Raw genomic sequence first — 52,173 nt, 5'->3', positions numbered from 1 at the left:
GACCGCCTCGGCGGTGATCCGGTCGTGGGCCTTGCGGCTGGCCCAGCGCGCCCGGGGCCGGGAGACGATGGCCTGGGTCAGATGGGCCAGGAGGGTGCTGTAGCCGCCGATGTACCAGCGAGGCTCCAGGCCGATGCGCGCGTGCACCTGGCCGATGGCGCGGACCGAGCGCGCATAGTCGGCGTCCGCCCGTCCGTCGATCAGGGCGTCCCAGTGACGCTGCTGCGCCAGGCTGGCCGCGCCGATGTGGGCTTCGTCGCGGAAGAAGGCGCGGGTCTCCGGAAAGGCGCGGACGCGGTCGTAGAAGGCGCCCAGGGCCTGAGGAACCGCCTCGCGCAAGATCGGACCCATCGCCCGGTACCCCGGCGACGGCTCGCCCAGGTTCATGAAGGTCATGCGCCGCTGGATGTCCTCGTTCGCCATGACGGCGCCTCTCCTTCTCGCCTGTTGATGAGCGGGAAGTCCCTGTGCCTCGTGAGGGTATTAGGGTCTTAAGGCCAGGCTACGCAGTGTTCCCTAGCGGGGCCGTTCAGGCGGCCAGGATGCGCTGGCCCAGGTCCTGGTTGCGGTCGGCCAGGCCGGTCTCGAAGTCCATGAAGACATCGATCAGTTCGTCCACGCCGATGGGCGCGGCGCCGGGGCTGAAGCGGAAGCGCCAGAAGCTGACCACGTGCTGGATCGCGCCCAGCTGCTCGCCCAGCCGGGTGAACAGGCGCGGGGCCTGCAGCAAGAAGTCGCGGAAGGCGCCGGGACGCGAATCCTGCGTCAGGGCCGCATAGGCGTCGTCATAGATGCGCAGGGTCCGCGCGGCGTCGTCGCAGACCGCGACGATCCGGTCGCGCAGCACCTGACGGCCCCGGTCCAGATACTCGCGCGAACTGCGGTCGACCTTGCCGAGAGGCTTCACCGTCGCGACCGCCTCGGCCACATGGGTCACGTCCGCCATCAGGCTGGTCAGCACCCATTTGTAGTAGAGGAAGCCCTTCCAGCAGAAGATGCCCTCCTGATACTCCTCCGGCTTCAGGTGCAGGGTCTGACGCAAGGCCTCCATGCGGTCGCCGGGATCGTTGGACAGGATCTTGCCGGCCAGGCGGCGGGTCGATCCCACCGCCTCGACGTCCGCGCCGAAGCTCAGGGTCACAAGCGGCCGGATCTCAGCCTCGACGAACTGCGCCATCCGCGTCAGGTCGCCGTCGCTGATCGAGAAATAGCAGGGGGCCGGCTCGATCCCCTCGCGGCGCAGCTGTTCGCGCAGCAGGAAGGGGTCCAGCGAGGGCAGGGCGTCCATCAGGCGCAGCGTGCGCAGGTCGGCGTGTTCGGCCTCCAGGCCGAAGGCCTCCTGCATCATCCGTTCGAAACTGCGCTGGTCGACGAAGACGAAGCGGCCGCCCGTCTTCAGGTCATCGGCGTCGATCGGGATGACCACCTTGGTCGCCACCTGGCGGCGCAGGTGGAAGGCGTCCAGCTCGTCGCGGCGCAGGCGGTGCTTGATGATCAGGGCGCTGTTCAGCGCCGGGGTGCGGAAGATCGGCCGGGTCCGCCACTCCAGCTCGTGGCCGTGTTCATTGGCCACCTTCAGCAGGTTCAGCACGCGGGCCGTCGACGCGGAACGGCGCAGGTGGGCCAGATTTCGGATCGCGCGGTCAGTCATGGGCCCCCCAGGCAAGCGAACGTTGGAACACGAATAGATGACCAACGGCTTAGCCGAGGTGGTGCGACCGTGCGGTGCTGGCCTCGGCGAGGCGTCGGGCCTAGAAAGCGTCCATGACCGTCTTCGACATCCTCATTCTCACCGCCGTCGTCGCCGTGGCCGTGACGCTCGCCCTGGGCCTGCGCCAGCTCTACAAGGACGGCCCCGAGGCCCGCTCGCGCTCGAACAAGCTGATGCGGCTGCGCGTCCTGCTGCAGGCCGTGGCCGTGGTGCTGCTGGTCGCGGGCATGTGGTGGAAATCCACGCACGGGGCCTGACGCCCATGGTGGTCCTGAACAAGATCTACACAAAGACCGGCGACGGCGGGCAGACGCGGCTGGCGTCGGGCGCGACCGTGTCCAAGAGCGACCGCCGGGTCGAGGCCTATGGCGCGGTGGACGAGCTGAATTCCGTGATCGGCGTGGCCCGCCTCCACTCGGGCCAGAACGACCGCATCGACGCCATGCTGGGCCGCATCCAGAACGAGCTGTTCGACCTCGGCGCCGACCTGGCCACCCCGCTGGAGCCGCCGCCCAAGTGGGAGGCCCTGCGCATCCTCGACAGTCAGGTCGAGCGGCTGGAGCAGGAAATCGACTGGATGAACGAAAGCCTCAAGGCGCTGGACAGCTTCATCCTGCCCGGCGGCGCGCCCCTGTCGGCGCACCTGCACCTGGCCCGCACCGTGGCGCGCCGGGCCGAGCGCGAGGCCGTTCGTCTGGTCGAGAGCGGCGAGGCGGTGACGCCGGCGGCCGTGCGCTATCTGAACCGCCTGTCCGACCACCTGTTCGTCGCGGCCCGCCGGTCCAACGCCAACGGCGCGGGCGACATCAAGTGGAAGCCGGGCGCGACGCGCTGAGGCTAGTTGCCGCGCGCGGCGGCCAGGGCGACCCGTTGACGCTCGGCGTCGGCGTCGCGGGCGGCCTGCTGGGCGACCAGCTGGTCCTCGATGGCCACCAGTTCGCGGTTCTTGCGGTCCGAGGCCTGGGCCCGGGTCTCGCCGGGCAGGCGGCCGGTGATCCCTTCGATCTCCGCAATCGACATCGGGCGGGCGCAGACGCGCTGGTCGGGGTCCCACCATCCGCCGTCGGTCACGCAGCGCTCGCCCGGCGCCTTGACCAGCGCCTGCCAGGCGAAGGTCGCGCCCAGCAGCACGGCGAAGGTGCACAGAAACAGCACGCTGAGCCGCTTCATGGTCAGGAGACGGTGCATGTGAGGCGTTCCGTGATCTGGCGTGTTGACGCCGCGTTACGTTGACAGGTTGGGTCCGGCGTACCTATTGCCTGACCCAACATTCCGGCGACTTTGTGGATAGCGCAATGAAGGTTCTCGTCCCCGTCAAACGGGTGATCGACTCCAACGTCAAGGCCCGCGTCAAGGCGGACCAGACCGGCGTCGACCTCGCCAACGTCAAAATGAGCATGAATCCGTTCGACGAAATCGCCGTCGAAGAGGCCGTGCGCATGAAGGAAGGCAAGGAACACCACGCCGCCGGCACCGCCGACGAGATCGTGGTCGTCTCCATCGGCGTCACCCAGGCGCAGGAAACCATTCGCACCGCCCTGGCCATGGGCGCCGACCGGGGCCTGCTGATCCAGTCCGAAACGGACCTGGAGCCGCTGGCCGTCGCCAAGCTGCTCAAGGCGGTGGTCGACGAGGAGAAGCCGGACCTGGTCCTGCTGGGCAAGCAGTCGATCGACGGCGACAACAATGCGGTCGGCCAGATGCTGGCGGCCCTGCTCGATTGGCCCCAGGCCACCTTCGCCGGCAAGATCGTGATCGAGGGCGGCAAGGCCGTGGTGACCCGCGAAGTCGACGGCGGCCTGCAGACCGTGTCGGCGGCCCTGCCGGCGGTGGTCTCGGTTGACCTGCGCCTCAACACCCCGCGCTACGCCTCCCTGCCCAACATCATGAAGGCCAAGAAGAAGGAGATCGCGGTCAAGGCGGTCGCCGACTACGGCGTCGACACGGCGCCGCGCCTCAAGGTGCTCAAGGTCGCCGAGCCGCCCAAGCGCTCGGCCGGCGTGAAGGTGGCTGACGCCGCCGAACTGGTGTCCAAGCTCAAGTCCGCGGGGGTCCTGTAATGGCCGTTCTCGTCATCGCCGATCACGACGGCAACGCCGTTCGCGACACCACCCACAAGACCGTCACCGCCGCCCTGGCGATCTCGGGCGACGTGGACGTGCTGGTCCTGGGCCAGGGCGCCCAGGGCGTCGCCGACGCCGCCGCCAAGATCACGGGCGTCCGCAAGGTCCTGCTGGCCGAGAGCGCCGGCCTGGGCAAGATGCTGGCCGAAGCCGTCGAGGCCACCGTCCTGCCGCTGGCCGCCGGCTACGACGCCGTCCTGACCCCGGCCAACACCGACGGCAAGAATTTCGCCCCGCGCATCGCCGCCAAGCTCGACACCGCGCCGATCTCGGACATCGTCGAGGTCGTCTCGGCCGATACCTTCGTGCGCCCGATCTACGCCGGCAACGCACTGGAGACCGTCCAGTCGTCGGACGCCAAGAAGGTCATCACCGTGCGCCCGACCGCCTTCGCCGCCGCCGCTGACGGCGGCTCGGCCAAGGTCGAGACCGTCACCGGCGCCGACGCCTCCAAGACGACCTTCGTCAGCGAGGAAATGGTCAAGTCGGACCGCCCGGAGCTGGGCGCCGCCAAGATCGTCGTCTCGGGCGGCCGCGCCCTCGGTTCGGCCGAGGAGTTCCACGCCGTCATGGATCCGCTGGCCGACAGGCTCGGCGCGGCGGTGGGCGCTTCCCGCGCCGCCGTGGACGCCGGCTACGCCCCGAACGACTACCAGGTCGGCCAGACCGGCAAGGTCGTCGCCCCGGCTCTCTACCTCGCCATCGGCATCTCGGGCGCCATCCAGCACCTGGCCGGCATGAAGGATTCCAAAGTGATCGCCGCGATCAACAAGGACCCTGACGCCCCGATCTTCCAGATCGCCGACTACGGCCTGGTGCAGGACTACAAGGTCGCCGTGCCGGAGCTGATGAAGGCTCTGGGCTGAAGCCAGTCACAGGCTGAATGAAGAGGGCGCGGCGCCGGATGGGGCCGCGCTCTTTTTGTTGGGCGGATAGGAAACGGAGGCTCGCGAAGGCCACGTGGCGTCTGAAAGGATTCAACAATGAACCGCCTGACCGCCCTGCTGGAAGCCCTGATACAGATTCAACCTCACGCGACCAGTTGGTGTGGCGCTGCGCCGACCGAAGCGGCCCACGAAGCGCTTTTCGAAAGGCTTCCGTACAAATCGGCGGCGGACGAAATCCACGAGCTCAACCGGGAGGACGCCACGGTCTGGCTGAGCCTGCTGGCCGCGCACTCTCTGATCCACGGCGGTGGGCGCGAAAACGTGGTCGCCTTGCTGAAAGATGTCGAGTTTGGCTTCGAAGACTTGGCGGAGGACGCCAGGTTCTTCTCGCTCGGGACGTGGCAAGTCTCCCGTCGGGGCCGGCATTGGGACCGACTTCGGGCCGGCGAACCGTGGATGGGCAGGAAGTACATGGTCCACTTCTCCGGGCCCCATGTGGATGGCGAAGGCGTCGGAGGCGCGATTGTCGGATATGATCGGAACTTAGCGTTCGTGTTCGGCGTCGTGGAAGACGACTAGGCCTAGACCGCCTTCATCCCCATGACCACCCTCGCCATCCGCCTCACCCCCGGCGCCTCCGCCGACCGCATCGACGGTTGGGCCATGGACGCCGACGGCCGCCCCATCTTAAAGGTTCGCGTCCGCGCCCGGCCCATCGAGGGCGAGGCCAATGCGGCCCTGCTCAAGCTCATGGCCAAGGCGCTCGGCGTGCCCAAATCCGCCGTGACGCTGGAGCGTGGCGGCCAGTCCCGGACCAAGATGATCGCCGTCGCCGGACTGTCCGAAGACGAAGCGAAAGCCCGCCTTACCGACTTGTAATGTTTAGGGCCTTGTCGCGGCGGCCCTCAGCCTCTTGTAATCCGCCCCGAGTTCGCGCCGCCGTTTTCGAGGTTGGGCGCACAGGGGAGCTTTTCATGAGACTTCGCCGCCTGGCAGGCCCCGGCATTGCCGCCCTCGCCGTGCTCGCCCTCGGGGCCTGCGCCACCACCAGCACCGGAAGCAGCCAGACGCCCGCGCCTGACGGATCGTCCGGCGCCAAAACCCGCCAGCCGCTGGCGGCCGGTCTGGACTCCGCGATCAACCCCGATCCCTATCCGTCGACCTACCGCGGCCTGCCGCGCGAGAATTTCGCCATCGTCGGCGGCACCGTCCTGGACGGCGCCGGACGCCGGATCGAGAACGGCGTGGTCGTGGTCACCGATGGCCGCGTGGCCGCCGTCGGCGACGCCTCCACGGCCATTCCGGCCGGCTACCGCACGGTGCAGGCCAACGGCCGCTTCGTGACCCCGGGCATCATCGACGTCCACTCCCACCTGGGCGTCTATCCCTCGCCGGGCGTCAGCGGCATGAGCGACGGCAATGAGGCCACCAGCCCCAACACCGCCCAGGTCTGGGCCGAGCACAGCCTGTGGCCGCAGGATCCCGGCTTCAACGCCGCCCGCGCCGGCGGCGTGACCACCCTCCAGATCCTTCCCGGCTCGGCCAACCTGTTCGGCGGCCGCGGCGTGACCGTGCGCAACATCCCGTCGGTGACCATGCAGGGGATGAAATTCCCCGGCGCCCCTTACGGCTTGAAGATGGCCTGCGGTGAGAACCCGTCGCGCGTCTACGGCGGCCGCAACCAGAGCCCGGCCACGGGCATGGGCAATATGGCCGGCTATCGCGCCGCCTTCATCGCCGCCCAGGACTACCGCGCCAAATGGGACAAGTGGCGTGCGGACGGCGAGGGCTCGCCCCCGACCCGCAACCTGCAGAACGAGACCATCGCCGGCGTGCTGGACGGTTCGATCCTGGTGCAGAACCACTGCTACCGGGCCGACGAGATGGCCATGATGATCGACCTGTCCAAGGAGTTCGGCTTCAAGATCACCGCCTTCCACCACGCCATCGAGGCCTACAAGGTCGCGCCGCTGCTGGCCCGCGAGGGCATCTGCGCCGACATGTGGACCGGCTGGTGGGGCTTCAAGATGGAAGCCCTGGACGCCGTGGAGGCCAACGCCGCCCTCGTCGACGCCCAGCCCGGTTCGTGCGCGGTCATCCACTCCGACGACGCCGAACTGACCCAGCGCCTGAACCAGGAAGCCGCCGCGGCCCTCGCCGCCGGCCGCCGCATCGGCATGAACATCTCCGAAGAGCGGGCGATCAGCTGGATCACCCTGAACCCGGCCCGGTCGCTCGGCATCGCCGACCAGACCGGTTCGCTGGAAGCCGGCAAACGCGCCGACGTGGTGATCTGGAGCGCCAATCCGTTCTCGGTCTACGCCCGCGCCGATCAGGTCTTCGTCGACGGCGGCCTGGCCTTCGACCGCAGCAACCCGGCCTTCCAGCCGGTTTCCGATTTCGAGCTCGGCCAGCCGGGCTTCGGCCTGTCGGCCGCCAACGTGCCGCAGGGAGCCCGCTGATGCGCCTCAAGAGCCTCATCCTCGGCGCGGTCTGCGCGGCCGCGCTGTCTTCGCCCGCCTTCGCCCAGCAACTGACCGCCATCACCGGCGGCCGGGTCCTGACCGGCTCGTCCGTCATCGAGAACGGGACGGTGGTGATCCAGAACGGCCGGGTCGTCTCGGTCGGGACCGGCGCGGCCCCCTCCGGCGCCCGCGTCATCGACGCGCGCGGCAAGGTGGTCGCCCCCGGCTTCGTCGCGGTCGATTCCGGCCTGGGCGGTTCGGAGATCTCCTCGGTCAACGGTTCGGACGACCTCAGCAACGGCGCCAACACCATCAGCGCCGCCTTCGACGTCTCCTATGGCCTCGACCCCTGGTCCTTCACCCTGCCGGTCGCCCGTCTGGGCGGCATCACCCGCGCCATCGTCGTGCCGAACCATCCGGGCGGCTCGGGCGGGCATGAGCATCAGGACGACAGCGACTTCGCCGGCGTCGGCGCGGGCGGCTTCCAGTCGCCCAGTCTGTTCGCCGGCCAGGCGGCCATCATCCACCTCGGGACCGGCAACGACATCCTGGTCAAGCCGCGCGTGGCCCAGGTCGCGCCCTTCGGCGAGGCCGGAGCCGGCGTCGCCGGCGGCGCGCGCGGCGCGGAGTTCACCCAGTTCCGCGAAACCCTGACCGAGGTCCGGCTCTACGCCCGCAACCGCGCCGCCTATGACCGGGGCGCCGTCCGCGACCTCAGCCTGTCGCGCGCCGATCTGGAGGCCCTGATCCCGGTCGCCAACGGCTCCATGCCCCTGATCGTCACCGTGCGCCGCGCGGCCGACATTCAGCAGGTCCTGCGTTTGGCCAAGGAAGAAGGGATCAAGATCATCCTCGACGGAGCCGAAGAGGGCTGGCTGGTCGCCGACCAGATCGCGGCGGCGGGCGTGCCCGTGCTGCTGAACCCGATCTCCAACCTGCCCGGCAATCTGGAGACGCGCGGCGCGCGGATGCAGAACGCCGCGGCCCTGGACGCCGCCGGGGTGGTCATCGCCATCAAGGGCAACGAGGGCTCGATCCACCGCGCCCGTGAGACCCGCTACAACGCGGGCAACGCCGTCTCGCACGGCCTGCCCTACGATGCCGCCATTGAAGCGATCACGGTCAATCCGGCCAAGATCTTCGGCATGGCCGGCCAGTTCGGGGAGCTGCGCGCCGGCGCCGCCGCCGACGTGGTCGTCTGGTCCGGCGACCCGCTGGAACCGCTCAGCATCGCCGAGACCATCTTCGTCAACGGCCAGGAACAGGCGCCCACCAGCCGCCAGTTCCTGCTGCGCGACCGCTACCGCGCCGGCGGCGAGGGGGCGATGCCGCCGGCTTACACGCGATAGGCGCAACGGTTCTCCCTCCCCTCATGGGGAGGGTGGCCGAGCGGAGCGAGGACGGGTGGGGAACGGCTGCACGAACGCGCGGCCGCACAGTTCCCCACCCTGTCGTCGCTGGCGCGCCGACATCCCTCCCCACAAGGGGGAGGGAGAGCTAATGTACGACCCATGACCGCGTCCACCCTTCCCCGCATCTTCATCGACGCCGACGCCTGCCCGGTGAAGGACGAGGTCTATCGCGTGGCCGAGCGCTACGGGCTGAAGGTGTTCGTGGTCTCGAACGGCTGGATCAACACCCGCCGCGATCCGTGGATCGAGCAGGTCGTGGTCGACGCCGGGCCCGATATCGCCGACGACTGGATCGCCGAACGGGCCACGAAGGGCGACATCGTCGTCACCCAGGACATCCCGCTGGCCGACCGCTGCCTCCAGGCCGGGGCACAGGCGATCAAGTCCAACGGCACGCCCTTCACCGCCGACTCCATCGGCTCGGCCCTGGCGGGGCGGATGGTGGGCGAGCATCTGCGTTCCATGGGCGTGGCCACCTCCGGTCCGCCGCCCTTCGGGCCCAAGGACCGCTCCGCCTTCCTGCAGGCGCTGGACCGGGCCGTGGTCGTCGCCAAACGGGCGCTGGCATGACCGTCATTCCCGAGGATGAGCTGGAGTTCCGCTTCTTCCGCTCCGGCGGTCCCGGCGGCCAGAACGTCAACAAGGTCTCGACCAGCGTCCAGCTGCGCTTCGACGCCCGCAACTCGCCCTCCCTGACCGATGCGGTGCGCGAGCGGCTGATCAAGCTGGCGGGCAGCCGCGCCACCCTGAACGGCGAGATCCTGATCACCGCCGTCCGCTTCCGCACCCAGGAACGCAACCGCGCCGACGCCCTGGAACGGCTGCAGGGACTGGTGGACGAGGCCTCGATCAAGCCGGTCTACCGCGTGCCGACGCGCCCCACCCGCGCCTCGAAGGAGCGGCGCCTGGACGGCAAGGCGAAGCGGTCCTCGATCAAGAGCGGCCGCGGCCGGCCCCGGTCGGACGACGGCTGACGGAACCGGAGGCGGGTTTTCCCCGTTATGGCGAAGCTTGGGTCGATCGACCGGCCTGCTGTCTCCTGTTCAAGAAGGGCGCCTCCGCATGAAATTCGCCTCCCTCCCCCTGATCGCCGCAACGGCCGCCGTGTTCGCTCTGGCGGCGTGTCAGAGTCCCGAAGAGAAGGCCGCGGCCGCCGCCGAACGCCCGGCGACGGACGGCACGAGCGCCGCGGAGATCGCGGCCCGGGCGACGACGCCCCAGGCGTCGATGACGCCCGACGAGCGCGCCGCGTTGCGCGCCGAGCAAATCTCACTGCTGGATCAGGTCGGCGCCGAGCGCGCCAAGGGCCACGTCCGCGTGCCGGGCGTCGAGGATCAGGTCGTCACCCTGCAGCCGCTCCAGTCCCACAACTTCACGGTTCCGATGACGCAGGGCGTGCCCTACCTGCTCTTCGCCTCCTGCGACGGCGACTGCACGGTCGTGGACCTGGCCCTGCTGGACGCCTCCGGCGCGGTGATCAAGACCGACACGGACAGCGGAGACTTCCCCGTCCTGGACTTCACGCCCACGACGACCGGGACCTATACGGCCAAGATCACCATGGCCGAATGCAAGCTGGCGCCCTGCTACGCCTCCGCGCGGGTCTACCAGAAGCCCTGAACCTGAGCGGCCGGGCGCCTTATCGGCGCTCGGCCTGCACCTGAAGGGGCGTGCGGGGCAGGGTGGCCAGGGTCAGCTTGCCGTCGCGGTCGGTATCCAGCGAATAGAACCAGCGCTGCGTCGCCGCCGCCCATTCCTCGCTCGTGACGCGCTGGTCGATGTTGACGTCGGCCGACTTCACCGGCTGCGGCAGGTTGAAGAAGCCCGCCTCGGCGATCACGCCGTAGCCTTGGGGGCGGCCGCGCGGCGCGGGCCGACGGGTGCCGCCGTTCTGGGGCGCGAGGCCCACTGTAGAGGTGTCCACGCCCGACAGGCCGGCCATCCCGCCGCTACGCGGTCCACGGGGGCCGCCGGGCCCGCCCGGGCGTCCGCCGCCCATGCTGAAGCCGCGCAGGCTCCGTTCGTAGGCCGCCAGCTCGTCCTGGTTCAGCCGGCCGTCCCCGTCGGTGTCCAGGGTGGCGAAGAACCGCCGGCCGTCCGCCTCGAACTCCTCGAAGGTCACCGCGCCGTCCAGGTTGTCGTCCGCCCCGGTGAACCAGTCAGACGACGGCCAGGGCTGGCCGGGCTCGCCCTGGAAGGCCTCGCCGAACGGGCTGATGAACAGCGGCGGGCGGGGCGGAGGCTGCGGGCCGAAGGGATTGGCCGCGCCCGGCGCGCCCAGTCCCCCCACGTCGCTGGCGCAGGCGCCCAGCAGGGCGGTGAGAGACAGGACGAGCGCGGTCGTCCCCACGTGGATCGCACGCATGGGCAGGTCTCCGAAGGGGCAGGGTCTACTGGGCGGGCCGGAACAGCAGGGCGGCGACCTTGCCGTCCTGGAAGCCGATCACCCACTGGGTCGCGGCGTTGGCGAAGGTGACCGCGAACAGGTCCGCGCCCTCCTGGCTGCCGACGAAGTCGACCGCCTGCACCGCGCCGAAGCCGCGGATGAGGGGCAGCACCTGCGCCTCCTGCTCGCGCACCTTGGAGGCCAGGTCGTCGGTCATCAGCGAATAGTCGATCGCGCCGCTCTGGGCGCCGGCGATGATGGCCCGCAGGGTTTCCTCGGCCTTGGGGTTCGCGGGCGCGGTGACCGGGGGGATGGGCGCCGGCGCGCGGGCGGGGGTCTGGGCGGACCCGTCGAAGGTGTTGGGCACGCTGCCCGCGGCCACCTGGGCCTGGGCGGCGACGGGAGAGAGACCGATCAGGGCGGCCAGAACCAGCAACTTCATAGGGTCGTCTCCAAAGATCAGCTCAGACGATGGCGGGCCAAAGCGACAGAACAAGGGCGGCGGCCGAAGCGCAGATTGCAACGGTGACACACACGATCATCCAGGCCGGCGTCCGGGTTTCCCGGATGACCACAGTCTGCGTCTGCGGCGGATTTTGCGCCAGTCTGGCCAGCGCCTTCAGGGTGGCGCGCAACTCCTCGACGGCGTCGCGGATCTGCGCCTGCGGACCCAGTTCGCGGCGGATCCAGCGCTCGACCACCGGCTGGGCGGCGGCCCACAGGTCGTGATCGGGGTTCAGCCGCCGGGCGACGCCCTCCACCGAGACCATGGTCTTCTGCAGCAGGATCAGTTCGGGCCGCAGGTGCATGTCGAACAGGTCGGTGATCTCGAACAGCTGGCCCAGCAGCCGGCCCATCGAGACCTGCGACGCCTGCTTGCCGATGACCGGCTCGCCGACGGCGCGCAGGGCCTGGGCGAAGGCCTCGACCGAATGTTCCTTGGGCACGTATCCGGCCTCGAAATGGACCCGGGCGATGCGGTCGTAGTCGCGGCTGATGAAGCCCCACAGGATCTCGGCCAGATAGCGCCGCTCGGCCGGCCCCAGCCGCCCGACGATGCCGAAGTCGATCGCCGTCAGCTCCGCCGGGGCGTGGCAGAACAGATTGCCTTCGTGCAGGTCGGCGTGGAACGCCCCGTGGTCCAGCGCCTGGCTCAGGAAGGAGCGCACCACATTGTCGGCCAGCGCATTGACGTCCAGTCCGGGCTGAAGGGCCGCCGCCGGGTCGGTCAGGGGCATGCCCGGGGCCCATTCCAGCGTCAGCACCCGCTTGCCGACCCCGTCCCAGATCACGCCCGGCGCCGACATGTGGCCGGTCAGGCCCAGCGGATCCGGCTTGGCCATGATCTCCTTCAGCTCCGAGGCCGCCGCCGCCTCCAGCCGCATGTCCAGTTCCAGCTGCAGGGCGCGGGCGATGGTCTCGACGAAGGCCGAGGGCTGCAGCCGGCGCGACAGGGGGACGAACCGCACCGACAGCTTCGCGGCCAGGCGCATGGAGTCCAGGCCGTGCGCCACGCGCCGCTCGATCCCGGGGCGCAGAATCTTGACCGCCACCTTGCGGCCGTCGGCCAGATAGGCCGGGTGCGCCTGCGCCAGGCTGGCGGCGGCGACGGCGGGGGCGAAATCGGTGAACAGGGCCTCGACCGGACGGCCCAGCGACCGCTCGACCTCGCGCCGCGCCTGATCCAGCGGGAAGGGCGGCAACGCATCCTTGAGACGGCCCAGGTCGCGGGCGAATTCGACGCCGAAGATGTCGGCGCGGGTGGCCAGCACCTGCCCCAGCTTGATCGCCACCGGCCCCAGATGTTCGAACGCCTTGCCCAGCCGCTGGCCGGGGCGGCCGTCACGGCTCTCGCGCCCGGCGAACAGGTGCAGCAGATGGGCGATCCAGCGCGCCCAGACCGGCAGCAGGGGCGTGATCTCGCGCGGCGCCAGGGCGTCGTGGCGGATCAGCACGCCCAGCCAGCCCAGCAACCTCAGGGACGCGCCCAGCGGATCGCGCACCGGCACGGTGGCCGGCGGCGGCGGAGGCGTGCCGGGGTCGATCTTCTGGCTCAGATCGCCCACCCGTGATGGATGGCCGCGACGCCGCCCGACAGATTGGCCACCGTCACGCGGCTGAAGCCCGCATCCTCGATCATGCGCTTGAAGGTCGGCTGGTCCGGGAAGCGGCGGATGCTCTCGACCAGGTACTGATAGCTGTCCCGGTCCTTGGCCACCCAGCCGCCGATGCGCGGAATGGCGTGGAAGGACCAGGCGTCATAGGCCTTGCGGATCGGCGCCGCGATCGGGCGAGAGAACTCCAGGCAGAGGAATCGCCCACCCGGCTTCAGCACCCGGCGCGCCTCGCGCAGGGCCTGGGACACGTCGGCCACGTTGCGGATGCCGAAGCTGATCGAATAGGCGTCCACCGAGGCGTCCGGAAGAGGCAGGGCCATGGCGTCGCCCACGCTCCAGCTCATCTCCGGCTCGCCGCCCTTGTGGACCCCGGCCATGATCATCTCGGCGTTGTAGTCCAGCACGATGACCGAGGCGTCCTCGCCCCCCATCCGCAGCTGGGCCGCCCGGGCCATCTTCGAATAGCGGCGCGACATGTCGCCGGTGCCGCCCGCGACGTCCAGGATGGTCTCGCCCGGCCGCGGGTTCAGCTTCGCCGCCGCCGCGTCCTTCCAGAGCCGGTGCACGCCCGCGCTCATCAGGTCGTTCATCAGATCGTAGTTCGACGCCACGGAGTCGAACACGCCGCGCACCATGCGGACCTTTTCCTTGGCGTCCACGTCGCGGAAGCCGAACGAGGAGGTCTTGCCAGTGCTTTGGCCGGACGGGGTTTCGGAGGCGTCGGTCATGCTTGCGGTCTAGCGCTTCGCCGGGGCCGCGTCATCCGTCTGTGTGGCCGCAGGATGCGGTCTTTAATGCGCGGCGTTCGGCCTCGGCACGCCCAGGTCCTTCATCACCCCGGAGATCAGGCCGTAGCAGCCGCAGGACGCCTTCTCGAGGCCCGGCCGGTCCAGCACCTCGACCCAGCCCCGACCGCGCCGGATCAGGCCCTTGTCCTCGATCTCGGACCCGACCTCCGACACCGTGGCGCGGCGCACGCCCAGCATCCCGGCGATGTCCATCTGGGTCAGGTGGATCCGGTCGCCGCCCGCCCGGTCGTGCAGGGTCAGCAGCCAGCGCGCCAGTCGCTCGTCCAGCCGGTGCTGGGCGTTGCAGGCGGCGGTCTGCTGCACCTGGGCGAACAGGCTTTCGGTGAAGCGCGACAGGGCCTCGCGCATGGCCTCGCTCTCGCCCAGCGCCTCGGAGAAGACGTCCGCCGGACAGCAGGCGGCCGAGCCCTCCAGCTGGGCGATGGCGCGGCTGGAGGCGCGGGCGTTCAGCGGCCCGCAGGTGACGCCGACCAGCCCCTCGCGGCCGATGGCGGCGGTCTCGACCATGTGGTTCTCGGCCAGCACGGTCATCAGGGACACCACGCCGGTCAGCGGGAACCACACCTCGTCCACCGCCTCGCCGGCGTCGTACAGCATCTGGCCCTGGGTGAACGGGCGTTCGGTCAGGTGCGGTTCAATGCGTTTTCGGTCCGCCGCGGGCAGGGCCGTGATCCAGAGATTGTCCATGATGTTGTCGGCCTCGGAATAGTGACGCTCGGTAACGCTCACGCTTACCCCCTCGTTCCTGCCTTCCGTCGCTTGTGGCGCGGCGCCGGGCGCGATACGCCGGATAAAACGGAGGGAACGATGCCGGAACAGATTGACGTGGCGGAAGCTCTGGGCGGCCTGCCGCTCTGGCGAAAGGCGCAGGACCCGCGCCCGGCCATCGCCCGCACCCTGGTCTTCGCGGACTTCAACGCCGCCTTCGGCTTCATGACCCGCGTCGCCCTGCTGGCGGACAAGGTCGACCACCATCCGGAATGGTCCAATGTCTACAATCGGGTGGAGGTCCTGCTGACCACCCATGACGCCGGCGGCGTGACCGAGCGCGATGTGAACATGGCCCGCTTCATCGACGAAGCCGCCGCTGCGATGGGAGCCCAATAATGGGGAAAGAAGCGATGGCCGGACGCGTCTCGGGCAAGAAGATCCTGATCACCGGCGCCGCGGGCGGGCTGGGAACGGCCATGGCCCACATGCTGGCGCGCGAGGGGGCGAAGGTCGCCATCACCGACGTCAACCTGGACGGCGCCCAGGCCCTGGCCGACGCCGTGAACGCCGAAACGCCCGGCAGCGCCTTCGCCTTCGCCCACGACGTGACCTCCGAGGATCAGTGGATCTCGGTCATCGCCGCCGCCGCCTCGGCCATGGGGGGGCTGTCCGTGCTGGTCAACAACGCCGGCATCGGCGGCCCGCTGGCCTTCGTCGAGCAGGACACCGTCGAGAACTGGCAGCGCCAGTACGAGATCAACCTGCGCTCCATCATGCTGGGGACCAAGCACGCCATGCCGCTGCTGCGCGAGAACGCGCCGGCCTCGATCATCAACATCTCGTCGGTGGCGGGCCTCGCCGCCGCGCCGGGCATGGGCGCCTACAACGCCACCAAGGCGGGCGTCTGGATGTATTCCAAGACCATCGCGCTGGAGGCGGCCAAGATGGAGTGGAACGTCCGTTCCAACTCGGTCCATCCGGTCTTCATCAAGACCCCGATCCTCGACCCCTTCGTGGCCATGGCCGGCGGCGACGAGGGCAAGGCGCACGAGCGTCTGGCCCGCGGCATCCCGCTCAAGCGCATCGGCGAGCCGGACGACGTGGCCTACTGCGTCGTCTACCTGGCCTCGGACGAGTCGAAGTTCATCACCGGGACCGAGTTCGTCATCGACGGCGGCATGCTGGCCCAATAGGGCCGCCGGGACGTCCCGTCCTCAGTCGACCGCGGTCACCTCGACCGACTGGCCGGCCACCACGGCCTCGTCGCCGACCCGCTTGCCGATCAGGGCGCGGGCCAGCGGCGAGACGTGGCTGACCGAGCCCGCCGCCGGGTCCGCCTCATCCTCGCCGGTGATCTTCCAGGTCTGGGTGCGGCCGTCCTCGCGCTCGATCGTCACCGATCCGCCGAAACGCACCCGCCCGTCGGCTTGGGTCTCGACCAGCTGGGCGGTGGCCCGCCGCGCCGACCAATAGCGCAGGTCCCGCGCCGCCCGCGCCATGGGCGTGCGGTCGGTCTCGATCGTGCCGCTGGCCTGCGCCGTCGCATAGGCCGCGCGCGCGTCCGCCAGGGCGGCCTCGATCCGCGCCAGCCCCTCCGTGGTGACGAGGTTGGGGTGGGTGGAGATCGGACGGTCGGGAAGGTCGGCGGCCGTGGCCTCCAGATCTTCCTCGCGGGTGAAGGCGACGCTCATGGGGCGTCAGCGTATGGCCGGTCCGCCCGTTCCGGTCCACCGGTCATGAAAAAGGCCGTGGTCTGACGACCACGGCCTTTTCGATGTTCGGCGGTCGAGACCGCTAGACGCGTCGTCCCCTGCCGGTGATGAAGTGCACGATCAGCAGGATGATGAAGATCACGAACAGCACATAGGCGATGTTCAGAGAAAGACCCGCCACACCACCGGCGCCCAGGGCGCCGGCGACAAGAGCGAGCACGAGAAAGATCAGGGCCCAACGCAGCATGAGCGTTCCTTCCAGAGCGGTTGTTCAAGGCGGAACGGCTCGTACGCCGCACCAGTCTGATCAACGTTCCGGAAGCCCGGCCGTTCCGCTCAGCGGCGGCGGCGGGTGTGCGATTTCTCGGTGAAAGCCGCCGCGACGATGCTGGCAAGCGCTGGATTTCGCAGGAAAATCCAGCCACCGGCCAGGGCCGCGACCGTGCCGAGGATCGGCCGTTCACGGAACAGCATGAAGGCGCGTTCGCCGATCCCGGAGGGCTCTTCCTCCTCCTCTTCGTCATCGCCTTCGCCGCGCAGGAACAGCACGGCGATCAGGGCGGCGATGAAGGCGAACAACAGGAAGGTGATGGCCGCCGCCGCCAGCGGCGGAACGATCAGGCACAGCGCGTAGAAGATCGCCACGCCCAGGAACAGCACGGCCACCAGCGCCGCGCCGGCTGCCGCGGCGGCCGCGACGGCCTTCTTAACCAGACCCCTGGCCAGCCCCCCGCCGAACATCAGCGGCGGCGACCGGCGAGCAGCAGGCCGAGCACGACGCCCACGCCCAGGGCGATGGCGGTCGACTGGATCGGACGCTCCTGAACCCGTTCGGTCAGATAGCGCTGGGCCTCGTCGAAACGCTCCGAGGCGTCGTCGTAATATTCGCGGCCCTTCACGCGGGCCTCGTCGTAATAGCCGCGGGCGCGTTCGCGCAACACGTCGGCCTGTTCGCGCAGGCGGGCCTCGGCCTCGGCGGCCTTGGCGCGGACGCGGGCGTCGGCGGCCGACGCCTTCTCGCGCAGGGCGGCCTTCTCTTCGGACCCGAGGATCTTCAGATCGTCCTTGAGCGTGTTCAGATCGTTCTTAACTGCGGCGCGGGCCGCCTTGGTCGTCGCCATGATGCGCGCTCCGTGTGGTCAAGCTTGACGGTTAAATAGAGAACCCTGAGCCGGAACGCCACTGTCCGGTGACGGTTCCCGCAATGCAGCATGGCGAAGGCGGTAGGGAATAGGCGGCAGGCAGTAGCGGAATGGCGCTCAGGCAGGCTGTCCGGGCCATTTCGGATGCGCTACCTCCCTACTGCCTACTGCCTACTGCCTCCTCCGGAGTCCCATGACCGACTGGCTCTTCCCCCCCGCCCCTACCCCCTCCCTCCCGATCCAGGACCGCGCCGAGCGCTTCCCGGTCCGCCGCATCCTCTGCGTCGGCCAGAACTACGCCGCCCACGCCCGCGAGATGGGCCATGAGCGGGCTGAGCCCTTCTTCTTCTCCAAGCCGGCCGACGCCGTGGTCGCGGACGGCGCCGACCCGGTCTTCCCGTCGGCGACGTCCAACCTGCACCACGAGGTCGAACTGGTCTGCGCGATCGGTCCGGACGGGATCGTCGGCTGGGCGGTCGGCTGCGACCTGACCCGCCGCGACCTCCAGGCCGCGGCCAAGGAAAAGGGCCGCCCCTGGGACGCCGCCAAGGGCTTCGACCAGTCCGCCCCTATCGCCCCCCTCGTCCTCGGCGCCCTGCCGGATCCCGCCGCCGCCATCGAACTCCGCGTCAACGGCGAGACGCGCCAGTCGGGCCGGCTGGACGACATGGTCTGGAACCCGGACGAAATCTTCGCCAAGGCGCGCACCCTCTGGGACGTCCGCGCCGGCGACCTCATCTTCACCGGCACGCCCGAGGGCGTCGGTCCGCTCCAGCCCGGCGACCGGGTCGAGGCGACCATCGGCGGCCTGCCTTCGCTCACCTTCACCATGGCGGCACGATGATCCTGCATGGCTACTGGCGCTCGGGCGCCGCCTACCGCACCCGCATCGCCCTGGCGCTCAAGGGGCTGGCCTACGAACAGGCGGGCCATGACCTGCGCACGGGGGCCCAGAAGGACCCGGCCTATGTCGCGCTGAACCCGCAAGGCATGGTCCCCGCTCTTGAAATCGACGGCGCCGTCCTGACCCAGAGCCCCGCCATCCTCGAATGGCTGGAGGAGACGCATCCGGCGCCGCCCCTGCTGCCGTCCGACCCCGTCGGCCGCGCCCATGTCCGGGCCATGGCCGCGCTGATCGGCTGCGACATCCATCCGCTGAACAATCTTCGCGTCGGCAAGGCTTTGCGCGAAAGCTTCGGCGCCGATCAGGCCGCCGTCGACGCCTGGGCCGCCCGCTGGATCGTACCCGGCTTCGAGGCGCTGGACGCCCTCGTCGCCCGTGACGGCGCCGGCTGGTGCTACGGCGACGCCCCGACCCTGGCCGACTGCTACCTGATCCCGCAGATCTATTCGGCGGCCCGCTTCAACGTCCCGCTGGACGCCTTCCCCCGCCTGCTGGCGATCGATGCAGCGGCCAAGGCGCATCCGGCCTTCGTGGCGGCCCATCCGGACAACCAGCCGGACGCGGACTGAGGCGAGAAGGCTGCCCGGAGCGAACTCTGCGAATGTCTGCGATGGGTGGAAAGCGGACGGCCTACGCGATCTCAGTCGTTTGCGCCGCCCTCTGATCTCTCTCGTTCTTGCCGCGCAACAAGCGCGTCGATGACGAAAGAGACGGCGATGATGACGAGAAAGCCGGCGACAACGACCTTTGCATCGACCTGGATCAGGTTGAAAAACCATAGGAGCGCGACGGCGGCGTAGACGAAGCAGACAATGCCGAAGACTCTTCGGAAACTTCCCATCTCTTCAATCCGATTCAGGCCCCGGGACGGCCGAAGCCTACGCCCTGGACTGAGCTTCCGCTATGGGTCGAAGCGGACGCCCCTCACCCCAAAAACCGATCCACCGCCGCCAGGAACCGCGTCGGCCGGTCGATCATCACCATGTGCTCGGCGCCCTCGATCCGTTCGAAGGTCGCCGGCGCGCGCAGGCGGGCGTAGGCGCCGCGGAACAGGCTGTCGGTGCGGCTGCGCGGTGAGTTCTGGTCCGCGCTCCAGCCATAGACCACGCTCACCGGCGCGGTGATCCGGGGCAGGCGGGGGCGCAGGTCGACGGTCATCACCTCATACAGGGACTGGGCCAGCACCTGCCGGTCGCCGCCCTGCCAGCCGATGGTCCCGAACAGGGCGTCCGTCGCCCCGCCCAGCTCCACCCCCATCTCACGGCCGCGCGTCCGCAGGGCTTCGTCGCCGAGGAACTGGATCGCCTGATAGGCCAGCTGGGCGATGGGCCGCACGTCGTCCACCTTCGCCTCGGGGCTGATCAGGGCGGCGAAGAAGGGCGAGGAGTCCACCGTCATCAGCCGACCGACCGCCCAGGGCCAGTCCGAGGCCAGCCTCAGTCCGATCTGGCCGCCCATGGAATGGCCGATCACCGCCGGCTGGTTCAACCGGCCTTCGGTGATGTAGCGCAGCACCTCGCCGGCCGCCGGACCGAGAATGGCGCCCTCGGCGTTGGCCTGGGGCGCCAGGTCGCCGAAGCCGCGCACCGAGACCAGATGCAGCCGGTACCGCCCCGCCAGTCGGTCGGCGGTCGAGCGCCAGACGGCGGCGGTCGAAGCCAGGCCGGGGATCAGGATCAGGTCCGGTCCGCTCCCGCGCGTCTCGACCGTGATCCGGCGCGAGGCGAAGGCCGTCTGCGCCCACGCGCCGGAGGCCGTCCCCGCCAGAGCCAGGGCGCCCGTCGCACCGATCAGGAATTCACGTCTGGCCTGCATGACCCCGTTCTTCCGGGCGATTGCGGCGCCATCATGAAAAAGGCCCGGATGCGCGAACATCCGGGCCTCGATCACGTCGGGATGGGCTGAAGGATCAGCCCCGGGCGGGGCGCAGGCCTCCGGCCATGGTCGGGGCGCCCGAGCGGCGCTCGCCGCCCGAGGCGATGATGCGGTCGATCCGGGCCTTCTCGGCGCGGAAGGCGGCCAGGTCGGCGCCCGCCAGGACGGTGCCTTCGGTGGTGCGCACGCCGGCCGGATTGATCCGCTGACCCCCGCGCCACAGTTCATAATGCAGGTGCGGACCGGTCGAGGCGCCGGTCGAGCCGACATAGGCGACGACCTGGCCCTGACGGACGCGCTGGCCGGCGCGGACGCCCGGGGCGTAGCGGGACAGGTGGCCGTAACCGCTGTCCAGGCCGTTGGCGTGACGGATGCGCAGCCAGTTGCCGTAGCCGCCCCAGCGGCGCGCCTCGACCACCACGCCGTCGGCCGGGGCCACGACCGGCGTGCCCATGCCCGCGGCGAAGTCGATGCCCTGGTGCATCTTGCGGTAGCCGGCGATCGGGTGGCGGCGGAAGCCGAACGAGGAGGAGACGCGGAAGCCCCGCTCCAGCGGCGTGCGCATGAAGGCCGAGCGCGTATTCTTGCCCGTGCCGTCGAAATACTGCGCCTCGCGGGCGCCGGCGGGCTGGAAACGATAGAAGGTCACGCCCTTCAGCGAGGCGTACATCAGCTCGCCGGAATCGATGGTGCGGCCGTTCTCGGTGACGGTGCGGTCGAAGACGTAGGTGAACTCGTCGTCCGACTTGACGTCCCGATCCATGTCGAACTTGTGCGAGAACAGGCGGCCGGCGACGCGGGCGATGGCGGCCGGGGCCCCCTCGCGGCGGGCGGTCCGCGACAGCGAGCCCTCGACCTTGCCGGTCAGGACCACCGTCTCGTGGGTCACCTTCTCTTCCAGCGCGCGCAGGCGCAGGGCGCCGTCGAAGCTGCGCGACACGGTCAGCTGGCTGGCCGGGCCGGTGCGCATGGTCAGGCCGATCAGGCGGGCGTCGCCGCGGCCGCCGCGCGGATGGGCGATGGCGGTCTCGAACTTCTGCCCGGCCCGCATCGAGCTGACGTCCATGGCGTTCGACAGGGTCGCGGCTACGGCCGAGGCCTCTTCCGGCGCGATGCCCGTGCGGGCCACGGCCTGCTCGAAGGTCTCGCCCTTGCGGATCTGCACCGGAATGGCTTCCGGCGCGGTCAGGCCCGCGGGCATGCCGCCGGCGGCGAACGCCTGGGCTTCCAGGGCGGCGATCTGAATTTGAGAGAGAGGCGGAGCCTCTTCCGCTTTCGCGGGTTGGTACACACGTCCGGCAAGCAGCGCCACCGAGATCGCCGCCACCGCCGTCAGGGCGTGAGGGGCGATGCGCATCGGCTGGCGACGTGGATCGAACTGAGCCATCGGTCCCCGACAAACGACGACGCCGGCCGGCGCCAAAGCCACTAAAAGCAAGGATCGCGCCGGGCCGCCCCCCAAGGAACCGCCAAACGCGAGACGCGCCGTATAGCCCGTCCGTCCCATGATGGGAAGGCAGATCGTTACAACCCGTTAACCGGAGCCGTAGTGGCGGGGTAAAGCCTGCGTGAACCCAGAGGTGATCAAAGGTCATCGCCCCAGTATTCGTACAGCATCTGACCGCTATTCACGCAGATGTGAGGGTGGTCTTCGCCGCCGACTCTCCCTGCATTCAAAGTGTCTCTCGCGCCACTATCCTGTGGCGGACGCGACACGCATTTATTGCTCAACGGACTCCTGAGTTTGCTCATCGCCCTTTCCGGCGCGCCGCCTGTGCCGCTAAAGGACGAGGGGCATGAGCGACACGGCCTCCCCCCCTTCCGGATCGCCCCCGCGTCCGGCCGCCCGCCGCGCCGGCGGGGTCCTTCGCCGCCTTCTGATGGTCGCGGGCGTGATCCTGTGCCTGCTGGCGATCCTCGTCGCCCTGGCCTGGCTGAACCGCCGCGCCGTCACCCGTCAGGTCCTGGTCGGCTGGCTGGAGCGCGAGGGCGTCCCGGCGGACGTGGACATCCAGCGGATCGAAATGGACGGCGTCGTCGCCCGCGTCCGCATCGGCGATCCCCGCAATCCGGACGTGACCATCGAGCGGGTCGAGGTCGACTACGCCATCGGCTCGCCCTGGTCGAAACAGGGTCTCGGCGTGACGCCGACCCGCATCCGCCTGGTCCGTCCCGTGGCCCGCGTCAGCCTGCGCGGGGGCAAGCTGTCCCTGGGCTCGCTCGATCCCCTGGTGAAGAAGTTCACCGGCCGTCCGCCCCAGCCCGACAGCCGCTCGCCCCTGGTGCTGGTCGAGCGCGCGCGCGTCCGGGTCGATACCGACTACGGCCCCGCCAACATCCTGGGCGACGCCCGGGTCGAGGACGGCAAGCTGATGCGGCTGGTCGCGCGCATGCCGGCCACGGCGCTGCGCAGCGGCGACCGGCTCGACGCCCGCGAGCTCGGCGCCGCGGTCGACCTGACCACCACCGGCGACCGGGTCGCCCTGCGCGTCACCGCCTCCGCCGCCTCCGCCGCCGTTCCGGGCGCGCAGGGGCGGGGCGTGAACCTGACCCTGACCGGCGACCTGCCCTATCCGGACCTCAAGACCCGCCGGGGCGACGGCCGCGCCCGTGTCGACCTCGCCCTGACCGCCGATCGTCTGGCCGCGGGCGACAGCGCCGCGCGCGGCGTCGACGCTCGCCTGCTGTTCGATGGAACCACCGCCGGCTGGATCGAGGCCTTCCGCATCGGCGGCCAGACCACCGCCGACCTCCGCGCCGACCGGCTTGAGGGCGCCGTGGCCGGGCAGGGGACCCGCCTGCGTCTGACCGGCGCCGCCACCGTCCTGGACCGCACGGGCGAAGGCTTCGGCTGGCGCGTCGAAGGTCCCGCCGACATCACCGCCACCCGGATCGCGGGCGCCGGCCTGGAGGGTTCGGGGGTGCGGCTGAGCGCCGCCCGCCTGGTCGTGGGCGGCCGCGGCGCGGCGATGGAGGCGCAGGGAGGGCTGGCCCTCGCCGCCGACCGCCTGGCCATGGACGATCTGTCCCTGACCGGCGCGCGCGGCGCGGTCCGGCTGGACATGGTCGCCGACGGCGCGGTGCGGATCGACGCCCAGGGCTCCCTGCGGGCCGCGCGCGGCGCCTGGCCCCTGTTCGGTCCCCCGGCGCGCGACGACATTGCGGAATTGGGCGAGATGAAGCGCGCCCTGTCCGCCTTCGCCGTCGACATTCCCGCCTTCACCCTCGCCACCGGCGACAGCGGCACGCGGCTGACGCTGGACCGGCCCGCGACCCTGACCCCCGCCAACGGCGGCGTCCTGACCCTGCGTCCGGCGGCTGCGCCCCTGTTCAGCGCCGGACGCGGCCAGCAGGGCGGCGGCGCCCTGTCCCTGACCGCCACGCGCGGCAAGGGCCTGCCCGAGGCCGCCTTCGACATTCCCCGCTGGAGCCTGACCCCGTCCGGCTTCACCGCCACGCTGGACGGCCGCGCCGCTCTCGATTTCGACCTCGCCCGCGGCGTCACCCTGCAGACCCGGGGCGAGCTGACGTCCGCCGGCGGTCGCCTGACCTATGTCGCCGCCGACTGCATCCCCGTGACCGTCGAACGGCTGGAGCTGGACGAGAACGACGTCACCGACGTCTCCGGCCGCTTCTGCCCGTCGGATCGCCCCCTGTTCGCGGTGACCGACGGCGCCTGGCGCGCCGACGGCCTTCTGCGCGAGGTCAAGGCCTCGGCGCCCTTCCTCGCCCTGCAGTTCAACGACGCCGAGGGGACGCTGGCCGCCACCGGCGGGCCGCGCGGGGTCGGCATGGCGGTGCAGGTCGCCCGCGCCACCGTGGTCGATGCCACCACGCCCGCCCGCTTCAATCCGATGACCGCCGCCGGCTCGGCCCGCCTGGAAAATGAAAGTTGGACCGGCGCCTTCGATCTGGCGCACGGCGAGACGACGCTGGGCCGCCTGACCCTCGCCCATGACGGCAAGGCGGGCGTCGGCGGCCTGACCATCGACGCCCCGTCGCTCACCTTCGTCGAAGGCGGGCTCCAGCCCGCCGATCTCAGCCCGATGGCCGGGAACATCGTCGGCTCGCCCGCCGTCGGATCCGTAGGCTTCAGCGGCCGCGTCGACTGGCGCGCTGAAACGGAAGGGACCAGCTCCGGCCGCCTGACCATCCCGGGCCTCGATTTCACCAGCCCCGCGGGACCGGTGAAGGGCCTGCGCGGAACCCTGGACTTCACCAGCCTGACGCCGCTGACCGCCGCGCCGGGCCAAGCCGTTCACGCGGACCTGCTGGAGTCGGTCGCCCCCCTGACCGACATCGATCTGGTCTTCGGCCTCGACAAGGCGGCCCTGACGATCGAGGGCGGCGACCTCAGCATCGCCGGCGGCGTGGTGCGCATCGAACCCCTGACCGTCCCGCTGGACATCAACCAGGGCTTCACCGGCGTTGTCGTGCTGGAGACCGTCCAGCTGGGCCAGATCGTCAGCGACGCCGGATTCGGCGACAAGGTCAGCCTGGACGCCGTCGTCTCCGGCCGTCTGCCGTTCAGCTGGAATCCCACCGACGGCGTCCGCATCGTCGGCGGCAGCCTGGAAGCGATCCAGCCGGGCCGCCTGTCCATCCCCCGCTCGTCCCTGACGGGCCTGGAGGCCCAGGGCGGCGGCGAGGCCCTGCCGCCCAACACCGTCCAGGACCTGGCCTATCAGGCCATGGAGAACCTGGCCTTCGACATCCTGTCCGCCCAGGTGAACAGTCTCGATCGGGGCCGCCTCGGCGTCCTGTTCCGCATCCGGGGCCGGCACGACCCGCCCCAGCGGCAGGAACTGCGCATTCCCATGGCCGAGTTCATCAGCCGCGAATTCCTGAACCGGGAGCTGCCGCTGCCGTCCAACACCGGCATCGACCTGACGCTCGAAACCTCGGTGAATCTGAACGAACTGGTCAGCGATCTCATGAAGCTGGACCGCGCCCGCAACGGTCAGGTCGACGAAGCGGAGCCGGAGGAACAGCCGAGGCCTTGATCGAGCCGTCTTCGCCGTTCAGAACCCGTTCACCCTCGCTCGCGTTAGATCGGGGCGGATCACTCGGAGAGTCCTCATGACCCGGACGAAGTCGCGCAGAACCGTCGCCTTGCTCGGCCTGGCCGCCATGGCCGTGGGCGCCGCCGCCTGCACCCCGACCGTCCGCCTGCAGGTCGACCCGATCACGATCAACGCCAAGCTGGATGCGGATATCCGCGTCCGCCTCGACCGGGAGCTTCAGAACCTCCTGGCCGAAAACCCGAACCTGTTCTGATGGGAAGGTCCGTTCAGATGTCATTCCGCAAAGTCTTCGTCATGGTCGCCGCTGTCGCGGCCCTCGGCGTCGCCGCGGGCGCGGCGTTCGCCCAGACCTCCCAGCAGAAGTCGATGATCGACGCCGCCAAGGCCGCAGGCACGGTCGGCGAGCAGGCTGACGGCTTCGTCGGCTTCCGCGTCCCCTCGTCCGACTCCGCCCTGACCGCCGCGGTCCAGGCCACCAACGCCGGCCGCCGTCAGGCCTACGCCGCCTCGGCCGCCCAGGCCGGCGGCGGCGCCACCGCCGCCGACGCCGGGGTCCGCATGTTCGAGACCCAGCTCCTGCCGCGCATCAGCTCGGGCCAGTGGTACCGCAACGCCCAGGGCCAGTGGGTCCAGCGCTAAGGAAAATCTCCCTCCCCCTCGTGGGGAGGGATGTCGGCGCGCAGCGACGACAGGGTGGGGAATTTCAGCCCCGCCCCGTTCTTACCAAGGCTGACTCATGTCGGCTCCAAGCGCCGCTCTGACGCGCCTCATCACGCCTTCGATATTGTCCCGAACGGACTCGTTGCCGAGCCGCAGGGTGCGATAGCCTTCGCGCGCCAGGACCGCGTCGCGAATGCGATCGTGATCGAGACGTGTCTCATGCGTCCTGCCATCGACTTCGATGACGAGCTTGCGGCCGTGGCAGACGAAATCGAGGAAATAGCCCCGGAACGGCGCCTGCCGACGGAAGTGGAAACCCTCCGCACGAAGGCGCTTCAGGCACGCCCACATTCGCGCTTCAGGCGGGGTAAGCGCCTTCCGCATGGCGCGGGCTCTTTCGACCGGATTCATGCAACTAAAAGTTGCCAGACGAAGCCGAAATGTCAACATTCGCGGCTGCGGCGGGCCCCACCCGGGCTCGGCTATGCCTCGCCGTCCCTCCCCACAAGGGGGAGGGAGACACACACAGCATTCTCCCTCCCCCTTGTGGGGAGGGATGTCGGCGCGTCAGCGACGACAGGGTGGGGTTTGCCGGCGACAGGCGCTATCCTCGGACCATGCTCCGCCTTCTTCGCAATCTGGCGATCGCCGCCGGGGTCGCCCTGGCCAGCACCGTCGGCATCAGCCTGTTCTGGCGGCTGATCGGCGGCGGTCCCTTGCCCGTCCACGGCTGGATCGCCCTGCTGATCGGCACGCTGGGAACCGTCGGCCTCGCCTGGGGCCTGATGGCCCTGGCCTTCAAGTCGGACCGCGAGGGCTGGGACGCGCGCGTCGACAACAGCCTGGATCCCGCCATCCACTCCGCCGACGATCCCGACAAGCCTTGAGCCGGCCGCCGGGTCGGGCGATACGACGCCCATGACCGAAGCCGCCGCCCCCCCGTCGTCCATCACCTATTCGGGCTATCTGGCCCTCGACGACCTGCTGGCGGCCCAGCACCCGCTGTCGGACCAGCATGACGAAATGCTGTTCGTCATCATTCACCAGACCAAGGAGCTGTGGCTCAAGCAGATCCTGCATGAGGTCGCCTTGGCCCAGGCTCTCGTCCGGGTCGGCGACCTGGTCCCGGCCTACAAGAGCCTGGCTCGTGTCAGCCGCATCCAGTCGGTCATGACCATGAGCTGGGACATCCTCGCCACCATGACCCCGGCCGACTATCTGCGCTTCCGGGGCGTCCTCGGCTCCTCCTCGGGCTTCCAGAGCGACCAGTTCCGCCGCTTCGAGGCCATGCTGGGCCTCAAGGACGAGCGCTTCCTTCGCTTCCACGAGGACCGGCCCGAGGCCCACGCCGCCCTCAAGGCCGCGCTCGACGCGCCCAGCCTCTATGATGACGCCCTGTCCCAGCTCGCCGTCGCCGGCCTGCCGGTCCCTGTCGCGGTCCTGAACCGTGACGTCTCGCAGCCCTACGAACCGTCCGAGGCCGTCGAGGCCGCCTGGCTGGAGGTCTACCGCGACACCGAGCGCTGGTGGCCCTTCTACCAGCTGGCGGAGAAGCTGGTGGACCTGGACGACGCCCTGCTCACCTGGCGTCACAAGCATGTGGTCACGGTGGAGCGGATCATCGGCCGTCGCCGCGGCACCGGCGGCACCGACGGCGTCGGCTATCTGACCGAAACCCTGCAGCGCCGCTGCTTCCCCGAGCTCTGGTCCCTGCGCACCAAGCTGTGATCGGGCGCTGACGATCCCGTGTAAACGACGTTAGGCGGAAACCTTCGCCGCAGGCGCACGCTTTACAGGTCTCTCCCCGGAGGACCGCCATGCCCAACGCCAACCGCCACGACATCCAGGTTCTCAATGGCCTGATCCGCACCGTCATCGACAGCGCGGACGGCTACCACGACGCCCTGGACAACACCGCCGACGCCGGCCACCGCGACCTGTTCGCCCGCCGTGAGGCCGAACGGCGGGGCGTCGCCGACGCCCTGTCATCCGATGTCCGCACCCTGGGCGGCGAGCCGGACGCCGAAGGCTCCATCCTCGCCAAGGCCCAGCGCGCCTTCACCGACATCAAGCACGCCCTGCTGCGCGACGAACTGACCGTGGTCGGCGCCGTCGAAGGCGCCGAGGACCACGTTCGTTCCCAGTTCCAGAAGGCGCTGGAGGATTCCCACATCTCGGCCACGACCCGCGAAACCATCCGCCGCGCCTGGGACCAGGTCAGGGCCGGCCACGACGAGATCAGCGGCCTCAAGCACAGCCTCGAGGGCCAGCGCGACGCCAACAGCCGGCTGTTCCCGCAGTAGAGGCCTGGCGCAGAAAGGCGCGGGCCCTCGCTCGGGGCCGGTGGATGAAAGTGATTAGTGGTTAGTGATTAGTGGTTCGCGGGAGAACGGGCGGGTCTCATCCCGCACCGACCGTGGTCGAGGCCATCCACTAATCACTAACCACTAATCACTTTCCGGCAGACCGCCCGCCCCACCGAGCTCCGTCCGTCCGGCATAGAAAAAGGCCCCGGCGTTTCCACCGGGGCCTTCGTCATTTCACGACTGCGCTCAAGCAGCGCGCGACCGCGTCGCGCGCGTTAGCGCTCCACAACGTGGATTAGGCCTCTTCGCCCGGGGTCTCGGCCTTGCCGGTTTCCGGAACGGCGACCTTGGGGGCGCGCACGGTTTGCTTCTCGGCGATACGGGCCGACTTACCGCGACGGTCGCGCAGGTAGTACAGCTTGGCGCGCCGAACGACGCCGCGGCGCTTCACTTCGATCGACTCGATGTTCGGCGACAGGATCGGGAAGACGCGCTCGACGCCCTCGCCGAAGGAAATCTTGCGGACGGTGAAGTTCTCGTTCACGCCGCCGCCGGCGCGGGCGATGCAGACGCCTTCGAAGGCCTGGACGCGCTCGCGCTCGCCTTCCTTGATCTTCACGTTGACGCGCAGGGTGTCGCCCGGCTGGAAGTCGGGGATCGCGCGGGTTTCGATCAGACGGGCCTTCTCTTCGGCCGCCAGGGTCTGAAGGATGTTCATTCTATTCTCCTCGAGCTTTTGCGCTCTTTAGCTGTGAATTGGCGGGGCGAACCCCGCGGGTAACCTCAGTCCTTCGCGATGTGGGCGGCCCAAAGGTCCGGTCGCCGTTCCCGCGTCGTGATCTCCCGCTGCTCCTGACGCCACTGAGCGACCTTTTTATGGTCGCCCGACACCAGGACCTCCGGGATCTCCAGCCCCTCGAACGTCCGCGGTCGCGTGTACTGCGGATGCTCCAGAAGCCCATCCTCGAAGCTCTCGGATGACAGGCTTTCGGCCTGGCCCAGAACGCCGGGGATCAGTCTTACGCACGCCTCGATCGCGACCATCGCCGCCGCCTCGCCGCCGGCGAGAACCGCGTCTCCGACCGAGACCTCCTCGAACCCGCGCGCGTCCAGCACGCGCTGATCCACCCCCTCGAAACGGCCGCAAAGCACGACGACGCCGTCCGCCTTGGCCCATTCCTTGACGCGCTCCTGGGTCAGGGGCCGACCCCGGGCGCTCATGTACAAAAGCGGCCGCTGCGGTCCGGAAAGGCTATCCACCGCCCGGGCCACCACGTCCGCTTTGAGCACGGCTCCCGGGCCGCCACCCGCGGGGGTGTCGTCCAGGAAGCCGCGCCTATCGTCGGAGAACGCCCGAATGTCAAGCGTTTCAAGGCTCCACAGCCCCCGCTCGCGCCACGCGGTGCCGATCAGCGACACGCCGAGCGGCCCCGGAAACGCTTCCGGAAACATGGTCAGGACGGTGGCGGTGAAGGGCGGGCGGGCGGTCATGGCGGGGGGACATACAGCAGAAGGGCGCGGGAGTCAGGCGGCGGGCGGTCGGTGCGCTTGACGGGGTCCAGCCAGACCGCTCACTGTCCCGGGCGAACAGGGGGACTCCGAATGCGACCGTTGCTGTTGGCCGTTACGGCTCTGGTTCTCTCGTCCTGTGCGACGCCGCCGGAACCGGGCGCCGAGCCCATCCGGACCGAAACCGTCAGACTCGAGCCGACCGGGGATCTCGCCCTCCAGGCCGGCGGCTACGTCGATGTCGCGGGCTTTGCCTTCCACATCTGGTTCGACAATGACGCCACCGATCTTTCGACTCCGAAATCGGTGACCTGGGGGATCGTCTTCAACAACTATTGCCGTAATCGGGACAGCTGGATTCAGTCCGTGATCCTGGGTCCGGACGGACAGGTCTGGCGCGGCTACCGCGTGTTCGTTCCCGCGGGACCGGACCACCCCCAGCACTGGTCCAGCGGCGGAAGCGGAGCCGATGAGTTCGGCGGGCCGTCGACACCGGGCCTGATGGAAGCCATCACCCGGGGCGGCCGTTTCATCCTCGCGGCGGAGGACGACACGGGTCGGCGCTGGAATTCCGTCGCCATCGATACGCTCACGCCGGAAGCGAGGAACCAACTCGCCGCCGCGCAGCCCGCTTCGGAGCCTCGCGAGGCCCGGATGTTGGTGGAGGTCAGTTCACCGCCGCCGGCGGCGACGCGAGCCCCCCGCACCTGTCCCTGAACACCGCGTCGCGGGCGCTAGCGCACTCAAACGCGCTCAAGCAGCGAGCGACCGCGTCGCGAGCGCTAGCGCCACTAACATGACTGCCCCGCCGCCCACCCCGACGACCAGGCCCACTGGAAATTATACCCGCCCAGCCAGCCGGTGACGTCCGCCGCCTCGCCGATGACGAACAGGCCCGGGACCGCCTTCGCCTCCATCGTCTGCTGGTCCAGCCCCTCCGTCGCCACCCCGCCCAGCGTCACCTCGGCCGTGCGATAGCCCTCCGAGCCCACCGGCTTCACCGTCCAGCCGTTCACCGCCGCGTCCAGCCGGCGCAGCACCTTGTCGCCGACCTCGGCCAGCTTGCCCTTCACCCCCTCGCGCTCGCACACGCTCTCGGCCAGGCGGCGCGGCACGATGTGGCCCAGCGCCGTGTGCACCATCTGCTTGCCGTTCTCTTCTTTCGCCGCCTTCAGCTGCGCATAGACGTCGACGTCCGGCGCCATCCGCGCCGTGATCGCCTCCCCCTCGCGCCAGTAGCTTGAGATCTGCAGGATCGACGGTCCCGACAGCCCCCGGTGGGTGAACAAAAGCCCCTCGGCGAACCTTGTCTCCCCCGTCGGCCGCCCCGGCGCCCCGCCGTCCGCCGGCACGCGGTGGCTCACCACCGCCTCGACCGACAGCCCCGACAGCGGCGCCAGCTTCTCCAGCAGCCCCGGCTCGAACGTCAGCGGAACCAGGGCCGGCCGCGTCTCCGTCACCCTCAGGCCGAACCCCCGCGCGGTGTCATAGGCCCAGCCCGTCGCCCCCATCTTGGGGATCGACTTGCCGCCGGTGGCCAGCACCAGCGACCGGCTGCGCACCACCGACCCATCCGACAGCGCCGCCTCATACCCCTCGCCCGACCGCGCCACCCGGTCCACCGCCAGCCCAATCGACAGCACCGCGCCCGCCGCCCGCATGTCGTCCGTCAGCATGCGGATGATCTGTTTGGCGCTGTCGTCGCAGAACAGCTGCCCCAGCGTCTTCTCGTGCCAGGCGATGCCCGCCTTATCCACGCGCTTGATGAAGTCGTGCTGCGTGAACCGCTTCAGGGCCGAGGTCGCGAAGCGCGGGTTCTCGCCCAGGAAGTTGGCCGGTCCGGTCCCCAGGTTGGTGAAGTTGCAGCGGCCGCCGCCCGAGATGCGGATCTTCTCGCCCGGCGCCCGCGCATGGTCGACCACGCGCACGGACCGCCCGCGCCGCCCGGCCTCGATGGCGCACATCATCCCGGCCGCGCCGGCGCCGACGATCAGGACGTCAACCGTGTCAGTCATGCCCCGCCCTAGCACACATCAGCGCCCCAGCACCCGCCGCCGCAGGGCGAAATAGGCCCGCATCTCCATCCACAGCCGCAGCAGCGCCGTCGCATCGGCCAGCCGCCCTTCGACCATGGCCCGCTCGACCGTCTGCGCCAGCGAGGCGCGGGTCGCCTCCGGATCGTTCCCCTGGAAGGTGAAGGCGCATCCCGCCCGGGGCGCGCCCCCGTGCGGTCCGCGCGGCCGATAGACCGCGTCCGGCCGGTCGCATTTGCGCCGCCGCCCGGCCTTGGCCCGCGCCGCCAGCGAGGCGGGGTGAAAGCCGTACTCGGCCCCCAGCGCCGCGGCGTCCTCGCCCGCCGCATAGCGGTCCAGCGCCTGGTCCCAGCGCTCCGGCGTCATCCCGCTCCGGCTCTGCACGAAGACATGCCCCGCCGGCCACCCGCCCTCGGGCCGCCGCCGCCGGTCCACTGCGCCCTCCACCGCGCCCTTCAACCGTCCCCGCCGCCGCGCCTGCCAGGCGATGGTCCCGACCGCCACCCCATAGGCCTTCGCCAGCCGCCCGCGCGGCTCCCCCGCCGCATCCCGCGCGAACAGGGCGTCCCACTGGGCTTCGGTGAGCTTGCTGTGGCGGGGCATCAGGTCTCCTCCCCCTCATGGGGGAGGGGGACCGCCGAAGGCGGTGGAGGGGGAAATGCGCCCCGCTCCCGCCTTGCCCGCAGCCGCTCCACCGCTCGCCCGATCCGCACGACGTCCAGCATCCGCCCCTCGGCGGCCGCCCGCCTCGCCTGCGCCTCGGCCCGCGCGATCGACCCGTCCAGGTCCCCGGGATCATGGTCGAAGCCGCATCTCTCCGCCGCGTTCGCCAGCGGCGCGACCGGCGGCGCCGACCGCCGCCGATAGACGGCGTCCGGCCGATCCATCTTGCGATACCCCCGGTTCCGCGCCTGCCAGGCGATGGCCCGGGCGCTCACCCCGTATTCGCGCGCCAGCCCCGCCGCGGCCTCCCCGCGCACATAGCGTTCGAGCAGCGCGATCCAGGTCGGATCGTCCAGCTTCGGGTTTCCAGGGCGGCCGGTGGTCATGCCGGTATTTTACGGCGGGCGCGAGCTACTGCTGGAAGATCGCCGAAAACCAGCGCCAAGCGGTTGAAATCACTTAAAGTGATTGCGCGAAGGTTCGTGAACCGCTCCGCTACGGCGGGGTAATTACAGACAACGAACGGCGAAGCTTTATACAGCTGTGAGCTGAATTTCTCTACGTGTTGCGAGGTAGCCTAGAAACTGTAGCCTCGTGTTCGACACGATCTGTATGAGGACCACAGCAGCCCATGGCTCAGCCGACCTACGAACGAACTGGCTTATGGAAGAGGGCGTTGGACCGACGCGACAACGATCCGTACGCCGCAGAGCGGGAACGCCTTCGTGTGGCCTATGGCCAGTTCTGGTCCAACGGCGTTCTTCTCGCCAGCCGTATCGCTGCGGATCTACCGGGTCTGACGCTGCACGATGAACATCATTTCAACGCTCTTTGGGATCGAGCCGATCAGATAGCTGGTGAAGGATTCGATCTTACGCCCATCGAGGTGTTTGTGCTCGGAGGTGCCATTCTGCTTCATGACGCGGCAAATACGGTTGCCGCCTACCCGGGCGGCCGAAAAGAGGTCATGAAAACTGCGGAGTGGTCAGACGCCGCCGCTACTCTGAATCTCGAAAGTGCAGACCCTACGAAGGCGATAAAATTAACGGCCGAAGACGAGAGTTTCCTTCTATTCAATACACTTCGCACTCTTCACGCCCGCCGGGCAGAAGAACTGGGTGAGCTGTCATTTGATAATCAGGAAGCTGGAGTTACGGTTCGCCTGATCCAGGACGATCAAATCAGGACACACTTGGGTCCATTGATCGGACAGATAGCTGCAAGCCACCATTGGGACATTAGCGCATTGGAGCGCAAGCTTCCTCAGTTGAGAGGAGCCTTGTCCGGGCACCCACCCTCTTGGACAGTAAGGCCCATTATTTTGGCATGTCTGCTTCGGTGTGCAGATGCATGCCAACTCGATCAAGAGAGGGCGCCTGATTTTCTCTACGCCCTGTTGAAAGTTCGCGGGATTTCCGAGAAACACTGGCGCGCCCAGCACAGGCTCGCCACCCCTATTGTTGATGCTTCTGAACCCGATGCGTTGATTTTTAGCTCGACAAGGCCGTTCAAGGCCAAGGACGCAGACGCCTGGTGGATTGCACAAGACGCAATCCAAGTGGCAGAAAAAGAACTTCATGCAAGCAACAATCTCCTGAGAGACCTGCGGCACACGCCTTTTGCAGTCCAACGTATTAGAGACTCCGAAACGCCCACTCGTTTGTCGAGGCATGTGGAGGTAGAAGGATGGTCTCCAGTCTCTGCTGAGATAAGAATCACCAATGTCGATCGGGTCGTCGACATGTTTGGTGGAGAGGAGCTTTACGGCCGATCATCGTTAGTCCCGTTAAGAGAGCTTATTCAGAATGCTATCGACGCTGTTTATCTTAGGCGAGAACTTGAGCCTGCTGATAGCGATTATGAAGGGCGGGTATCTATCAGGCTCATGAAGGGTGATGAGGGTGATCAATCGGGTTACTGGCTTCAGGTAGCCGACGATGGCTTGGGTATGTCTCGTTCGGTTATGACAGGCCCTCTGATCGATTTTGGGTCAAGCTATGTAACATCCGATCTCGCCAAGATTGAGAGACCTGGCCTTGCGTCGAAGTCAAAGCGGCGTATTGGAAAATACGGAATTGGTTTTTTCTCAATATTCATGTGCTCCGACCGCGTTCTGGTTTCGTCAAGGCCTTTCGACGAAGGCTTGGGCAGCGTAAAGACGCTTAGTTTTAGAAGAGCGTACGCCCTCCGGCCGATACTTTTAAATGAACGCCAGTCTTCGTTTCAGACAAATCATTCAACTTTAGTTGGTGCGTTTTTAACGCAAGATCAGCTTAACAATTTACTTGAGATATCAGAGTATCGTGAAGGCGAATACTTTAGCTTAAAGGAAGCTGTCGGGTTGATATGTCAAACTGTCGATGTGGATGTGTACGTTCAAGAGTTTGAAGAATCTAGAACTAGAATTCATAGTCGCAATTGGCACCAAGATCCGTCTTCTTGGCTCAAGCGCGTTTCACATAAGCTCACAGCCATATCCAGAGGGCGGGTCGAGCCATACTATGAGCTGTCAGGTGAAATGACTCTAATTGATCCCGCAGATCCAAGCGCGGGTTTGGCCTGCGTCAACTACCTGAATGCCGGTTACAGTCCTGGACTCGCGTCGGTTGGCGGGCTTTCGGCCAACATTGATGAGAACGACGATCCTGGCTCCGACCACGTAGGGGTAATCGACTGTTGGCCTGAGGGGCCCAGACGGATTGCTGGCGATCCCGTAAGCCTGTCCAAGGTGGCGCGATGGGCAAATGAGCAAGTACAGTTGCTAAAAGGCTTGAATCTTCCGGCACAAAGATATGAGGTTATTTGTCAACGAGTGTCGTCGTTGGGTGGCGACGCGCAGCCAATTGCTGTGGCTTTCCTTAACGGTGATTGTGTGTCCTTGGACGAGATTGTGAAAAAGCTCGTGACAGGTGGCGAAATAGACGTCGTTGTAAGCAGGCCGTACGGTAACGAAAAAAAGAACCACTACATCGAAAGCATTGAATTTTCAGGATCGTATGTGACACGGAACATTGGCGAGGATGTGGAGTGTCACGGGCTGGTATTATACGCTCAACAATCCAGCTACCGTCTATATACAGAAATTAGCTCAGATAATGATCCACAAAGAAATCTTTCTCTTGCGGGAATGATTTCCGACAGCCTCGCAAGCAAGAACCTCAGGCTGCATACCACGGGTGCAGTTCGAAAGGTGATCGGTACATATCAAGGGGTATCGGCGGAACGAGACGGCCTCACACCAGGGCTGAGCATCGAAGCTAATGTAATCACGTTAAGCGCCGTGGAGTAGTCGAGCCCCCTAGTGCGCCTCATCCCAGTTCCCCGCCGCCCGCGCATCCACCACCAGCGGCACCGTCAGCGCCACGGCGGGCAGGGCCGCCCCCTCCATCACCCGCCTGATCTCCACGATCGCCCGGTCCGCGAGCCCTTCCGGCGCCTCGAACACCAGTTCGTCGTGCACCTGCAGCAGCATCTTCACCTGTGATAGCCCCGCCGCCTCCAGGGCCGCGGGCATGCGCATCATGGCTCTCCGGATGATGTCGGCCGCCGCCCCCTGGATCGGCGCGTTGATGGCGGCGCGTTCGCCGAACTGGCGCTCGGCGCCCGACTTGGAGTGGATGGCCGGGATGTGGATGCGGCGGCCGAAGACCGTGCTGACCATCCCCGTCTCGCGCACCTGGGCCTTGGTCGCGTCCATATAGGCGCGGATGCCGGGGAAGCGCTCGAAATAGGTCTTGATGTAGGCCCCGGCCTCGCCCTGGTCGATGCCCAGCTGGGCGGCCAGGCCGAAGGCGCTGATGCCGTAGACGATGCCGAAATTGATCGCCTTGGCGCGGCGGCGGGTCTCCGGGTCCATCTGGTCCAGCGGCACGTTGAACATCTCGCTGGCCGTGGCCGCGTGGATGTCCAGGCCCGCCTTGAAGGCGCGCTTCAGCTCGGGGATGTCGCCGATGTGGGCCAGCAGGCGCAGCTCGATCTGGCTGTAGTCGGCGCTGATCAGCACATTGCCCGGGCCGGCGATGAAGGCTTGGCGGATCTGGCGGCCGGTGGCCGTGCGGATCGGAATGTTCTGCAGGTTGGGGTCGCTGGAGGCCAGGCGGCCGGTGGTGGCGGCGGCCAGCTGGTAGCTGGTGTGGACGCGGTCGGTCCTGTCGTCGGCGGCCTCGATCAGGGCGTCGGTATAGGTGCCCTTCAGCTTGCTGAGCTGGCGCCAGTCCAGCAGGACGCGCGGCAGTTCGTGGGTCAGGGCCAGGGTTTCGAGGGTGGCGGCGCCGGTCTCCCACTGGCCGGATGCGGTCTTCTTGCCGCCGGGCAGCGACATGTCGCCGAACAGGATGTCGCCGATCTGGCGCGGGCTGCCGACGTTGAACGGGCGGCCGGCCAGGTCGTGGGCCTTGGCCTCCAGCTCGGCCATGCGCATGCCGAACTCGCTGCTGAGCGAGCGCAGGCGGACCGGATCGACGCGGACGCCCTCGCGCTCCATGCCCGCCAGGGTCTCGGGCATGCTCCGCTCCAGGGTCTCATAGACCGTGACCAGGCCCTGCTCCGCCAGCCGGGGCTTCAGGATGCGCCACAGGCGAAGCGTCACGTCGGCGTCCTCGGCCGCATAGCCCGTGGCCGGCTTCAGCTCGACGTGCTTGAACGACTTCTGGCTCTTGCCCGTGCCCGCCACGGTCTTGAACGGGATCGGGTCGTGCCCCAGATGCAGGCGGGACAGCTCGTCCATGCCGTGGCCGTGCAGTCCGCCTTCGAGGACGTAGGAGATCAGCATGGTGTCGTCGTAGGGCGCCACGCGGATGCCCCGCTGGGCCATGACGGCGAGATCGTATTTGATGTTCTGGCCGACTTTGAGAACCGCGGGGTTCTCCAGCAAAGCTTTCAAACGGCTCAGCGCCGTCGGCTTGTCGATCTGTTTCAGGGGCTCGCGCGCGTCGCCGCCGTCGCCGAAGTCCAGCCCGCCGCCGCCCGCCTGGGGCTCATGCTCATGGGTCAGGGGCACATAGCAGGCGTCGTTGGGGCCGATGGCCAGGGAGACGCCGCACAGGCCGGCGTGCGTGGCGCTCAGGGCGTCGGTCTCGGTGTCGAAGCCGACGATCCCGGCCGCCTCGGCCCGCCGGATCCAGGCGTCCAGTTCCTCGATCGTCTGTACACAGACATAGGCCTCGTGATCGAAGGTCTGGACCGCGACGTCGGTGGCGACGGCCTGCGGGGCGTAGCGCGGTGAGATGACCGGGGCCGTCAGCGGCTTGGGCCGGGCGGCGAAGGCCGAGCCCTCCTTGGCGGCCGCCTTGCCGTCGCCGACCCGATTGCGCAGGCTGCGGAACTCCATCTTGTCCAGGAACTCGGCCAGCAGGACCGGATCGGGATCGCGCACGGCGAAGTCGTCGATCGGCTCGGGCGCGGGGGCGTCGCAGGTCAGCCTGACCAGCTCGCGGCTGAGCCGGATCTGGTCGGCGAAATTGATCAGGGTCTCGCGCCGCTTGGGCTGTTTGATCTCGCCGGCCCGGGCCAGCAGGGTGTCCAGGTCGCCGTATTCGTCCAGTAGCTGGGCCGCCGTCTTGGGGCCGATGCCGGGCGCGCCGGGGACGTTGTCGACGCTGTCCCCGATCAGGGCCTGCAGGTCGATCATCTTCTCCGGGCCGACGCCGAACTTCTCGAACACCTCGGGCTCGGCCAGGCGGCGGTCCTTCATCGGGTCCCACATGACCACGGAGGGGCCGATCAGCTGCATCAGGTCCTTGTCGGAGCTGACGATGACCGCCTCGCCCCCGGCGTCCCGCGCCCGGCAGGCGTAGGTGGCGATCAGGTCGTCGGCCTCATAGCCGGGCAGCTCGACGCAGTGCACGCCGAACGCCGCCGTGGCCTCGCGCACCAGCGGGAACTGCGGGACCAGGTCCTCGGGCGCCGGCGGCCGGTGCGCCTTGTACTGGTCGTACAGGGTGTTGCGGAACGTCTTCTCCGAATGGTCGAAGATGGCCACCAGATGGGTCGGGCCGTCGGCGCCCTTCATGTCCTGCAGCAGCTTCCAGAGCATATTGCAGTAACCCTGCACCGCCCCGACGGGCAGGCCGTCCGACTTGCGGGTCAGGGGCGGCAGGGCGTGGTAGGCGCGGAAGATGTAGGCCGAGGCGTCGATCATCCAGAGCCGCAGCGGCGGGCCGTCCTGGGTCAGGGGGCGGGGGGCGGTCTCGGGCGTCGCGTCGGTCATGGCGCGAACATAGGCAAGGCGGGTTCTGACGTCACCTGACGAACGGCCTTGTCGTGTTGACGGCGGGTCCGGCGAGCGCCCACGCTGCTGCGACAGGAGATCATCATGCTTGGCGCCCTCTCATTCTCGCTGGCCCTTTCGGGCGCTCCACAAACGGTGGAGCCTTACCCCCTGCTCCGTCTCGATACCCTCGTCCCTCCGGTGACGGACACCCACCGGGAGAACCCCGTCGAGTTCGTCGAGCGCGGCGCGACGGACGATCTGAGCTGGACGTCGCCTGTCGTCGAACTGGCGGCCAAGGCCGACATGCGCTGGACGGCGGTGTCGGTGGCGTTCAACTGGGTCTGGATCACGGACGACCGCTCCCGACGCCCCGTCTGGTTCGCGCGGCTGCGGGCCCGGCACAACCGCGGAACGATCGAGCGTTTCGCCGATTCCCGGCAGTGCCCGGCCGTGCAGGAGGCGCTGGACCGTATCGCGGGTCTGCCGGCGCTCACGCCTCGCGTGCCCGCGCTGCCGGACCCCCTAGGTCCCGCCACGGAAAGCGATTTCGGCGGCGGCTATCTGCACGACAACACCTACCGGATCCGCATGCGCGGACGTTTCGACGGCGTCGCCTGGAGTGACCGGATCGAGATCACCGCGAACTCGGGATCACCGGTCGCGCCAGTGGTCGGCGATACTCTGGCGCAGCTTCTGCCCTGCTGGACCGAAACGGCGCCGCCTCGTCAGTAGGGGATCAGGAAATCCAGGTGTTCTCGCACGGGCCCGCCAGGGTCCAGCCGGCGACGCCGGAGACGACCCGGCAGCGGAAGCCCATCCCGGCCAGCGGGCCGTGCAGGATGCCGGACTCCAAGGTGGCGCCGTTGCCGTCATAGACCGGCTTCTGGAACTGCACCCACTGGATGCGGTCGCCGGGGCGATGCGGGCGATCGGGGTCGTAGGTGGTCGGGAAGCTGACGCCGTGGCGGCTCCAGTCGCAGCGCGGCGACCAATCGCCGGTCTCGCTGAACAGCCACAGCGGCGGGGGGAGGTTGTCTGTGGTGTTGAAACGATAGTGCGCCTTGGCCACCGCCGCGATGACGGCGCAGTCGTTCTGGTCGGTCGCCTGCTCCGGGCCGCCGGGGACGGAGGTCGCGGGCGTGGCGCAGGCCGTCAGGACCAGGGCGGCGATCAGGGCGGCGGCGGCGCGCATGGCGGCTCCTGTTACGAACGCAGGCCGGTGATCGTGCGGTTGGGCGCGATGTCCTCGGCCGAGGTGATCAGGTGAACGACGGCGGGGCGGCCCGCGTTCCGGGCGGCCTCCAGCGCCGCCGGGAAGTCCTCGGTCCGCTCGCAGCGGATGCCGAAGGCGCCGAAGGCTTCGGCGTACTTCACGAAGTCGGGGTTCTTCAGGTCGGTGGCGATGACCCGCTGGGCGCCCGGATAGTGGGTTTCCTGGTGCATGCGGATGGTGCCGTAGGTCCCGTTGTCGACGATCACGACCACGGCGTTGATGCCGTACTGGACCGCCGTGGCGATCTCCTGCCCGGTCATCAGATAGTCGCCGTCGCCGGCGATGCAGATGACGTCCGTGTCCGGATGGACGCTCTTGGCCGCCAGCGCCGCCGGATAGCCGTAGCCCATGGCGCCCGAGGTCGGGGCCAGCTGGGTGCGGCAGGCGCGGTGGCGATAGAAGCGGTGCAGCCAGGCGGCGAAATTGCCCGCTCCGTTGGTGACGATGGCGTCGGGCGGCAGGATCTCGCCCAGGTGCGCCATGCACTCGCTCATGTTGACCGCGCCGCCGACGGGCACGGGCGTGGAGAAGGCCTGATAGTCGGCGTGGGCGGCTTCGGCCTCGGCGGTCCAGGTCCGGCCCGGATCGATGGCCGACAGCGCCAGCGCGGCCAGCGAATTGTCGGCGGTGGCGCTCAGCAGCGGCGTCCACACCCGGCCCAGCTCCTCGGCGCCCGGATGGATGTGGATCAGGGTGTCCGCCGTGCGGGCGCGGTCCAGCAGGGTGTAGCCCTGCGTCGGGTTCTCGCCGAGCCGGGCGCCGACGGCGATGATCAGGTCCGCCGCCTTGGCGCGGGCGGTCAGTTTCGGATTGCAGCCCAGGCCCAGGTCGCCGGCGTAGTTGGCGCGGTCGTTGGACAGGATGTCCTTGCGGCGGAACGACAGGGAGACCGGCAGGCCGATCCGCTCGGCCCAGTCGCCGATGGCGGCCGCGGCCTCGGTGGTCCAGCCGGAGCCGCCCAGCACCAGCAGGGGCCGCTCGGCCTGCGCCAGGCGGGCGCGGACCTGTTCGACGAAGGCCGGGTCCAGCGCCGCCTTCGCGGGCGTCACGGCGCGGACGGGGGCGGGGCCGCCGTCTTCGTGCAGGATGTCCTCGGGCAGGGCGATGACCACCGGCCCCATCCGGCCCTGCAGGGCGGTGGCGAAGGCGCGCTCGACCACTTCGACGGTGCGCTCGGGGCTTTCCAGCTCGGTCGCCCATTTGGCCAGGCCGCCGAACACCTCGCGGTAGTCGACCTCCTGGAAGGCGCCGCGGCCGCGGTCGGTCAGGGCGATCTGGCCGACGAACAGGATCATCGGGGTGGAGTCCTGATGCGCCGTGTGCACGCCGATCGAGGCGTGGGTCGCGCCCGGCCCGCGCGTGACCATGCAGACGCCCGGCTTGCCGGTCAGCTTGCCGTAGGCCTCGGCCATGTTGGCGGCGCCCGCCTCGTGCCGGCAGGCGATGACCTGGATCTGGTCGCGCACGTCGGCCAGCGCGTCCAGCACCGCCAGATAGCTTTCGCCCGGGACGCAGAAGACGCGGTCCACTCCGTTCACGACCAGGGTTTCGACGAGGCGGCGGGCGGCGGTGTTCGCGGGCTGGGTCATTCCGCCCGACTAGCAGATCAACCCGGACCTTGGCCATGCAACCCCACGGCCACGCTTGCGTTTACCGTGAAGGTTCAATGTCACCGGGGATCACCCAATGAAGAAGATTATCGCCCTCACTCTCGTCGCCGCCGCCCTGGCCGTGTCGGCCTGCAACACCATCTCGGGCGTCGGCCGCGACGTTCAGGCGGCGGGCAACGCCGTCACCTCGGGCGCCGAGCAGGCCAAGAACTAGAGCTCTCGCTCTCGAAGATATGAGGGCCCGCCGGTCGATCCGGCGGGCCTTTTCGTTGCCCGTTTCCCGCTTCTGTGGCCTGACTTGGCCGTCGCACTTCAGCGGACGCACGGAGGCAGGACCATGGGACTTCTCGATGACGTGGCGGGCGGACTGGGCAAGGACGCGGGCGGCGGGCTGGCCGATCTGCTGAAGGGACAGGGGGGAGTCGCGGGACTCGCCGAGAAGTTCGGCCAGAACGGTCTGGGCGACGTGGTCGGATCGTGGATCGGCAAGAGCGCCAACGCCGGCATTTCGCCGGAACAGATCGCCGGCGTTCTGGGGTCCGGTCCCATCGGCGACTTCGCCGCCAAATTGGGCATTTCGCCGGAGCAGGCCAGCGAGACGCTGGCGGGCCTGTTGCCCGAGGCCATCGACCGGCTGACGCCGGGCGGCTCCGTCGACGGCGCGGGCGACCTGCTGGACAAGCTGCCCGGCGGTCTCGGCGACATGATCGGCGGCTTCCTGAAGCGCTAGAACGAAACCGGGTTGAGCGGACGCCGTCCGGCTCGACCCGGGTTTCAGTAGACCACGCCGGTCAGATACAATCCTTCGGAGGGCGCGACCGGCCCGCAGGCGTTGCGGTCGCGCGCCTCAAGCGCCTTGGCCACATCCTCGACCGCCCAGCGGCCCATGCCGACTTCGGCCAGGGTCCCGGTCATCGACCGCACCTGGCGATGCAGGAAGCTGCGCGCCTCGAACACCAGATGCACCTCTTCGCCCACGCGGGTGACGCGGGCCACGTCCAGCGTCTTCTCCGGCGACTTGGACTGGCAGTTCACGTCCCGGAAGGTGGTGAAGTCGTGCAGGCCGACCAGCGCCTGGGCCGCCGCGTGCATGGCCTCGGCGTCCAGCGGCTTCTTCATGTGCCAGACCCGCCCCAGATCCAGCGCCGGACGGCCAGGCCGGTTCAGGATGCGATACAGGTAGCGCCGTCCCGTCGCCGAGAAGCGGGCGTGCCAATCGTCGTCTACCCCGACGCAGTCCAGCACCGACACCTCTTCCTCGATCAGGTGGGCGTTCATGGCGTTCATGACCGTGTGCTCGGGCCAGGCCTTGTCCAGGTCGAAGCTGACCACCTGTCCGGTCGCATGCACGCCGGTGTCGGTGCGGCCGGCGGCGGCGAGGCGCAGCGTCTGGCCCGAGAAGGCCTTGATCGCGGCCTCCAGCGCGCCCTGCACGGTCGGCTGGCCGGGCTGGGCCTGGAAGCCGTTGTAGCCCGAGCCGTCGTACTCGACCGTGAGCCGGTAGCGCGGCACTACGCCAGCACCGTACCGGCGGGCAGCGCGAAGCCGCGCAGCATCTCGTCGGCGGCCTGCGCCGCCTTGCCTTCGCGCTGGACACGGATCAGACGCACCGCACCCTCGCCGCAGGCGACGTTCAGGCCCTCGCCGTCCAGCACCTCGCCGGGGGCCGCGCCGCCCCGCGGGCTGACGGACGAGAGCAGGGCCTTGATCCGCACCGGGCCGTCGGCGCCGGGCGCCTCGAACCAGGCGCCGGGGAAGGGCGACAGGCCGCGGATATGGGCGTCCACCTCGGCGGCGGGGCGGGACCAGTCGATGCGGGCCTCGGCGGGGGTGATCTTGCGGGCGTAGGTCGGCTCGCCGGCCTGTTCCGTGCCCTCGGCGCCGCCGCGCTCGATGGCCGCCAGGGCGCGGGGCCACAGGCTGGCGCCGGTGTGGGACATGCGTTCCGACAGGGTGGCGGCGGTGTCGTCGGCGCGGATGTCGAGGATTTCGGACAGCAGGATCGCGCCCTCGTCCAGGCCCTCGGACATGCGCATGATCTGGACGCCGGTCTGTTTGTCCCCGGCCATGATGGCGCGCTGGATCGGCGCGGCGCCGCGCCAGCGGGGCAGCAGAGAGCCGTGCAGGTTGAAACAGCCCAGACGCGGCGCCTCCAGCACCTCGGTCTTCAGGATCTGGCCGTAGGCGACCACGCAGGCGGCGTCGACGTCCAGGCTCTGGAAGTCGGCGATGGCCTCGGGGGCCTTCATCGAGGCGGGGGTGAAGACCGGCAGGCCCATGGTCTCGGCGAAGGCGTGCACCGGCGAGGGGGTCAGCTTCTGGCCGCGCCCGCGCGGCTTGGGCGGCTGGGAATAGACGGCCACGACCTCATGGCCGCTGGCGATGATCTCGGCCAGCGACGGCACGGCGAAGTCCGGGGTGCCCATGAAGGCGAGGCGCATGGCGACCGATCCAGTCAGTAGAAGCGGCGGCTCTAGCAGAAACCGCGTTCAAATCGCGAGCCTTGGAGCGGATACGCCCTCAAGCAGCGAGCCGCCTGGGACGTCAGTCCCAGCGGGTGAAGACGCCGCCGCCCTCATCCCATTCGCCGCCCGCGTCCAGCGCGTCGTCGAAGTCGAGCAGGCGGTCCAGCAGGACGCCGGCGATCACGCCCACGGCGGCGACGCCGACCAGGGTGACGACCGAGGCGACGCCGACCTTCTCGTTGCGGGTCAGTCGGCGACGGCCGCGCGGGTCGATGATGCGGTCGCGGTTGCGTTTGATGCGGGCCATCAGGCGGCGAGCCTCGCGGCCTTCTTCACCTTGGCGACCGCGCGCTCGCGCTTCAGCCGCGACAGGTGGTCGATGAACAGGACGCCCTCAAGGTGATCCATCTCGTGCTGGATGCAGACGGCGAACAGGCCCTCGGCCTCTTCCTCGACCGCCTCGCCGGCGTAGTTCAGGTAGGTCAGGCGCACGCGGGCGGGGCGTTCGACGGCGTCATAATACTCCGGCACCGACAGGCAGCCCTCCTCATAGGTGAACAGCTCTTCCGACGACCAGACGATCTCGGGGTTCACGAAATGGCGGGGATTGGGCTTGCGGGCCTCGGGGTCGTCGCCCTCGACCGGGTCGCCGTCGCCCAGGTCCATGACGATGACGCGGCGGGTGTCGCCGATCTGCACCGCGGCCAGGCCGATGCCCGGCGCGGCGTACATGGTGTCCAGCATGTCGTCCATCAGGCTACGCAGCTCATCCGTCACCGGTCCCTCGACCGGCGTGGAGATCTGCTTCAGCACCGACAGGTCGGCGGGGTTGTCGATGGTCAGGATGCGACGGACGGCCATGCCCGCGAGGTAGGCGCGCAGGGCCGAAAGGTCAAGATTTCCGACGGTTTCGTAGGGTTATCCGGCCGCGTTGTCGGCGACGGGCAGGGGGCGGGGCTTCCGGTCCTGGTCGATGGCGACATAGGTGAAGACGCCTTCGGTCACGCGCATGGACTCGGCTTGGGCGTGGTTGCGCGGCCGTTTCCAGGCCTCGACGTGGACCCGGATCGAGGTCCGGCCCGTCTTGATCACCCGGGCGTAGATCGAGACCTCGTCGCCGACCGAGACCGGCTGGTGGAAGACCATGCCGTCGATGGCGATGGTGGCGCAGCGGCCCTGCGCCAGTTCGAAGGCCGGGGTGGCGCCGGCCAGGTCCATCTGGGCCAGCAGCCAGCCGCCGAAGATGTCGCCTTCCGGATTGGTGTCGGCGGGCATGGCGATCACCCGGCCGACGGGCTGGCCGGTGGGACGGGTCGGCAGATCAGGGTGGCTCAAGGTTCGGCTCCGGGCCTCAGGGCAGGCTCATATCCGCCGCCCGCCGGGGAACCGCAAGCGGTCAGGCGTCGGTGGGCGGCGATGCCGACAGGCCCATGCGGACCAGGGCGGAAAGGCTGGCGGCCTGCATCTTGTCCATGACCTTGGAGCGGAAGATCTCCACGGTGCGCGGGCTGATCGACAGCAGCAGGGCGATCTCCTTGTTCGACCGACCCAGGATCAGGGCGTCGAACACCTGGTGCTCGCGCGGCGTCAGGGTGGCCAGCCGGCGGTCGACCTCCAGCCGCTGCTCCTGCCGGGCCGAGATGTGGTCCAGCTGGTCCAGCGCGCCTTTGACCGTCTCGATCATGCGGGTGGGATCGAAGGGCTTTTCGATGAAGTCGATGACCCCGGCCTTCATCAGATGCACCGCCATCGGCACGTCGGCGTGGCCGGTGAAGACGATCACGGGCCAGACGCGGTCGGTCATCTCGCTGAGGCGGCGCACCACCTCTGCGCCGTCCATGCCCGGCATGCGGATGTCGGTGATGACGCACGCCGAGCGGTCTTCCGGCAGGTTGGCGAAGAAGTCGGCGCCGCTGGCGAAACCCCGGGCCCGCACGCCCTCGGCGCGCAGCAGGTGCAGCAGGGAGTCGCGGACCGCCGCGTCATCGTCGATCACGAACACCGAATGCCGGATGTTGCTCATGCCTCTTCAGTCTCCTGCGGCAACTCAATCGAGAAGGCGGCGCCGCCCAGATCGCTGCGCCCCACGGACAGGGCGCCGCCGTGGCTCTCGACGATGGTGCGTGTGACGGACAGGCCCAGGCCCATGCCCGACGACTTGGTGGTGGTCATCGGACGGAAGACGGCCTCGATGTCGTCGCCGGGAATGCCGGGGCCGCTGTCTTCAACCGTCAACCGATAACCTCCGCCGTCCAAGGACTGGCCGCGGATCACCACAACGGATTGCGCCTGATCCGCCACCGCCTCGGCGGCGTTGCGGACCAGGTTGATCACGGCCTGTTGAAACTGGATACGCTCGGCTCGCACGATATCGTCGGAATCGTCGACGTCTGTGCGAATCTCGACCCCCCTATCGCGGGCAATAAGGGCAAAAGCTGGACCCAAATCCTCGATCATGGAAGAAATTCTCTCGCTCTCCAGTCGACGGGTGCCGGTGACCAGCATGTCCCGCATGCGCCGGATAATGCTCCCGGCCCTGAGCACCTGCCCCTTGGCCAGGTCCAGGGTCCTGGCGGCGCTCTGGCCGATCAGCCCGGCCCGCTCGATGTCCCGCTGGCTGGCCTGCATATAGGTGGTGGCGGCGCTGAGCGGTTGGTTCAGCTCATGCGCCAGGGTGGCGGCCATCTCGCCCAGCGAGTTCAGGCGCCAGACGCGGTTCAGCTGGATGTCCAGATCCCGGGCCCGCTCGGTGGCCATCTCCGCCTCGGTCAGGTCGGTGATGCAGACCGCGGCGTAGTCCTCCTCCGAGGCCATGGGCATGACGCCCATCTGCAGGCTCAGGATCAGGGGCCGCCCGTCGGGACGGCGGCCGATCCAGTGGCCGGTCGGCGCCTCCAGCGGACCGTTGGAGGCCTTGCCGTCCAGCCGTTGCAGATCGAAGCCGTGGACCAGCTCTCCGAAGGACCGGTCGGCGGTCTCGAAGCTGTCGATCCCGAACAGGCTGGCGGCGGCCGGAGTCAGGCGGCGGATCTGGCCCTCGCGGCCCAGGATGACCACCGGCACGGTGGCCAGCACCGTATCCAGCACGGCGTTGCGGCCCGCCAGCGTGCGGGTCAGCTCCATGGAGCGGCGGTGCATGCGGCGCTGGGCCCAGCAGATCTCGGCCACCAGCCAGCCCACGACCACGAACAGGCCGGCGTTGACCAGGGTGTCGGCCAGGCTCTCGCGGCTCACCAGCATGACATTGCCCGCGATCGACAGGGCGATGGCCAGGGCGGTCGGCGCGCGGCGCGCCAGCATGGCGGTGATGACCACCGCCGGCACCAGCGGCAGGTAGTAGAAATGGCCGAAGAGCTCGAGCACGGCCCTGAGGGCGAAACACGCCAGAACGGCCCCGATCGCCAGCAGATAGGCCCGCCATCCCCGGTAGGACCGGGTGGTCGCCATGGAGAACAGGATCTCCGACGCCGAGCGCTTGCCTGTCACATCGTGCAGATCGAGTCCGGTGATCGGATCGACCCCTCCCTCTGCCGGAACCTCTGTTCCGCTGGAGTCAGGCATAACAACAATCCGCATAAGGGAAAATACGTATAGGGCCCGCTCTCGTGAGAAAGCGGGCGTCTGGCGTTTGGGGGGGAGCCCTCGGGTGGATTTTTTGCGCCGAGCGGCGCGGCCGCTGCGGGACAGACCTTTCTTTGAAGGGTCTGCGCGATCTCGGCAAGCAGTTCTCAAGTCGGTTAAGGATCAATCAAAGTAAACAGCAACTACGTAGTCCTACGTATTCGTACGGTTTTGTACGTACCGTTGAGTTTACGAAGAATATTAGCGTTACCCGGATTATGTCCCAAACAAACCGGGGTAAGAATGTCCTCCTTCAATCTTCAAGTTGTGCGCCGGACCGGCGCCCTCTTCACGGCGGCCTTCGCGGCTGTCCTCTTCATCGCCGGCCCTGCCGCGGCCGATCCTGAATTCAGCGGCCAGGTCGGCGTGGCCAGCGAATACGTCGGTAAAGGCCTCGGAAAGAGCAACGGCGAGGTCGCCTGGTCGGGCGAGTTCGAGGTCGCCCAGGGCGCCTTCCACGCCAGCGTTTTCGCCTCGACCGCCGAGCTTTCGCAGGGTTCCGACGCCGAGATCATCACGACTGTGGGTTGGGCGCCGGAAGCGCTCGGCTTCGAGTTCGACTTCGCCGTCCTTAACCGTGACCTGCCCGGAACGGCGGCGAACGTGGATTCCAACTACTGGGAATATCAGGCGGATGTGTCGCGCAGCATCGGTCCGGTCAGCGGCCGTTTTCGCGTGAACTACACCCCGGACGGCTTCGCCGGGACCAAGGAAGCCTGGTGGGTCGAAGCCCAGGCCGCCTACAAAATCGCGCCCAAGACCAAGGCTTCGGCCGCCGTCGCCACCCGCCGCGCCCACGGCGGCGCCGACTACACCGCCTGGAACGTCGGCGTGAAGCAGAAGCTGACCGACGCCGTCTCGGCCGACCTGCGTTGGTACGACACCGATGAGCATGACCTGGGCGAGCCCTACGAGGGTCGGCTGGTCGCCGCTCTCACCTTCGCTTTCTGATTTCACTCCGAACGTTCGAGGCTTATCCAGTGAATTTCCTGAACAACATGCCCGTCGGCCGGAAGCTGTTCCTGGCCTTCGCCTGCGTCCTGACGGCGATCGCCGTGATGGGCGCGGTCGTCTTCCTGCAACTGAGGACGCTGGACAGGGCGCAGGCCGAGCGTTCCGTCTCGAACGCCATGGTCCGGTCCACGGCCGCGGCCGAATTCTACATGGTCCGCCAGGAAAACAGCTTCCGCGGTTTCCTGATCTCGAACGATGAATACTACGTCGAACGCGCCGCCGCCCACCGCAACTCCTTCAAGGCCAAGCTGGCCGAGATGCGCGAGAAGGCCACCGGCGACAACCTGGCCGCCATCGACGCGGCCGAACGGACCGCGGACGCCTGGTACGACCACGTCGTCATCAACGGTCGCACGCTCTCGCTCAATCCGGCCACTCGCCATCAGGCCCTGACCATGGTCGGCCGCGACGGTTCGGCGGACAAGGTGATGGAGCCGGTTGAAGAGGCCATCGACGCCATCAAGACCGCCAACGAGGCCGACCTCGAACGGGTTCGCGCCCAGTACGACGCGGCCATGGCCACCGCCAAATGGACGCTGGGCCTCGGCATTCTCGCCGCCATCATCCTGTCGCTGCTGGTCGGGGTGGCCCTGACGCGCGGCATCGGAGGCCCGGTCATGAAGATGGTCGAGCACATGAAGCGCCTGATCGGCGGCGACACCGCGCTGCAGGTGCCGGAAGCCGCCCGCAAGGACGAGTTCGGCGCCATGGGCCAGGCGATCATCGCCTTCCGCGACGCCGCCATCGACAAGATCCGGGTCGAGGCCGAAGCCGCCGACGCCCGCGAGAAGGCCGAGGCCGAACGCCGCCGCAACCTGACCGCCACCGAGGCCGCGGCCGAGGAACAGGCCGCCGTGGTCACCGCTCTGGCCGAAGGCCTGGAGAAGCTCAGCGCCGGCGATCTGACCTATCGCCTGACCCAGACCTTCCCGTCCGACTATGTGAAGCTGCAGTCCGACTTCAACGCGGCCATGGCCCAGCTGAAGGACGCCATGTCGGTGGTCGTCTCCAACGTGTCGGCCATCCGCTCGGGCTCGGGCGAGATCAGTCACGCCGCCGACGACCTGTCGCGCCGCACCGAGCAGCAGGCCGCCAGCCTCGAGGAAACCGCAGCCGCGCTGGATCAGATCACCGCCACCGTCAACAAGACCGCCTCGGGCGCCCGTCAGGCCTCCAGCGTGGTCCAGGGCGCGCGCGGCGACGCCGAGACCTCGGGCATCGTGGTTCGCGACGCCGTCGAGGCCATGAGCGCCATCGAACGCTCGGCGCAGCAGATCAGCCAGATCATCGGCGTGATCGACGAAATCGCCTTCCAGACCAACCTGCTGGCCCTGAACGCGGGCGTTGAAGCCGCCCGCGCCGGCGACGCCGGCCGCGGCTTCGCGGTCGTCGCCTCCGAGGTCCGGGCCCTGGCCCAGCGTTCGGCGGAAGCGGCCAAGGAGATCAAGACCCTGATCTCGGCCTCGACCAATCAGGTGGCGTCGGGCGTGCAACTGGTCGGCCAGACCGGCGAAGCCCTGCAACGCATCGTCGGCCGCGTCGCCGAGATCGACAGCCTGGTCTCCGAAATCGCCGCCTCGGCGCAGGAGCAGGCCACCGGCCTCCAGCAGGTCAACACCGCCGTCAACCAGATGGACCAGGTGACCCAACAGAACGCCGCGATGGTCGAGGAATCGACCGCCGCCAGCCACTCGCTGTCGCAGGAAGCCGAAAGCCTGGCCAACTCGGTGTCGCGCTTCCGCATCGGCGACGGCAGCGTCCAGACGCGCGCCCTGGCGCCGGCTCCGCGCTCCCACGCCCACGCCCCGGTTCCGCAGATGCGGGCCACGGGACGCGGCGGCGCCGCCCTCAAGCCGCAGGCCGTCGAGGACGGCTGGGAGGAGTTCTGATGAGCGACGTCGCCGGTCACTCCCTCGTCCTTCCCGCCGTGCTCGACATCCGCGCGGCGGGGCCCCTGCAGGCCGACCTGCTGGCCGTTCGCGGCCAGCCCCTGACCCTCGACGCCTCGGCGGTCGAGCGTCTGGGCGGCCTGTGCCTTCAGGTTCTGCTGTCGGCCCGCGCCCTGTGGGCGGCTGACGGTCAGCCCCTGACCGTGACGACCGGCGACGGCGCCGTCTTCTCCGACCAGTGGGCCGCGTTCGGCGCGGCCGCCTTCGACACCGTTCCTCTGGGAGCTCCCGCGTGACCAAGACCGTTCTGACCGTCGACGATTCCCGCACCATGCGCGACATGCTGCTGATGGCTCTGGAGGAGGCGGGTTACCGCGTCATCCAGGCCGTCGACGGCGTTGACGGCCTGGAGGTCCTCGCCGCCAACGGCGCGGACATCATCATCACCGACATCAACATGCCCCGGATGGACGGCTTCGGCGTCATCGAGGGCGTGCGCGCCGATCCGAACCACCGCCACACCCCGGTGCTGGTGCTGACCACCGAGAGCGACGCCGAGAAGAAGGCCCGCGCCCGCGCCGCCGGCGCGACGGGCTGGATCGTCAAACCCTTCGACCCGGTGAAGCTGGTGGACGCCGTCCGCCGCGTCGCCGCCTGAGGCAGAGGTAAACGTGGACGCGTTCGAAGCGATCAAGGCGACCTTCTTCCAGGAATGCGACGAGCTGCTCGCCGACCTGGAGGCCAAGCTGCTGGTGCTCGAGTCGGGTCAGACCGACAACGAGACCATCAACGCCGTCTTCCGGGCCGTTCACTCGGTCAAGGGCGGCGCCGGGGCCTTCGGGCTGGAGGCGCTGGTCCGGTTCGCCCACGTCTTCGAGACGCTGATGGATGAGCTGCGCGCGGGACGTAAGGAGTGCGACGACATCACCGTCCGCACCCTGCTGCGCGCCTCCGACGTGCTGGCCGACCACATCGCGGCCGCGCAGGGACGTATCCCCGAGGTCGACGAGGTCCGCTCCGCCGGCCTAGTCGCCGAGATGGAGGTCCTGACCCACGGCGAGGCCTCGGTTCCCGACGCCGCCGCCGAGGACGAGGACGACGATTTCGGCTTCGTTCCCCTGACCGTCGGCCTGCCGTCGCTGGATCTGCCGTCGTTGGACCTGCCGTCGCTCGACCTGCCGCCGCTGGCCGCGCCGGCCTCGGCCACCTCCGGCTGGCGCGTGGTCTTCCGGCCGCACGGCGCCATGTACGCCAACGCCAACGAGACCGGCCTGCTGCTGCGCGAACTGGGCCGTCTGGGACCGATCTCGGTCACGCTGGACGACAGCGCCGTTCCGGCGCTCGACGCGCTGATCGCCGAAGACAACCACCTGATCTGGACCATCGACCTGACCGCCGCTGTCGAGGAGACCGCCGTGCGAGAGGTGTTTGATTTCGTCGAGAGCGACTGCGACCTCAGCATCACGCCGCTGGGCGACGCTCCGGTCGTGGATGACCTGCCCCAGCTGCCCGCCCTGCCCGAACTGGCGGCGCCGGCCGCCGCCGCTGATCTGGACATCGCGGCCCTGCTGGCCCGCGCCGCCGACCCCGCGCCCGCGCCGGTGGTCGAGGCCGCGCCCGTCGCGCCCCTAGCCGCCGCTC

Annotated in this window: 62 protein-coding genes (1 of these 62 only partly in view); 31 read left to right on the top strand and 31 right to left on the bottom strand. The window is 68.8% G+C overall.

From position 1 onward, the window contains the following. A protein-coding gene (locus AC07NB_RS07700; RefSeq protein ID WP_291832935.1) for a globin-coupled sensor protein crosses the window boundary here: on the bottom strand, positions 1–423 show its 5' end (the start). 1,056 nt of this gene lie to the left of the window's left edge; 423 of the gene's 1,479 nt are visible here — the first part of the coding sequence; the start codon lies at positions 421–423; its stop codon lies beyond the left edge, outside the window. Positions 424–529: 106 nt separating this feature from the next. After that, on the bottom strand, positions 530–1,651 hold the full coding sequence (locus AC07NB_RS07695; RefSeq protein ID WP_494570534.1) for a hypothetical protein: 1,122 nt from the start codon (positions 1,649–1,651) through the stop codon (positions 530–532). 113 nt (positions 1,652–1,764) lie between these two features. Between AC07NB_RS07695 and AC07NB_RS07690 the strand changes: the two genes are divergently transcribed. Next, the gene (locus AC07NB_RS07690; protein WP_291832929.1) at positions 1,765–1,968 is read left to right on the top strand and encodes a twin transmembrane helix small protein; all 204 of its coding nucleotides are present in this window, start codon (positions 1,765–1,767) and stop codon (positions 1,966–1,968) included. Positions 1,969–1,973: 5 nt separating this feature from the next. After that, positions 1,974–2,546: a cob(I)yrinic acid a,c-diamide adenosyltransferase gene (locus AC07NB_RS07685; protein WP_494570647.1), complete on the top strand. Its 573-nt coding sequence runs from the start codon at positions 1,974–1,976 to the stop codon at positions 2,544–2,546. Positions 2,547–2,548: 2 nt separating this feature from the next. On the opposite strand, the gene AC07NB_RS07680 is transcribed toward AC07NB_RS07685, so the two are convergent. After that, entirely contained in the window at positions 2,549–2,899 is a 351-nt protein-coding gene (locus AC07NB_RS07680) for a hypothetical protein (protein WP_291832927.1), read from the bottom strand. A gap of 107 nt (positions 2,900–3,006) precedes the next feature. Between AC07NB_RS07680 and AC07NB_RS07675 the strand changes: the two genes are divergently transcribed. The 9 genes from AC07NB_RS07675 (at position 3,007) to AC07NB_RS07635 (ending at position 10,218) form a co-directional block, all read left to right on the top strand. Further along, the gene (locus AC07NB_RS07675) at positions 3,007–3,771 is read left to right on the top strand and encodes an electron transfer flavoprotein subunit beta/FixA family protein (protein WP_494570535.1); all 765 of its coding nucleotides are present in this window, start codon (positions 3,007–3,009) and stop codon (positions 3,769–3,771) included. Further along, positions 3,771–4,700 carry an electron transfer flavoprotein subunit alpha/FixB family protein gene (locus AC07NB_RS07670; protein ID WP_494570536.1) on the top strand — a complete coding sequence of 310 codons (930 nt, stop codon included), beginning with the start codon at positions 3,771–3,773 and terminating at the stop codon, positions 4,698–4,700. Before AC07NB_RS07675 ends, AC07NB_RS07670 begins: the two co-directional genes overlap by 1 nt. A 117-nt stretch (positions 4,701–4,817) precedes the next feature. Further along, the gene (locus tag AC07NB_RS07665; RefSeq protein ID WP_494570537.1) at positions 4,818–5,300 is read left to right on the top strand and encodes a hypothetical protein; all 483 of its coding nucleotides are present in this window, start codon (positions 4,818–4,820) and stop codon (positions 5,298–5,300) included. Positions 5,301–5,321: 21 nt separating this feature from the next. Beyond that, entirely contained in the window at positions 5,322–5,600 is a 279-nt protein-coding gene (locus tag AC07NB_RS07660) for a DUF167 domain-containing protein (protein ID WP_494570538.1), read from the top strand. Positions 5,601–5,695: 95 nt separating this feature from the next. Then, entirely contained in the window at positions 5,696–7,183 is a 1,488-nt protein-coding gene (locus AC07NB_RS07655) for an amidohydrolase (RefSeq protein ID WP_494570539.1), read from the top strand. Next, entirely contained in the window at positions 7,183–8,535 is a 1,353-nt protein-coding gene (locus tag AC07NB_RS07650; protein WP_494570540.1) for an amidohydrolase family protein, read from the top strand. The genes AC07NB_RS07655 and AC07NB_RS07650 overlap by 1 nt, the downstream gene beginning before the upstream one ends. A 162-nt stretch (positions 8,536–8,697) precedes the next feature. Then, entirely contained in the window at positions 8,698–9,168 is a 471-nt protein-coding gene (locus AC07NB_RS07645) for a YaiI/YqxD family protein (RefSeq protein ID WP_494570541.1), read from the top strand. Next, a complete protein-coding gene (gene arfB / locus AC07NB_RS07640) occupies positions 9,165–9,572 on the top strand; it encodes an alternative ribosome rescue aminoacyl-tRNA hydrolase ArfB (RefSeq protein ID WP_291836427.1) in 408 nt (135 codons plus the stop codon). Before AC07NB_RS07645 ends, arfB begins: the two co-directional genes overlap by 4 nt. Positions 9,573–9,660: 88 nt before the next feature. Next, positions 9,661–10,218, top strand: a complete 558-nt coding sequence (locus tag AC07NB_RS07635; RefSeq protein WP_291836424.1) for a hypothetical protein — start codon at positions 9,661–9,663, stop codon at positions 10,216–10,218. Positions 10,219–10,237: 19 nt separating this feature from the next. Here AC07NB_RS07635 and AC07NB_RS07630 read toward each other — a convergent pair whose 3' ends face one another. From AC07NB_RS07630 to AC07NB_RS07610, 5 genes are all read right to left on the bottom strand, one after another. Next, the gene (locus AC07NB_RS07630) at positions 10,238–10,963 is read right to left on the bottom strand and encodes a hypothetical protein (protein ID WP_494570542.1); all 726 of its coding nucleotides are present in this window, start codon (positions 10,961–10,963) and stop codon (positions 10,238–10,240) included. Between the two features lie 25 nt (positions 10,964–10,988). Then, complete coding sequence (locus AC07NB_RS07625; protein WP_494570543.1) at positions 10,989–11,426, bottom strand: hypothetical protein; 438 nt, start codon at positions 11,424–11,426, stop codon at positions 10,989–10,991. A gap of 22 nt (positions 11,427–11,448) precedes the next feature. Continuing rightward, a complete protein-coding gene (gene ubiB / locus AC07NB_RS07620) occupies positions 11,449–13,050 on the bottom strand; it encodes a 2-polyprenylphenol 6-hydroxylase (protein WP_291836417.1) in 1,602 nt (533 codons plus the stop codon). Beyond that, positions 13,038–13,829 (bottom strand): class I SAM-dependent methyltransferase, encoded by a 792-nt coding sequence (locus AC07NB_RS07615; RefSeq protein WP_492311971.1) that lies wholly within the window; start codon positions 13,827–13,829, stop codon positions 13,038–13,040. Before AC07NB_RS07615 ends, ubiB begins: the two co-directional genes overlap by 13 nt. Before the next feature lie 63 nt (positions 13,830–13,892). Further along, on the bottom strand, positions 13,893–14,639 hold the full coding sequence (locus AC07NB_RS07610) for a Crp/Fnr family transcriptional regulator (protein WP_492311972.1): 747 nt from the start codon (positions 14,637–14,639) through the stop codon (positions 13,893–13,895). A gap of 78 nt (positions 14,640–14,717) precedes the next feature. Between AC07NB_RS07610 and AC07NB_RS07605 the strand changes: the two genes are divergently transcribed. Together AC07NB_RS07605 and AC07NB_RS07600 are read left to right on the top strand one after the other, a co-directional pair. Further along, positions 14,718–15,017: a 4a-hydroxytetrahydrobiopterin dehydratase gene (locus tag AC07NB_RS07605; protein WP_494570544.1), complete on the top strand. Its 300-nt coding sequence runs from the start codon at positions 14,718–14,720 to the stop codon at positions 15,015–15,017. Continuing rightward, positions 15,017–15,814: an SDR family oxidoreductase gene (locus AC07NB_RS07600; protein WP_494570545.1), complete on the top strand. Its 798-nt coding sequence runs from the start codon at positions 15,017–15,019 to the stop codon at positions 15,812–15,814. Before AC07NB_RS07605 ends, AC07NB_RS07600 begins: the two co-directional genes overlap by 1 nt. A 21-nt stretch (positions 15,815–15,835) precedes the next feature. Here AC07NB_RS07600 and greA read toward each other — a convergent pair whose 3' ends face one another. The 4 genes from greA to AC07NB_RS07580 form a co-directional block, all read right to left on the bottom strand. After that, on the bottom strand, positions 15,836–16,312 hold the full coding sequence (gene greA, locus AC07NB_RS07595) for a transcription elongation factor GreA (RefSeq protein WP_494570546.1): 477 nt from the start codon (positions 16,310–16,312) through the stop codon (positions 15,836–15,838). Between the two features lie 103 nt (positions 16,313–16,415). Then, the gene (locus AC07NB_RS07590) at positions 16,416–16,580 is read right to left on the bottom strand and encodes a DUF1328 family protein (RefSeq protein WP_291836402.1); all 165 of its coding nucleotides are present in this window, start codon (positions 16,578–16,580) and stop codon (positions 16,416–16,418) included. A gap of 89 nt (positions 16,581–16,669) precedes the next feature. Next, positions 16,670–17,074 carry a hypothetical protein gene (locus AC07NB_RS07585; RefSeq protein WP_291836399.1) on the bottom strand — a complete coding sequence of 135 codons (405 nt, stop codon included), beginning with the start codon at positions 17,072–17,074 and terminating at the stop codon, positions 16,670–16,672. Next, positions 17,074–17,454: a glycine zipper domain-containing protein gene (locus AC07NB_RS07580; protein WP_291836396.1), complete on the bottom strand. Its 381-nt coding sequence runs from the start codon at positions 17,452–17,454 to the stop codon at positions 17,074–17,076. Before AC07NB_RS07580 ends, AC07NB_RS07585 begins: the two co-directional genes overlap by 1 nt. Positions 17,455–17,668: 214 nt before the next feature. Here AC07NB_RS07580 and AC07NB_RS07575 point away from each other — a divergent pair, with 214 nt between their 5' ends. Continuing rightward, positions 17,669–18,319, top strand: a complete 651-nt coding sequence (locus tag AC07NB_RS07575; protein ID WP_494570547.1) for a fumarylacetoacetate hydrolase family protein — start codon at positions 17,669–17,671, stop codon at positions 18,317–18,319. After that, complete coding sequence (maiA, locus tag AC07NB_RS07570) at positions 18,316–18,948, top strand: maleylacetoacetate isomerase (protein ID WP_494570548.1); 633 nt, start codon at positions 18,316–18,318, stop codon at positions 18,946–18,948. The genes AC07NB_RS07575 and maiA overlap by 4 nt, the downstream gene beginning before the upstream one ends. Positions 18,949–19,019: 71 nt before the next feature. On the opposite strand, the gene AC07NB_RS07565 is transcribed toward maiA, so the two are convergent. From AC07NB_RS07565 to AC07NB_RS07555, 3 genes are all read right to left on the bottom strand, one after another. After that, complete coding sequence (locus AC07NB_RS07565) at positions 19,020–19,220, bottom strand: hypothetical protein (protein ID WP_291836389.1); 201 nt, start codon at positions 19,218–19,220, stop codon at positions 19,020–19,022. An 83-nt stretch (positions 19,221–19,303) separates the two neighbouring features. Continuing rightward, positions 19,304–20,194: an alpha/beta fold hydrolase gene (locus AC07NB_RS07560; RefSeq protein ID WP_494570549.1), complete on the bottom strand. Its 891-nt coding sequence runs from the start codon at positions 20,192–20,194 to the stop codon at positions 19,304–19,306. A 94-nt stretch (positions 20,195–20,288) separates the two neighbouring features. Further along, positions 20,289–21,641, bottom strand: a complete 1,353-nt coding sequence (locus AC07NB_RS07555; protein WP_291841021.1) for a M23 family metallopeptidase — start codon at positions 21,639–21,641, stop codon at positions 20,289–20,291. Between the two features lie 409 nt (positions 21,642–22,050). Here AC07NB_RS07555 and AC07NB_RS07550 point away from each other — a divergent pair, with 409 nt between their 5' ends. The 3 genes from AC07NB_RS07550 (at position 22,051) to AC07NB_RS07540 (ending at position 25,917) form a co-directional block, all read left to right on the top strand. Further along, positions 22,051–25,257 (top strand): intermembrane phospholipid transport protein YdbH family protein, encoded by a 3,207-nt coding sequence (locus AC07NB_RS07550; protein ID WP_494570550.1) that lies wholly within the window; start codon positions 22,051–22,053, stop codon positions 25,255–25,257. A 76-nt stretch (positions 25,258–25,333) separates the two neighbouring features. Further along, positions 25,334–25,531, top strand: coding sequence for a YnbE family lipoprotein (locus tag AC07NB_RS07545; protein WP_291834103.1), 198 nt, complete (start codon positions 25,334–25,336; stop codon positions 25,529–25,531). Positions 25,532–25,548: 17 nt separating this feature from the next. After that, on the top strand, positions 25,549–25,917 hold the full coding sequence (locus tag AC07NB_RS07540) for a DUF1318 domain-containing protein (protein WP_291834099.1): 369 nt from the start codon (positions 25,549–25,551) through the stop codon (positions 25,915–25,917). 81 nt (positions 25,918–25,998) lie between these two features. On the opposite strand, the gene AC07NB_RS07535 is transcribed toward AC07NB_RS07540, so the two are convergent. Further along, the gene (locus AC07NB_RS07535; protein ID WP_494572572.1) at positions 25,999–26,349 is read right to left on the bottom strand and encodes an endonuclease domain-containing protein; all 351 of its coding nucleotides are present in this window, start codon (positions 26,347–26,349) and stop codon (positions 25,999–26,001) included. A 206-nt stretch (positions 26,350–26,555) separates the two neighbouring features. Here AC07NB_RS07535 and AC07NB_RS07530 point away from each other — a divergent pair, with 206 nt between their 5' ends. From AC07NB_RS07530 to AC07NB_RS07520, 3 genes are all read left to right on the top strand, one after another. Further along, complete coding sequence (locus tag AC07NB_RS07530; RefSeq protein ID WP_494570552.1) at positions 26,556–26,825, top strand: hypothetical protein; 270 nt, start codon at positions 26,556–26,558, stop codon at positions 26,823–26,825. Between the two features lie 31 nt (positions 26,826–26,856). After that, entirely contained in the window at positions 26,857–27,666 is an 810-nt protein-coding gene (locus AC07NB_RS07525; RefSeq protein ID WP_291834091.1) for a tryptophan 2,3-dioxygenase, read from the top strand. A gap of 89 nt (positions 27,667–27,755) precedes the next feature. Continuing rightward, the gene (locus tag AC07NB_RS07520; RefSeq protein ID WP_291834088.1) at positions 27,756–28,241 is read left to right on the top strand and encodes a PA2169 family four-helix-bundle protein; all 486 of its coding nucleotides are present in this window, start codon (positions 27,756–27,758) and stop codon (positions 28,239–28,241) included. A 298-nt stretch (positions 28,242–28,539) separates the two neighbouring features. On the opposite strand, the gene rplS is transcribed toward AC07NB_RS07520, so the two are convergent. Then, the gene (gene rplS, locus AC07NB_RS07515; protein WP_492311982.1) at positions 28,540–28,962 is read right to left on the bottom strand and encodes a 50S ribosomal protein L19; all 423 of its coding nucleotides are present in this window, start codon (positions 28,960–28,962) and stop codon (positions 28,540–28,542) included. 65 nt (positions 28,963–29,027) lie between these two features. Then, entirely contained in the window at positions 29,028–29,735 is a 708-nt protein-coding gene (gene trmD, locus AC07NB_RS07510; protein WP_494570553.1) for a tRNA (guanosine(37)-N1)-methyltransferase TrmD, read from the bottom strand. 111 nt (positions 29,736–29,846) lie between these two features. Here trmD and AC07NB_RS07505 point away from each other — a divergent pair, with 111 nt between their 5' ends. Further along, entirely contained in the window at positions 29,847–30,470 is a 624-nt protein-coding gene (locus tag AC07NB_RS07505) for a hypothetical protein (protein ID WP_494570554.1), read from the top strand. Positions 30,471–30,544: 74 nt separating this feature from the next. Here the strand turns inward: AC07NB_RS07505 and AC07NB_RS07500 are convergent, their stop codons facing one another. From AC07NB_RS07500 to AC07NB_RS07490, 3 genes are read right to left on the bottom strand one after another with little or no spacing between them, the layout of a single operon-like run. After that, entirely contained in the window at positions 30,545–31,768 is a 1,224-nt protein-coding gene (locus AC07NB_RS07500) for a BaiN/RdsA family NAD(P)/FAD-dependent oxidoreductase (RefSeq protein WP_494570555.1), read from the bottom strand. Between the two features lie 18 nt (positions 31,769–31,786). Next, positions 31,787–32,389, bottom strand: a complete 603-nt coding sequence (locus tag AC07NB_RS07495) for a hypothetical protein (protein ID WP_494570556.1) — start codon at positions 32,387–32,389, stop codon at positions 31,787–31,789. After that, entirely contained in the window at positions 32,389–32,835 is a 447-nt protein-coding gene (locus AC07NB_RS07490; RefSeq protein WP_494570557.1) for a hypothetical protein, read from the bottom strand. Before AC07NB_RS07490 ends, AC07NB_RS07495 begins: the two co-directional genes overlap by 1 nt. A gap of 245 nt (positions 32,836–33,080) precedes the next feature. Here AC07NB_RS07490 and AC07NB_RS07485 point away from each other — a divergent pair, with 245 nt between their 5' ends. Further along, positions 33,081–35,738 (top strand): HD domain-containing protein, encoded by a 2,658-nt coding sequence (locus AC07NB_RS07485; protein ID WP_494570558.1) that lies wholly within the window; start codon positions 33,081–33,083, stop codon positions 35,736–35,738. A gap of 9 nt (positions 35,739–35,747) precedes the next feature. Here the strand turns inward: AC07NB_RS07485 and polA are convergent, their stop codons facing one another. After that, entirely contained in the window at positions 35,748–38,657 is a 2,910-nt protein-coding gene (gene polA, locus AC07NB_RS07480) for a DNA polymerase I (RefSeq protein ID WP_494570559.1), read from the bottom strand. Between the two features lie 105 nt (positions 38,658–38,762). On the opposite strand from polA, the gene AC07NB_RS07475 reads away from it, so the two are divergent. Continuing rightward, positions 38,763–39,392: a hypothetical protein gene (locus AC07NB_RS07475; RefSeq protein ID WP_494570560.1), complete on the top strand. Its 630-nt coding sequence runs from the start codon at positions 38,763–38,765 to the stop codon at positions 39,390–39,392. A 4-nt stretch (positions 39,393–39,396) separates the two neighbouring features. Here the strand turns inward: AC07NB_RS07475 and AC07NB_RS07470 are convergent, their stop codons facing one another. Together AC07NB_RS07470 and AC07NB_RS07465 are read right to left on the bottom strand one after the other, a co-directional pair. Next, complete coding sequence (locus tag AC07NB_RS07470; protein ID WP_494570561.1) at positions 39,397–39,852, bottom strand: hypothetical protein; 456 nt, start codon at positions 39,850–39,852, stop codon at positions 39,397–39,399. Between the two features lie 11 nt (positions 39,853–39,863). Continuing rightward, complete coding sequence (locus tag AC07NB_RS07465) at positions 39,864–41,522, bottom strand: thiamine pyrophosphate-binding protein (RefSeq protein ID WP_494570562.1); 1,659 nt, start codon at positions 41,520–41,522, stop codon at positions 39,864–39,866. A 97-nt stretch (positions 41,523–41,619) separates the two neighbouring features. On the opposite strand from AC07NB_RS07465, the gene AC07NB_RS07460 reads away from it, so the two are divergent. Beyond that, entirely contained in the window at positions 41,620–41,757 is a 138-nt protein-coding gene (locus tag AC07NB_RS07460) for an entericidin A/B family lipoprotein (protein ID WP_291834039.1), read from the top strand. 123 nt (positions 41,758–41,880) lie between these two features. Beyond that, positions 41,881–42,273, top strand: a complete 393-nt coding sequence (locus tag AC07NB_RS07455) for a YidB family protein (protein WP_492311995.1) — start codon at positions 41,881–41,883, stop codon at positions 42,271–42,273. A 44-nt stretch (positions 42,274–42,317) separates the two neighbouring features. On the opposite strand, the gene truA is transcribed toward AC07NB_RS07455, so the two are convergent. The 7 genes from truA to AC07NB_RS07420 all read right to left on the bottom strand — a co-directional run bounded on the left by truA (position 42,318) and on the right by AC07NB_RS07420 (position 47,569). Continuing rightward, positions 42,318–43,055 carry a tRNA pseudouridine(38-40) synthase TruA gene (gene truA, locus AC07NB_RS07450; RefSeq protein WP_494570563.1) on the bottom strand — a complete coding sequence of 246 codons (738 nt, stop codon included), beginning with the start codon at positions 43,053–43,055 and terminating at the stop codon, positions 42,318–42,320. Continuing rightward, positions 43,055–43,984, bottom strand: a complete 930-nt coding sequence (fmt, locus tag AC07NB_RS07445) for a methionyl-tRNA formyltransferase (RefSeq protein WP_494570564.1) — start codon at positions 43,982–43,984, stop codon at positions 43,055–43,057. Before fmt ends, truA begins: the two co-directional genes overlap by 1 nt. Positions 43,985–44,087: 103 nt before the next feature. Further along, positions 44,088–44,315 carry a hypothetical protein gene (locus AC07NB_RS07440; protein WP_291837339.1) on the bottom strand — a complete coding sequence of 76 codons (228 nt, stop codon included), beginning with the start codon at positions 44,313–44,315 and terminating at the stop codon, positions 44,088–44,090. Beyond that, entirely contained in the window at positions 44,315–44,869 is a 555-nt protein-coding gene (gene def / locus AC07NB_RS07435; protein ID WP_291837341.1) for a peptide deformylase, read from the bottom strand. Before def ends, AC07NB_RS07440 begins: the two co-directional genes overlap by 1 nt. A gap of 57 nt (positions 44,870–44,926) precedes the next feature. Next, positions 44,927–45,283: an acyl-CoA thioesterase gene (locus tag AC07NB_RS07430; RefSeq protein ID WP_492312710.1), complete on the bottom strand. Its 357-nt coding sequence runs from the start codon at positions 45,281–45,283 to the stop codon at positions 44,927–44,929. A 121-nt stretch (positions 45,284–45,404) separates the two neighbouring features. Next, positions 45,405–46,031, bottom strand: a complete 627-nt coding sequence (locus AC07NB_RS07425) for a response regulator transcription factor (protein WP_291837343.1) — start codon at positions 46,029–46,031, stop codon at positions 45,405–45,407. After that, a complete protein-coding gene (locus tag AC07NB_RS07420; protein ID WP_494570565.1) occupies positions 46,028–47,569 on the bottom strand; it encodes a sensor histidine kinase in 1,542 nt (513 codons plus the stop codon). Before AC07NB_RS07420 ends, AC07NB_RS07425 begins: the two co-directional genes overlap by 4 nt. Positions 47,570–47,872: 303 nt before the next feature. Between AC07NB_RS07420 and AC07NB_RS07415 the strand changes: the two genes are divergently transcribed. From AC07NB_RS07415 to AC07NB_RS07395, 5 genes are all read left to right on the top strand, one after another. After that, the gene (locus AC07NB_RS07415) at positions 47,873–48,580 is read left to right on the top strand and encodes a TorF family putative porin (protein ID WP_492311999.1); all 708 of its coding nucleotides are present in this window, start codon (positions 47,873–47,875) and stop codon (positions 48,578–48,580) included. Between the two features lie 47 nt (positions 48,581–48,627). Then, positions 48,628–50,532: a methyl-accepting chemotaxis protein gene (locus tag AC07NB_RS07410; RefSeq protein ID WP_494570648.1), complete on the top strand. Its 1,905-nt coding sequence runs from the start codon at positions 48,628–48,630 to the stop codon at positions 50,530–50,532. After that, a complete protein-coding gene (locus AC07NB_RS07405; protein WP_492312000.1) occupies positions 50,532–50,828 on the top strand; it encodes an STAS domain-containing protein in 297 nt (98 codons plus the stop codon). Before AC07NB_RS07410 ends, AC07NB_RS07405 begins: the two co-directional genes overlap by 1 nt. Next, complete coding sequence (locus AC07NB_RS07400; RefSeq protein ID WP_492312001.1) at positions 50,825–51,190, top strand: response regulator; 366 nt, start codon at positions 50,825–50,827, stop codon at positions 51,188–51,190. Before AC07NB_RS07405 ends, AC07NB_RS07400 begins: the two co-directional genes overlap by 4 nt. Before the next feature lie 13 nt (positions 51,191–51,203). Beyond that, the coding region (locus AC07NB_RS07395; protein WP_494572571.1) for an Hpt domain-containing protein at positions 51,204–52,173 on the top strand (970 nt) is incomplete at its 3' end.

It is taken from the genome of Brevundimonas sp. GW821-FHT09G01 (assembly GCF_059416065.1).
This window is presented reverse-complemented; position numbering and strand designations above follow the sequence as displayed.

What these genes read in the sequence shown, in the direction of transcription:
- AC07NB_RS07695 (WP_494570534.1), bottom strand. Translation starts at nt 1,651, where the DNA reads ATGACTGACCGCGCGATCCGAAATCTGGCCCACCTGCGCCGTTCCGCG.
- AC07NB_RS07690 (WP_291832929.1), top strand. Translation starts at nt 1,765, where the DNA reads ATGACCGTCTTCGACATCCTCATTCTCACCGCCGTCGTCGCCGTGGCC.
- AC07NB_RS07685 (WP_494570647.1), top strand. Translation starts at nt 1,974, where the DNA reads ATGGTGGTCCTGAACAAGATCTACACAAAGACCGGCGACGGCGGGCAG.
- AC07NB_RS07680 (WP_291832927.1), bottom strand. Translation starts at nt 2,899, where the DNA reads ATGCACCGTCTCCTGACCATGAAGCGGCTCAGCGTGCTGTTTCTGTGC.
- AC07NB_RS07675 (WP_494570535.1), top strand. Translation starts at nt 3,007, where the DNA reads ATGAAGGTTCTCGTCCCCGTCAAACGGGTGATCGACTCCAACGTCAAG.
- AC07NB_RS07670 (WP_494570536.1), top strand. Translation starts at nt 3,771, where the DNA reads ATGGCCGTTCTCGTCATCGCCGATCACGACGGCAACGCCGTTCGCGAC.
- AC07NB_RS07665 (WP_494570537.1), top strand. Translation starts at nt 4,818, where the DNA reads ATGAACCGCCTGACCGCCCTGCTGGAAGCCCTGATACAGATTCAACCT.
- AC07NB_RS07660 (WP_494570538.1), top strand. Translation starts at nt 5,322, where the DNA reads ATGACCACCCTCGCCATCCGCCTCACCCCCGGCGCCTCCGCCGACCGC.
- AC07NB_RS07655 (WP_494570539.1), top strand. Translation starts at nt 5,696, where the DNA reads ATGAGACTTCGCCGCCTGGCAGGCCCCGGCATTGCCGCCCTCGCCGTG.
- AC07NB_RS07650 (WP_494570540.1), top strand. Translation starts at nt 7,183, where the DNA reads ATGCGCCTCAAGAGCCTCATCCTCGGCGCGGTCTGCGCGGCCGCGCTG.
- AC07NB_RS07645 (WP_494570541.1), top strand. Translation starts at nt 8,698, where the DNA reads ATGACCGCGTCCACCCTTCCCCGCATCTTCATCGACGCCGACGCCTGC.
- arfB (WP_291836427.1), top strand. Translation starts at nt 9,165, where the DNA reads ATGACCGTCATTCCCGAGGATGAGCTGGAGTTCCGCTTCTTCCGCTCC.
- AC07NB_RS07635 (WP_291836424.1), top strand. Translation starts at nt 9,661, where the DNA reads ATGAAATTCGCCTCCCTCCCCCTGATCGCCGCAACGGCCGCCGTGTTC.
- AC07NB_RS07630 (WP_494570542.1), bottom strand. Translation starts at nt 10,963, where the DNA reads ATGCGTGCGATCCACGTGGGGACGACCGCGCTCGTCCTGTCTCTCACC.
- AC07NB_RS07625 (WP_494570543.1), bottom strand. Translation starts at nt 11,426, where the DNA reads ATGAAGTTGCTGGTTCTGGCCGCCCTGATCGGTCTCTCTCCCGTCGCC.
- AC07NB_RS07615 (WP_492311971.1), bottom strand. Translation starts at nt 13,829, where the DNA reads ATGACCGACGCCTCCGAAACCCCGTCCGGCCAAAGCACTGGCAAGACC.
- AC07NB_RS07605 (WP_494570544.1), top strand. Translation starts at nt 14,718, where the DNA reads ATGCCGGAACAGATTGACGTGGCGGAAGCTCTGGGCGGCCTGCCGCTC.
- AC07NB_RS07600 (WP_494570545.1), top strand. Translation starts at nt 15,017, where the DNA reads ATGGGGAAAGAAGCGATGGCCGGACGCGTCTCGGGCAAGAAGATCCTG.
- greA (WP_494570546.1), bottom strand. Translation starts at nt 16,312, where the DNA reads ATGAGCGTCGCCTTCACCCGCGAGGAAGATCTGGAGGCCACGGCCGCC.
- AC07NB_RS07590 (WP_291836402.1), bottom strand. Translation starts at nt 16,580, where the DNA reads ATGCTGCGTTGGGCCCTGATCTTTCTCGTGCTCGCTCTTGTCGCCGGC.
- AC07NB_RS07585 (WP_291836399.1), bottom strand. Translation starts at nt 17,074, where the DNA reads ATGTTCGGCGGGGGGCTGGCCAGGGGTCTGGTTAAGAAGGCCGTCGCG.
- AC07NB_RS07580 (WP_291836396.1), bottom strand. Translation starts at nt 17,454, where the DNA reads ATGGCGACGACCAAGGCGGCCCGCGCCGCAGTTAAGAACGATCTGAAC.
- AC07NB_RS07575 (WP_494570547.1), top strand. Translation starts at nt 17,669, where the DNA reads ATGACCGACTGGCTCTTCCCCCCCGCCCCTACCCCCTCCCTCCCGATC.
- maiA (WP_494570548.1), top strand. Translation starts at nt 18,316, where the DNA reads ATGATCCTGCATGGCTACTGGCGCTCGGGCGCCGCCTACCGCACCCGC.
- AC07NB_RS07565 (WP_291836389.1), bottom strand. Translation starts at nt 19,220, where the DNA reads ATGGGAAGTTTCCGAAGAGTCTTCGGCATTGTCTGCTTCGTCTACGCC.
- AC07NB_RS07560 (WP_494570549.1), bottom strand. Translation starts at nt 20,194, where the DNA reads ATGCAGGCCAGACGTGAATTCCTGATCGGTGCGACGGGCGCCCTGGCT.
- AC07NB_RS07555 (WP_291841021.1), bottom strand. Translation starts at nt 21,641, where the DNA reads ATGGCTCAGTTCGATCCACGTCGCCAGCCGATGCGCATCGCCCCTCAC.
- AC07NB_RS07550 (WP_494570550.1), top strand. Translation starts at nt 22,051, where the DNA reads ATGAGCGACACGGCCTCCCCCCCTTCCGGATCGCCCCCGCGTCCGGCC.
- AC07NB_RS07545 (WP_291834103.1), top strand. Translation starts at nt 25,334, where the DNA reads ATGACCCGGACGAAGTCGCGCAGAACCGTCGCCTTGCTCGGCCTGGCC.
- AC07NB_RS07540 (WP_291834099.1), top strand. Translation starts at nt 25,549, where the DNA reads ATGTCATTCCGCAAAGTCTTCGTCATGGTCGCCGCTGTCGCGGCCCTC.
- AC07NB_RS07535 (WP_494572572.1), bottom strand. Translation starts at nt 26,349, where the DNA reads ATGAATCCGGTCGAAAGAGCCCGCGCCATGCGGAAGGCGCTTACCCCG.
- AC07NB_RS07530 (WP_494570552.1), top strand. Translation starts at nt 26,556, where the DNA reads ATGCTCCGCCTTCTTCGCAATCTGGCGATCGCCGCCGGGGTCGCCCTG.
- AC07NB_RS07525 (WP_291834091.1), top strand. Translation starts at nt 26,857, where the DNA reads ATGACCGAAGCCGCCGCCCCCCCGTCGTCCATCACCTATTCGGGCTAT.
- AC07NB_RS07520 (WP_291834088.1), top strand. Translation starts at nt 27,756, where the DNA reads ATGCCCAACGCCAACCGCCACGACATCCAGGTTCTCAATGGCCTGATC.
- rplS (WP_492311982.1), bottom strand. Translation starts at nt 28,962, where the DNA reads ATGAACATCCTTCAGACCCTGGCGGCCGAAGAGAAGGCCCGTCTGATC.
- trmD (WP_494570553.1), bottom strand. Translation starts at nt 29,735, where the DNA reads ATGACCGCCCGCCCGCCCTTCACCGCCACCGTCCTGACCATGTTTCCG.
- AC07NB_RS07505 (WP_494570554.1), top strand. Translation starts at nt 29,847, where the DNA reads ATGCGACCGTTGCTGTTGGCCGTTACGGCTCTGGTTCTCTCGTCCTGT.
- AC07NB_RS07500 (WP_494570555.1), bottom strand. Translation starts at nt 31,768, where the DNA reads ATGACTGACACGGTTGACGTCCTGATCGTCGGCGCCGGCGCGGCCGGG.
- AC07NB_RS07495 (WP_494570556.1), bottom strand. Translation starts at nt 32,389, where the DNA reads ATGCCCCGCCACAGCAAGCTCACCGAAGCCCAGTGGGACGCCCTGTTC.
- AC07NB_RS07490 (WP_494570557.1), bottom strand. Translation starts at nt 32,835, where the DNA reads ATGACCACCGGCCGCCCTGGAAACCCGAAGCTGGACGATCCGACCTGG.
- AC07NB_RS07485 (WP_494570558.1), top strand. Translation starts at nt 33,081, where the DNA reads ATGGCTCAGCCGACCTACGAACGAACTGGCTTATGGAAGAGGGCGTTG.
- polA (WP_494570559.1), bottom strand. Translation starts at nt 38,657, where the DNA reads ATGACCGACGCGACGCCCGAGACCGCCCCCCGCCCCCTGACCCAGGAC.
- AC07NB_RS07475 (WP_494570560.1), top strand. Translation starts at nt 38,763, where the DNA reads ATGCTTGGCGCCCTCTCATTCTCGCTGGCCCTTTCGGGCGCTCCACAA.
- AC07NB_RS07470 (WP_494570561.1), bottom strand. Translation starts at nt 39,852, where the DNA reads ATGCGCGCCGCCGCCGCCCTGATCGCCGCCCTGGTCCTGACGGCCTGC.
- AC07NB_RS07465 (WP_494570562.1), bottom strand. Translation starts at nt 41,522, where the DNA reads ATGACCCAGCCCGCGAACACCGCCGCCCGCCGCCTCGTCGAAACCCTG.
- AC07NB_RS07460 (WP_291834039.1), top strand. Translation starts at nt 41,620, where the DNA reads ATGAAGAAGATTATCGCCCTCACTCTCGTCGCCGCCGCCCTGGCCGTG.
- AC07NB_RS07455 (WP_492311995.1), top strand. Translation starts at nt 41,881, where the DNA reads ATGGGACTTCTCGATGACGTGGCGGGCGGACTGGGCAAGGACGCGGGC.
- fmt (WP_494570564.1), bottom strand. Translation starts at nt 43,984, where the DNA reads ATGCGCCTCGCCTTCATGGGCACCCCGGACTTCGCCGTGCCGTCGCTG.
- AC07NB_RS07440 (WP_291837339.1), bottom strand. Translation starts at nt 44,315, where the DNA reads ATGGCCCGCATCAAACGCAACCGCGACCGCATCATCGACCCGCGCGGC.
- def (WP_291837341.1), bottom strand. Translation starts at nt 44,869, where the DNA reads ATGGCCGTCCGTCGCATCCTGACCATCGACAACCCCGCCGACCTGTCG.
- AC07NB_RS07430 (WP_492312710.1), bottom strand. Translation starts at nt 45,283, where the DNA reads ATGCCCGCCGACACCAATCCGGAAGGCGACATCTTCGGCGGCTGGCTG.
- AC07NB_RS07425 (WP_291837343.1), bottom strand. Translation starts at nt 46,031, where the DNA reads ATGAGCAACATCCGGCATTCGGTGTTCGTGATCGACGATGACGCGGCG.
- AC07NB_RS07420 (WP_494570565.1), bottom strand. Translation starts at nt 47,569, where the DNA reads ATGCCTGACTCCAGCGGAACAGAGGTTCCGGCAGAGGGAGGGGTCGAT.
- AC07NB_RS07415 (WP_492311999.1), top strand. Translation starts at nt 47,873, where the DNA reads ATGTCCTCCTTCAATCTTCAAGTTGTGCGCCGGACCGGCGCCCTCTTC.
- AC07NB_RS07410 (WP_494570648.1), top strand. Translation starts at nt 48,628, where the DNA reads ATGCCCGTCGGCCGGAAGCTGTTCCTGGCCTTCGCCTGCGTCCTGACG.
- AC07NB_RS07405 (WP_492312000.1), top strand. Translation starts at nt 50,532, where the DNA reads ATGAGCGACGTCGCCGGTCACTCCCTCGTCCTTCCCGCCGTGCTCGAC.